General features: G+C 44.3%; 67 protein-coding genes (1 of these 67 only partly in view). 19 read left to right on the plus strand and 48 right to left on the minus strand.

What is annotated here, in order from left to right:
* Positions 1 to 2 precede the first annotated feature (2 nt).
* A complete protein-coding gene (locus AC0J20_RS14480) occupies positions 3 to 590 on the minus strand; it encodes an outer membrane beta-barrel protein (protein WP_473022203.1) in 588 nt (195 codons plus the stop codon).
* A 261-nt stretch (positions 591 to 851) separates the two neighbouring features.
* Here AC0J20_RS14480 and AC0J20_RS14485 point away from each other — a divergent pair, with 261 nt between their 5' ends.
* The 3 genes from AC0J20_RS14485 (at position 852) to AC0J20_RS14495 (ending at position 2339) form a co-directional block, all read left to right on the plus strand.
* Entirely contained in the window at positions 852 to 1283 is a 432-nt protein-coding gene (locus AC0J20_RS14485) for a transcriptional repressor (RefSeq protein WP_229531153.1), read from the plus strand.
* Between the two features lie 147 nt (positions 1284 to 1430).
* Positions 1431 to 1895 carry a chemotaxis protein CheX gene (locus AC0J20_RS14490; protein ID WP_229531154.1) on the plus strand — a complete coding sequence of 155 codons (465 nt, stop codon included), beginning with the start codon at positions 1431 to 1433 and terminating at the stop codon, positions 1893 to 1895.
* 24 nt (positions 1896 to 1919) lie between these two features.
* Complete coding sequence (locus AC0J20_RS14495) at positions 1920 to 2339, plus strand: secondary thiamine-phosphate synthase enzyme YjbQ (RefSeq protein ID WP_473022204.1); 420 nt, start codon at positions 1920 to 1922, stop codon at positions 2337 to 2339.
* Positions 2340 to 2349: 10 nt separating this feature from the next.
* Here AC0J20_RS14495 and AC0J20_RS14500 read toward each other — a convergent pair whose 3' ends face one another.
* The 18 genes from AC0J20_RS14500 to AC0J20_RS14585 all read right to left on the minus strand — a co-directional run bounded on the left by AC0J20_RS14500 (position 2350) and on the right by AC0J20_RS14585 (position 16594).
* Positions 2350 to 2871 (minus strand): SEL1-like repeat protein, encoded by a 522-nt coding sequence (locus AC0J20_RS14500; protein WP_473022205.1) that lies wholly within the window; start codon positions 2869 to 2871, stop codon positions 2350 to 2352.
* Between the two features lie 41 nt (positions 2872 to 2912).
* Complete coding sequence (gene dnaB, locus AC0J20_RS14505) at positions 2913 to 4325, minus strand: replicative DNA helicase (RefSeq protein WP_229531157.1); 1413 nt, start codon at positions 4323 to 4325, stop codon at positions 2913 to 2915.
* 143 nt (positions 4326 to 4468) lie between these two features.
* A complete protein-coding gene (locus tag AC0J20_RS14510; RefSeq protein WP_473022206.1) occupies positions 4469 to 5425 on the minus strand; it encodes a DUF4097 family beta strand repeat-containing protein in 957 nt (318 codons plus the stop codon).
* 71 nt (positions 5426 to 5496) lie between these two features.
* Complete coding sequence (locus AC0J20_RS14515) at positions 5497 to 6030, minus strand: hypothetical protein (protein ID WP_229531159.1); 534 nt, start codon at positions 6028 to 6030, stop codon at positions 5497 to 5499.
* Positions 6023 to 6589: an RNA polymerase sigma factor gene (locus AC0J20_RS14520; protein ID WP_377306704.1), complete on the minus strand. Its 567-nt coding sequence runs from the start codon at positions 6587 to 6589 to the stop codon at positions 6023 to 6025. The genes AC0J20_RS14515 and AC0J20_RS14520 overlap by 8 nt, the downstream gene beginning before the upstream one ends.
* Before the next feature lie 250 nt (positions 6590 to 6839).
* A complete protein-coding gene (gene rplI / locus AC0J20_RS14525; RefSeq protein WP_473022208.1) occupies positions 6840 to 7292 on the minus strand; it encodes a 50S ribosomal protein L9 in 453 nt (150 codons plus the stop codon).
* A 28-nt stretch (positions 7293 to 7320) separates the two neighbouring features.
* Positions 7321 to 7548, minus strand: coding sequence for a 30S ribosomal protein S18 (gene rpsR, locus AC0J20_RS14530; protein WP_229531161.1), 228 nt, complete (start codon positions 7546 to 7548; stop codon positions 7321 to 7323).
* A gap of 21 nt (positions 7549 to 7569) precedes the next feature.
* Positions 7570 to 7971: a 30S ribosomal protein S6 gene (gene rpsF / locus AC0J20_RS14535; RefSeq protein WP_229531162.1), complete on the minus strand. Its 402-nt coding sequence runs from the start codon at positions 7969 to 7971 to the stop codon at positions 7570 to 7572.
* Between the two features lie 155 nt (positions 7972 to 8126).
* Positions 8127 to 9002 carry a DMT family transporter gene (locus AC0J20_RS14540; protein ID WP_473022209.1) on the minus strand — a complete coding sequence of 292 codons (876 nt, stop codon included), beginning with the start codon at positions 9000 to 9002 and terminating at the stop codon, positions 8127 to 8129.
* Positions 9003 to 9055: 53 nt separating this feature from the next.
* Positions 9056 to 9514: an NfeD family protein gene (locus AC0J20_RS14545; RefSeq protein WP_473022210.1), complete on the minus strand. Its 459-nt coding sequence runs from the start codon at positions 9512 to 9514 to the stop codon at positions 9056 to 9058.
* 16 nt (positions 9515 to 9530) lie between these two features.
* Positions 9531 to 10469 (minus strand): SPFH domain-containing protein, encoded by a 939-nt coding sequence (locus tag AC0J20_RS14550; protein WP_473022211.1) that lies wholly within the window; start codon positions 10467 to 10469, stop codon positions 9531 to 9533.
* Positions 10470 to 10549: 80 nt separating this feature from the next.
* Positions 10550 to 11758 carry a glycosyltransferase family protein gene (locus AC0J20_RS14555; protein ID WP_473022212.1) on the minus strand — a complete coding sequence of 403 codons (1209 nt, stop codon included), beginning with the start codon at positions 11756 to 11758 and terminating at the stop codon, positions 10550 to 10552.
* A gap of 144 nt (positions 11759 to 11902) precedes the next feature.
* Entirely contained in the window at positions 11903 to 13735 is a 1833-nt protein-coding gene (locus tag AC0J20_RS14560; protein ID WP_473022213.1) for a carbamoyltransferase family protein, read from the minus strand.
* Between the two features lie 15 nt (positions 13736 to 13750).
* Positions 13751 to 13903 carry a DUF5989 family protein gene (locus AC0J20_RS14565; RefSeq protein ID WP_473022214.1) on the minus strand — a complete coding sequence of 51 codons (153 nt, stop codon included), beginning with the start codon at positions 13901 to 13903 and terminating at the stop codon, positions 13751 to 13753.
* Between the two features lie 5 nt (positions 13904 to 13908).
* Positions 13909 to 14292, minus strand: coding sequence for an SxtJ family membrane protein (locus AC0J20_RS14570; RefSeq protein WP_473022215.1), 384 nt, complete (start codon positions 14290 to 14292; stop codon positions 13909 to 13911).
* Between the two features lie 110 nt (positions 14293 to 14402).
* Entirely contained in the window at positions 14403 to 14657 is a 255-nt protein-coding gene (locus AC0J20_RS14575) for a hypothetical protein (RefSeq protein WP_473022216.1), read from the minus strand.
* A 171-nt stretch (positions 14658 to 14828) separates the two neighbouring features.
* Complete coding sequence (locus AC0J20_RS14580) at positions 14829 to 15581, minus strand: glycosyltransferase family 2 protein (RefSeq protein WP_473022217.1); 753 nt, start codon at positions 15579 to 15581, stop codon at positions 14829 to 14831.
* A gap of 44 nt (positions 15582 to 15625) precedes the next feature.
* Positions 15626 to 16594 (minus strand): NAD-dependent epimerase/dehydratase family protein, encoded by a 969-nt coding sequence (locus AC0J20_RS14585; RefSeq protein WP_473022218.1) that lies wholly within the window; start codon positions 16592 to 16594, stop codon positions 15626 to 15628.
* 65 nt (positions 16595 to 16659) lie between these two features.
* Here AC0J20_RS14585 and AC0J20_RS14590 point away from each other — a divergent pair, with 65 nt between their 5' ends.
* The gene (locus AC0J20_RS14590) at positions 16660 to 17838 is read left to right on the plus strand and encodes an O-fucosyltransferase family protein (RefSeq protein ID WP_473022219.1); all 1179 of its coding nucleotides are present in this window, start codon (positions 16660 to 16662) and stop codon (positions 17836 to 17838) included.
* A gap of 227 nt (positions 17839 to 18065) precedes the next feature.
* On the opposite strand, the gene AC0J20_RS14595 is transcribed toward AC0J20_RS14590, so the two are convergent.
* From AC0J20_RS14595 to AC0J20_RS14615, 5 genes are all read right to left on the minus strand, one after another.
* A complete protein-coding gene (locus AC0J20_RS14595; protein WP_473022220.1) occupies positions 18066 to 19034 on the minus strand; it encodes an NAD-dependent epimerase/dehydratase family protein in 969 nt (322 codons plus the stop codon).
* Between the two features lie 6 nt (positions 19035 to 19040).
* A complete protein-coding gene (locus AC0J20_RS14600; RefSeq protein WP_473022221.1) occupies positions 19041 to 19811 on the minus strand; it encodes an ABC transporter ATP-binding protein in 771 nt (256 codons plus the stop codon).
* A 9-nt stretch (positions 19812 to 19820) separates the two neighbouring features.
* Positions 19821 to 20642 (minus strand): ABC transporter permease, encoded by an 822-nt coding sequence (locus AC0J20_RS14605; RefSeq protein WP_473022222.1) that lies wholly within the window; start codon positions 20640 to 20642, stop codon positions 19821 to 19823.
* A 17-nt stretch (positions 20643 to 20659) separates the two neighbouring features.
* Complete coding sequence (locus tag AC0J20_RS14610) at positions 20660 to 21721, minus strand: glycosyltransferase family 2 protein (protein ID WP_473022223.1); 1062 nt, start codon at positions 21719 to 21721, stop codon at positions 20660 to 20662.
* Between the two features lie 66 nt (positions 21722 to 21787).
* Positions 21788 to 24256: an STT3 domain-containing protein gene (locus tag AC0J20_RS14615; RefSeq protein ID WP_473022224.1), complete on the minus strand. Its 2469-nt coding sequence runs from the start codon at positions 24254 to 24256 to the stop codon at positions 21788 to 21790.
* Positions 24257 to 24457: 201 nt separating this feature from the next.
* Between AC0J20_RS14615 and AC0J20_RS14620 the strand changes: the two genes are divergently transcribed.
* The 4 genes from AC0J20_RS14620 (at position 24458) to AC0J20_RS14635 (ending at position 28778) form a co-directional block, all read left to right on the plus strand.
* Positions 24458 to 25480, plus strand: coding sequence for a glycosyltransferase family 15 protein (locus tag AC0J20_RS14620; RefSeq protein ID WP_473022225.1), 1023 nt, complete (start codon positions 24458 to 24460; stop codon positions 25478 to 25480).
* Positions 25481 to 25564: 84 nt separating this feature from the next.
* Positions 25565 to 26587: a GDP-mannose 4,6-dehydratase gene (gene gmd, locus AC0J20_RS14625; RefSeq protein ID WP_473022226.1), complete on the plus strand. Its 1023-nt coding sequence runs from the start codon at positions 25565 to 25567 to the stop codon at positions 26585 to 26587.
* Between the two features lie 55 nt (positions 26588 to 26642).
* Positions 26643 to 27713, plus strand: coding sequence for an O-fucosyltransferase family protein (locus tag AC0J20_RS14630; protein ID WP_473022227.1), 1071 nt, complete (start codon positions 26643 to 26645; stop codon positions 27711 to 27713).
* A gap of 42 nt (positions 27714 to 27755) precedes the next feature.
* Positions 27756 to 28778, plus strand: coding sequence for a glycosyltransferase family 15 protein (locus AC0J20_RS14635; RefSeq protein ID WP_473022228.1), 1023 nt, complete (start codon positions 27756 to 27758; stop codon positions 28776 to 28778).
* A 232-nt stretch (positions 28779 to 29010) separates the two neighbouring features.
* Here the strand turns inward: AC0J20_RS14635 and AC0J20_RS14640 are convergent, their stop codons facing one another.
* Both AC0J20_RS14640 and AC0J20_RS14645 read right to left on the minus strand, forming a co-directional pair.
* Positions 29011 to 30381, minus strand: coding sequence for an SGNH/GDSL hydrolase family protein (locus AC0J20_RS14640; RefSeq protein WP_473022229.1), 1371 nt, complete (start codon positions 30379 to 30381; stop codon positions 29011 to 29013).
* 101 nt (positions 30382 to 30482) lie between these two features.
* Positions 30483 to 32732 (minus strand): hypothetical protein, encoded by a 2250-nt coding sequence (locus AC0J20_RS14645; RefSeq protein WP_473022230.1) that lies wholly within the window; start codon positions 32730 to 32732, stop codon positions 30483 to 30485.
* A gap of 139 nt (positions 32733 to 32871) precedes the next feature.
* Between AC0J20_RS14645 and AC0J20_RS14650 the strand changes: the two genes are divergently transcribed.
* Positions 32872 to 34017, plus strand: a complete 1146-nt coding sequence (locus AC0J20_RS14650) for an O-fucosyltransferase family protein (RefSeq protein ID WP_473022231.1) — start codon at positions 32872 to 32874, stop codon at positions 34015 to 34017.
* Between the two features lie 18 nt (positions 34018 to 34035).
* A complete protein-coding gene (locus tag AC0J20_RS14655; RefSeq protein ID WP_473022232.1) occupies positions 34036 to 35262 on the plus strand; it encodes a class I SAM-dependent methyltransferase in 1227 nt (408 codons plus the stop codon).
* 12 nt (positions 35263 to 35274) lie between these two features.
* On the opposite strand, the gene AC0J20_RS14660 is transcribed toward AC0J20_RS14655, so the two are convergent.
* Positions 35275 to 35847: a MiaE family protein gene (locus tag AC0J20_RS14660; RefSeq protein ID WP_229531201.1), complete on the minus strand. Its 573-nt coding sequence runs from the start codon at positions 35845 to 35847 to the stop codon at positions 35275 to 35277.
* 100 nt (positions 35848 to 35947) lie between these two features.
* On the opposite strand from AC0J20_RS14660, the gene AC0J20_RS14665 reads away from it, so the two are divergent.
* Complete coding sequence (locus tag AC0J20_RS14665) at positions 35948 to 36418, plus strand: cupin domain-containing protein (RefSeq protein ID WP_473022233.1); 471 nt, start codon at positions 35948 to 35950, stop codon at positions 36416 to 36418.
* Positions 36419 to 36433: 15 nt separating this feature from the next.
* Here the strand turns inward: AC0J20_RS14665 and AC0J20_RS14670 are convergent, their stop codons facing one another.
* The 4 genes from AC0J20_RS14670 to AC0J20_RS14685 all read right to left on the minus strand — a co-directional run bounded on the left by AC0J20_RS14670 (position 36434) and on the right by AC0J20_RS14685 (position 40201).
* Entirely contained in the window at positions 36434 to 37432 is a 999-nt protein-coding gene (locus AC0J20_RS14670; protein ID WP_473022234.1) for a cytochrome d ubiquinol oxidase subunit II, read from the minus strand.
* On the minus strand, positions 37429 to 38796 hold the full coding sequence (locus tag AC0J20_RS14675) for a cytochrome ubiquinol oxidase subunit I (protein WP_473022235.1): 1368 nt from the start codon (positions 38794 to 38796) through the stop codon (positions 37429 to 37431). Before AC0J20_RS14675 ends, AC0J20_RS14670 begins: the two co-directional genes overlap by 4 nt.
* A 39-nt stretch (positions 38797 to 38835) precedes the next feature.
* Positions 38836 to 39384 carry a GbsR/MarR family transcriptional regulator gene (locus AC0J20_RS14680; protein ID WP_229531205.1) on the minus strand — a complete coding sequence of 183 codons (549 nt, stop codon included), beginning with the start codon at positions 39382 to 39384 and terminating at the stop codon, positions 38836 to 38838.
* Between the two features lie 121 nt (positions 39385 to 39505).
* The gene (locus tag AC0J20_RS14685; RefSeq protein ID WP_473022236.1) at positions 39506 to 40201 is read right to left on the minus strand and encodes a substrate-binding periplasmic protein; all 696 of its coding nucleotides are present in this window, start codon (positions 40199 to 40201) and stop codon (positions 39506 to 39508) included.
* Between the two features lie 195 nt (positions 40202 to 40396).
* Here AC0J20_RS14685 and AC0J20_RS14690 point away from each other — a divergent pair, with 195 nt between their 5' ends.
* From AC0J20_RS14690 to AC0J20_RS14720, 7 genes are all read left to right on the plus strand, one after another.
* Complete coding sequence (locus tag AC0J20_RS14690) at positions 40397 to 41593, plus strand: Nramp family divalent metal transporter (protein WP_473022237.1); 1197 nt, start codon at positions 40397 to 40399, stop codon at positions 41591 to 41593.
* Positions 41594 to 41641: 48 nt separating this feature from the next.
* Positions 41642 to 42532, plus strand: coding sequence for an acyltransferase (locus AC0J20_RS14695; RefSeq protein WP_229531208.1), 891 nt, complete (start codon positions 41642 to 41644; stop codon positions 42530 to 42532).
* A gap of 5 nt (positions 42533 to 42537) precedes the next feature.
* Positions 42538 to 43422: an acyltransferase gene (locus tag AC0J20_RS14700; protein ID WP_473022238.1), complete on the plus strand. Its 885-nt coding sequence runs from the start codon at positions 42538 to 42540 to the stop codon at positions 43420 to 43422.
* A gap of 5 nt (positions 43423 to 43427) precedes the next feature.
* Positions 43428 to 44663, plus strand: a complete 1236-nt coding sequence (locus AC0J20_RS14705) for a mechanosensitive ion channel family protein (RefSeq protein ID WP_473022268.1) — start codon at positions 43428 to 43430, stop codon at positions 44661 to 44663.
* 103 nt (positions 44664 to 44766) lie between these two features.
* Entirely contained in the window at positions 44767 to 45432 is a 666-nt protein-coding gene (locus tag AC0J20_RS14710; RefSeq protein WP_473022239.1) for a response regulator, read from the plus strand.
* Between the two features lie 110 nt (positions 45433 to 45542).
* Positions 45543 to 45899: a hypothetical protein gene (locus AC0J20_RS14715; RefSeq protein ID WP_229531211.1), complete on the plus strand. Its 357-nt coding sequence runs from the start codon at positions 45543 to 45545 to the stop codon at positions 45897 to 45899.
* Positions 45900 to 45913: 14 nt separating this feature from the next.
* On the plus strand, positions 45914 to 46381 hold the full coding sequence (locus AC0J20_RS14720) for a very short patch repair endonuclease (protein WP_473022240.1): 468 nt from the start codon (positions 45914 to 45916) through the stop codon (positions 46379 to 46381).
* Here the strand turns inward: AC0J20_RS14720 and AC0J20_RS14725 are convergent.
* The 3 genes from AC0J20_RS14725 to AC0J20_RS14735 all read right to left on the minus strand — a co-directional run bounded on the left by AC0J20_RS14725 (position 46378) and on the right by AC0J20_RS14735 (position 50227).
* A complete protein-coding gene (locus tag AC0J20_RS14725; RefSeq protein ID WP_473022241.1) occupies positions 46378 to 47112 on the minus strand; it encodes a queuosine precursor transporter in 735 nt (244 codons plus the stop codon). The two genes, AC0J20_RS14720 and AC0J20_RS14725, sit on opposite strands and share 4 nt — an antisense overlap.
* 247 nt (positions 47113 to 47359) lie before the next feature.
* Positions 47360 to 49006: an AMP-binding protein gene (locus AC0J20_RS14730; protein WP_473022242.1), complete on the minus strand. Its 1647-nt coding sequence runs from the start codon at positions 49004 to 49006 to the stop codon at positions 47360 to 47362.
* Positions 49007 to 49159: 153 nt separating this feature from the next.
* The gene (locus AC0J20_RS14735; RefSeq protein WP_473022243.1) at positions 49160 to 50227 is read right to left on the minus strand and encodes a hypothetical protein; all 1068 of its coding nucleotides are present in this window, start codon (positions 50225 to 50227) and stop codon (positions 49160 to 49162) included.
* A gap of 410 nt (positions 50228 to 50637) precedes the next feature.
* Between AC0J20_RS14735 and AC0J20_RS14740 the strand changes: the two genes are divergently transcribed.
* Positions 50638 to 50862, plus strand: coding sequence for a hypothetical protein (locus AC0J20_RS14740; protein ID WP_473022244.1), 225 nt, complete (start codon positions 50638 to 50640; stop codon positions 50860 to 50862).
* A gap of 76 nt (positions 50863 to 50938) precedes the next feature.
* Here the strand turns inward: AC0J20_RS14740 and rpsQ are convergent, their stop codons facing one another.
* The 14 genes from rpsQ to AC0J20_RS14810 all read right to left on the minus strand — a co-directional run.
* Positions 50939 to 51187, minus strand: coding sequence for a 30S ribosomal protein S17 (rpsQ, locus tag AC0J20_RS14745; RefSeq protein WP_229531221.1), 249 nt, complete (start codon positions 51185 to 51187; stop codon positions 50939 to 50941).
* Complete coding sequence (gene rpmC / locus AC0J20_RS14750) at positions 51187 to 51378, minus strand: 50S ribosomal protein L29 (protein ID WP_229531222.1); 192 nt, start codon at positions 51376 to 51378, stop codon at positions 51187 to 51189. The genes rpsQ and rpmC overlap by 1 nt, the downstream gene beginning before the upstream one ends.
* Positions 51378 to 51788: a 50S ribosomal protein L16 gene (rplP, locus tag AC0J20_RS14755; RefSeq protein ID WP_473022245.1), complete on the minus strand. Its 411-nt coding sequence runs from the start codon at positions 51786 to 51788 to the stop codon at positions 51378 to 51380. The genes rpmC and rplP overlap by 1 nt, the downstream gene beginning before the upstream one ends.
* A 2-nt stretch (positions 51789 to 51790) precedes the next feature.
* A complete protein-coding gene (rpsC, locus tag AC0J20_RS14760; protein WP_229531224.1) occupies positions 51791 to 52495 on the minus strand; it encodes a 30S ribosomal protein S3 in 705 nt (234 codons plus the stop codon).
* Between the two features lie 3 nt (positions 52496 to 52498).
* Positions 52499 to 52837 carry a 50S ribosomal protein L22 gene (gene rplV / locus AC0J20_RS14765; protein ID WP_229531225.1) on the minus strand — a complete coding sequence of 113 codons (339 nt, stop codon included), beginning with the start codon at positions 52835 to 52837 and terminating at the stop codon, positions 52499 to 52501.
* A gap of 10 nt (positions 52838 to 52847) precedes the next feature.
* Positions 52848 to 53123 (minus strand): 30S ribosomal protein S19, encoded by a 276-nt coding sequence (gene rpsS / locus AC0J20_RS14770; RefSeq protein ID WP_229531226.1) that lies wholly within the window; start codon positions 53121 to 53123, stop codon positions 52848 to 52850.
* 15 nt (positions 53124 to 53138) lie between these two features.
* Positions 53139 to 53963 carry a 50S ribosomal protein L2 gene (rplB, locus tag AC0J20_RS14775; protein ID WP_473022247.1) on the minus strand — a complete coding sequence of 275 codons (825 nt, stop codon included), beginning with the start codon at positions 53961 to 53963 and terminating at the stop codon, positions 53139 to 53141.
* 14 nt (positions 53964 to 53977) lie between these two features.
* Complete coding sequence (gene rplW / locus AC0J20_RS14780; RefSeq protein WP_229531228.1) at positions 53978 to 54277, minus strand: 50S ribosomal protein L23; 300 nt, start codon at positions 54275 to 54277, stop codon at positions 53978 to 53980.
* Positions 54274 to 54879: a 50S ribosomal protein L4 gene (rplD, locus tag AC0J20_RS14785; protein WP_229531255.1), complete on the minus strand. Its 606-nt coding sequence runs from the start codon at positions 54877 to 54879 to the stop codon at positions 54274 to 54276. The genes rplW and rplD overlap by 4 nt, the downstream gene beginning before the upstream one ends.
* Before the next feature lie 17 nt (positions 54880 to 54896).
* Positions 54897 to 55535, minus strand: a complete 639-nt coding sequence (gene rplC, locus AC0J20_RS14790) for a 50S ribosomal protein L3 (protein WP_229531229.1) — start codon at positions 55533 to 55535, stop codon at positions 54897 to 54899.
* 18 nt (positions 55536 to 55553) lie between these two features.
* Positions 55554 to 55865, minus strand: a complete 312-nt coding sequence (gene rpsJ / locus AC0J20_RS14795; protein WP_229531230.1) for a 30S ribosomal protein S10 — start codon at positions 55863 to 55865, stop codon at positions 55554 to 55556.
* 221 nt (positions 55866 to 56086) lie between these two features.
* Complete coding sequence (locus AC0J20_RS14800; protein WP_473022250.1) at positions 56087 to 56299, minus strand: hypothetical protein; 213 nt, start codon at positions 56297 to 56299, stop codon at positions 56087 to 56089.
* Between the two features lie 208 nt (positions 56300 to 56507).
* A complete protein-coding gene (locus AC0J20_RS14805) occupies positions 56508 to 56681 on the minus strand; it encodes a hypothetical protein (protein WP_473022251.1) in 174 nt (57 codons plus the stop codon).
* Positions 56682 to 56852: 171 nt separating this feature from the next.
* Positions 56853 to 56910: the 3' end of a hypothetical protein gene (locus AC0J20_RS14810; RefSeq protein WP_473022253.1), read on the minus strand. The gene runs 254 nt beyond the window's last position; only the last 58 of its 312 coding nucleotides appear in the window; its start codon lies off the right edge, out of view; its stop codon occupies positions 56853 to 56855.

The following is a 56910-nucleotide window of genomic DNA, read 5'->3' on the forward strand; positions in this document are numbered from 1 at the left end:
TTTCACTCAAACCTGTCATCCACCCCCTGTCTAACAATACGAAAAACTGAGGCGACAACTATCCTGACACAGGGGGAGGAAAAGGGCGTTGAATCAACATCGTTGTCCCAGTCCCACAAACCGACTTTCGCAGAGATTTTCATAACATCAAATGGCAATGACGCCACAAGGCCTAAGCTAAGGCCGTCACCCGATTCGGGGACCTGAGCGCTGGCATCTTCTAAAAACTGTTGGGTATCCGTGGTTCTGCCGGTAAAAGTAGAAGTGTAATCTCCCAGATCGCGATATCCACCTTCCAGCGCAAAGTGCTCAGAAAATTGATAGCCGAACAGCAATCCATAAGAGGTGTCCGCGTCATCGAACGCAAAGGAACTGATTTGAAGTCCGGCTGAGTCAGCTAAACTCATAAAGCGCTCTCCATCAAAATCGCTTACGGACTGACCAAACTCACCACCCAGATACCAGCCAAGCTGAGGGGCACATTGAGTATTCTGATCAAAACAGGTATCCGCTGCCATTACATTTGAGGTGTAAGAACCGGCAAGTAAGATACTGGTTAAAACTACAGATTTTTTAAAAACGCGTTGCATGTGCAATATGCTCCAAATGAGTTGTTTTTCACAAAATTTTGTACATTATAGTGCTTGAGGAAATTAATTCAGCCTTACTGAGAAATAATTCACACAATTTAGTAACTAAGACAAGCACCTGTCGACTAAAGTCACAGATTTCTCACAATAATTAATGCAACTTTTTCAGTTTCAACGACTCATAAAAAAGCATATATTGAGTGCCGCACCTTCTCGAACTATGTGATACAATTTTTAATGATTTTGTCTTAGCGATGTAATATGACCCAGGAACTCATTTTAGAAAAAGCCAAAGCCTACTGTGATGCCAAAGGCGTCAGATTTACCTCATTACGAGAAAAAGTATATGCTTTGATGCTGGAACACTCCGGTGCCGTGGGTGCCTACGATTTACTTGATCAGTTAAAAGCGACTGAGGACTCAGCAAAGCCCGCGACAGTTTACCGCTCTTTGGATTTTTTGCTGGAAATGGGCCTGGTGCATAAGCTTGAATCTGACAATACCTTTATTGCCTGCCACCACTTCGATTGTCATCATCCGGTTCAGTTTTTGATCTGCGAATCCTGTGGCAACGTTGAAGAAATTCAGTCCTCAGGACTAAAAGAACAACTTGAAGAGCAGGCAACCAGCCTTGGGTTTAAAGTCAAGAAACAAACCATTGAAGCACACGGGCTATGCGCCCAGTGCCAATAACCTGAGTGGTTTGATTCGGTAAATTAATGTCGCAAATGTGTATAATACAAGCAATTAGTGAAATAGCGATGAAACTGACGGTTTCTTTGCTAAGCTTGTCTATCGTAAAGAAAAACAACAATAACTAACTTTGGAAGTCTCTGAATAATGAATGCTGAATTCGTTAACCCATTTATCATCTCACTTGTAAATGTGTTAAAAACGATGGCTCAAGTTGAACTACAAATTGGTAAGCCTAAAAAGAAATCTGACTCAAAAGCCCGTGGCGACGTGTCTGGTCTTATCGGTATGGTGGGCCCCAACATTGCCGGCTCAATGTCTATCACCTTCGAAGAGGGCCTTGCCCTGCAAGTAATGAAGGGTATGTTGGGCGAATGCCCTGACGCTCTTGATGATGAAGTCAATGATATGGTGGGCGAAATCACCAATATGGTGGCAGGTGGTGCCAAAAAAGAATTGGCCAAGAAGGGCTACGACATTGGCATGGCTACCCCGGTTGTAGTTTCCGGTAAAGAGCATACTATCAATCACAAAGTCAGTGGTCATAAGATGATCATGCCGTTTAAAGCTGAAGGCGGCAAAGCTTACATTGAAATCTGCTTTGACAAGTAGTTTTGCGGTAACCTTGCTCCCGGTATGTGGTTTCAGAAGCAAATAACGTTAAAAGCCAGAGCCAGAGGCTTTCATCTGATCACCGATGAAATTCTGGCTAATATCGAGGACATTCTTACGGTTGATGTTGGGCTGTGTCATCTTTTTATTCTGCACACCAGTGCCAGCCTGTCCATCAATGAAAACGCCGACCCCACTGTACGCAGTGATATGGAAGCTCACCTAAACCACATGGTGCCGGAAAACGCTTCCTACTATAAACATACCTATGAAGGTCCGGATGACATGCCAGCGCACATCAAAACCAGTTTATTTGGCAACAGCCTGACCCTGCCCATTAGCCAGGGCAGATTCGCACTGGGTACATGGCAAGGTATTTATCTGGGAGAACACCGGGACCACGGAGGTCAGAGAAAGCTAATGGTAACAGTGCAGGGCGAATAGCCTCGTCTCACTACTCTGACAATTCAACCGGATACAAGGTAGTAACACCTGCGCTTTTACTACAGCGAGGTACCCGCTTAATCGAGTAGGCCTGAATTTGCTCAGAGCAGGTCATTCTTTGTGCCTTTAAGCCGTATTTGCCAATATACTCCTGCTGTTTTGCATCGATTCTGGCGCGTATTTCAGGTGAGGCCGCCTGATAGAATGAATTATACTGATGCTGCCAGTCTTCCTTACCCACTTCATTCGCAACGCCTAACCAGGCCATCCCCAATACCGGAGACTGTTGCACATATTGTCCCTTCATAAACATAAATGCGAGAAAATACTGTGATTCCTTTAATCCCCAACTCGCCGTTTCACTGAGCAACTGAAACGCTTCCTGATATTCGCCCGCCAGATACTTTTTAATACCCAGGCGCTCATTTATGAACATGCCTTTTTGGTTCACATGTTCTATACCTGTGCTTTGGCAGCCCGCCAGCACAGCTAGCAACCAGACGCTGACAATGAGTTTCCGTACGTTATGCATATTTATTTCCTTGCCTGAACAGCGGATTTCCCCTTGCGGTGTTATTCCTGAGGGTAATCAGTCGCTACTATGGGGGTGTAATTGTCAAATCGGGAGAACTTACCCTGGAAGGTCAGGCGCACAGAGCCAATGGGGCCGTTCCGCTGCTTACCGATAATGACCTCAGCCACGCCTTTGTCCGGTGAATTTTCGTTATACACTTCATCGCGATAGATGAACATAATCAAATCGGCGTCCTGCTCGATAGAACCTGATTCCCTCAGGTCCGAGTTAATGGGACGTTTGTCGGCCCGTTGCTCCAGACTCCGGTTTAACTGAGACAGAGCAATTACCGGTACTTCCAGTTCTTTCGCTAACGCTTTTAATGAGCGTGAAATCTCGGCAATTTCCAGGGTCCGGTTATCAGAAAATGCCGGTGCCCGCATCAACTGCAAATAATCCACCATGATTAAACTAAGCCCACCGTGATCACGATGGATTTTGCGGGCGCGGGAGCGTACTTCCATGGGTGTCAAACCGGAGGAGTCATCAATAAACAGATTGTTTTTCTCATCCAGTTGCTTAACGGTATTGGAAATTCTGGCCCAGTCTTCGTCTTCCAACTGCGCGGTCCTGACCCGGGTTTGATCCACCCGACTCAGTGAGGCTAACATCCTCATCATGATTTGTTCTGAGGGCATCTCCAGGCTGTAAACCAGAACCGGTTTATCCGAACCCATCATCGCGTTTTCGCACAGGTTCATGGCGAAAGTGGTTTTACCCATTGAGGGACGAGCTGCCACGATGATAAGGTCAGAGCGCTGCAAGCCGCTGGTCATTTTGTCCAGGTCGGCATATCCGGTTGATACCCCGGTGATGTCTGCGCCCTGCTTGTTCAGGGCGTCCAACCGATCGATGGTGGCCTTCAGTACCGAGTTGACGTCCTGTGGTCCTTCACTCTGACTGGTACGTTTTTCTGCAATTTGAAAAACTTTGTTTTCTGCCTGATCCAGAATCTCAGAAGACTCCAGGCCTTCCGGATAATAACTGGTTTCGGCGATGTCATTGGCAGCACCAATCAGCTCACGGCGGATGGCACGCTCTTTAATGATATTGGCATAGGCCACCACGTTAGCCGCACTGGGCGTATTTTTGGCCAGTTCCGCCAGGTAGGCAAACCCGCCAGCATCTTCCAGTTCCTGACGGTGTTCAAGATCTTCCGAGACCGTAATAAGATCCACGGGTTGCGACTTTTCCAGCAGTCGAATAATGGCGGCATAAATGATTTGATGAGAGCGATTGTAAAAATCGTCCTGAATCACGATTTCAGCAACGCGATCCCAGGAATCTGGCGCGATCAACATACTACCTAAAACCGATTGTTCAGCCTCAATTGAGTGAGGAGGCGTCTTCAGCTTTTCTATATTTGCGTCTTTTTCACGACCACCTGTGTCGCGCCCACCTACCGCTTTCACATCAAACCTTATTTGTTAACAGGATGGCGTATTATCACTTATTCTGCGGCCACTCGCCAGAGCTGTGGTAAAACTAAAAAAATCTGTGCAACAAAAAGGCCGGTAGTCTCCTACCGGCCTTGGCTGTGTCGAGGTTCAGTGCTCTAGTTGTTGTGTGTATCCAGAACGATGCGGCCGCTGACCGTGGACAGATCCACTTTCGCCTTACCGCCTTTAACCGCAAACTCCAACCAACGACCTGGACCATACTTGGCTTTTTGCATCCGATCGTCGCTAATGCGATTGACGATATTGCCACCGGCATGACCCGTGATATCAAACGTGGCAGATACATCTTTTTGCAACTCCAGGGTAATTCCTCCGGACACTGAAGAGCCTTCAATTTCGCCGCGTTCTAACAAAGACAAACTCACGTCCAGTTCGCCATTAACCGTCACCATTTCCAGCGAATCCACCTCACCCAGTTTTAACTCTATCCAGCCATTAACGGTTTCAACGGTGACATCTTTAATTTTACTGCTGCTTTCAATATTGCCATTTATCGAGGTTAATTTAAGCGTCTTGCCACTGGAGTTGCGATCCCGGATACGACCATTCACGGTTTCTAAATTAATATCACCCGAAACATCCGCCGCTTCAATTTTGCCATTAACACTTTGCAGTCCGACACGCCCTGAAACCGCTTTTGCCTCCACATTGCCATTAACAGTGTTAGCATCTAAACCACGCTGTAAATCAGCAATATCCGCATCAGCATTCACTCCTGAATATCTTACGTGACTTTTAAAAGGCACCCGAACTTCCAGGTCGTCACCGGGACCGCCTGAATTCCAGTTACCTTTGTGTTTGGGCATTTTTACCTGTATGACCATGCGACCGTTGCGTTCTTCAAAGATGAATTCTTCGGCTTTATCATCCAGCTCACCCTCAACCTTTATCTCTTGCTTGTCCCAACCGCGTATGGTGATGTTGCCATTAGTGTGTTCGATTTCTACGTCGATATCACCTTTGACCTGTCGCGTTTCGTTAACCTTTTCACCGGCAAACAATGGCAAGGAAAACACAATTGCCAATAGGGGAGTTAAAAATGCGTACTTCATATTGATACCTTCTCTGTTCAGGGTGAAATGTTCTCTGACTCGCTCCCTGGCGAAGCAGTAAATTTCAGCGGTTAAATCTGTTGCCAGGCTGGTGCGTGAACCCGCTCTATCAACGCCAACTGTTGTTGATGCACCTGCTGTAACATTTTAAGCAACGTAATATTATTTGGGTCATTTTGCAAAGCCGCCTCTATCGCCGATGCCGCCTGTTCCAGCTCCAGTAGCTGGGTCTGCCAGTTATCGGTTAACTCCGGCGAATCAGACAATGAAGCCAGTAACACCGATTTTTGCTCGTCGTGCTGCTGCATCATATGACTGACCAGTGTCGATGATGGTGATAGTTCTGGTGACTTCTGCAACCCGTTCCAACCTAAAATGGCCACCAATGCCAGACTCGCTGCCAACGCCAAATTTCGAATATTATGGCGTTCAAAGAGGCGCACCACTGTTGAGCTGGTTGCAACAGACTCTGCTGATGCCCGGTGTTGCCCGACTGGCGTCAGCGCAATATCAATACCCTGCCACAAGTCTTTTTCCGGCTGTACCTCTTTTGGCAGAGTACGCACTTTATCTTGTAAAGCCTGTTCAAAATTGTCGTTACTCATAACCCATCCAATCTTTCATCAACTGCTTAGCCCGGTGAAATTGTGCCTTGCTGGAACCCACCGCAATGTTCATACGCTGTGCGATTTCTTCGTGGCGATAACCTTCAATAGCGTGCAATACAAAGACAATGCGCGCCCGTTCCGGTAACCTGACAATAATGGCATCCAAATCAATTTCACCACTTAACCCTTCACAAGGGATTTCCGCCACGCTGCTATCTTCGAGGTTAAACATCTTTTGTAACCAACCTTTCTGCTTGCGCAAATAAGATATCGCAACATTCGACGTAACACTGTGCAACCAGGTGGAAAACTTACTGTCGCCCTTGAAATTTGCTAACTTTTGCCAAACCTGGATAAATACTTCCTGAGCGGCTTCTTCGGCATTTTCCTTGTTACCTGTCAGACGAAAACACAAGGCATACACCTGCCCTACATGTTGTTGATAGATCTGCTGATAGGCGTTACGGTCCCCTTGTTTTGCGGACTCAATAAGGTTTTTCAGCCGCTGTTCCCGCAATACAGGTTCAGCATCAAGGACGCTCGTTTCCAAACTCAATATTTATCTGTTTGCTTTGTTTGATGAGTAAGACGCAGCTTAGTTGATAAAGGTTTAAATAGAAATTTGAATTTTATAAAAGTTTTTTGATTGCTTATAAAAAAGGCCACGAAATTCATGGCCAATGAGAAGACTTCCATTCAGGTTCTAAATGCAAGGACCTGCAATAACACGCCTGAAAGTATTTTCTTATTCCCATAAAAAAACCGCTGCAGATGCAGCGGTTTTTGAGAACTGAGTCAGAAAGCGATTAAGCTTCTCTGATTACGTGCAATTTCACGCTAGCAGTAACGTCACCGTGGAACTGGATGTCGATTTCGAATTCACCCGTTTCGCGGATAGTACCAGTAGGTAATTTAACTTCAGCTTTAGCCACTTCAAGACCAGCTGCAGTGATTGCATCAGCAATGTCACGCGTACCAACTGAACCGAATAACTTACCTTCGTCACCTGCAGGTGCCGCGATAGTTACTTCAGCAATTTCAGCCAGTTTAGCCGCTTTCGCGTTCGCAGCGTCTAATTCAGCAGCGATTTTCGCTTCAAGCTCAGCACGACGTGCTTCGAATTTTTCAACGTTTACTTTAGTTGCAGGAACTGCTTTACCTTTAGGGAAAAGAAAGTTACGTGCATAACCAGATTTAACGCTAACAGTGTCACCTAAACCGCCCAGATTGGCGATCTTGTCTAGTAGAATGATTTCCATCTTGCTACCTCTTTAATTTCGCCAAAAATTACTTGTGGCCGTCAGTGTACGGCAATAACGCCAAAGAACGTGCGCGCTTAATAGCAGAAGATAACTGGCGCTGATACTTAGCGCTGGTACCTGTAATACGGCTAGGCACGATTTTACCACTTTCAGTGATGTAGTTTTTCAACAAAGAAATGTCTTTGTAATCGATTTCCTGCACGCCTTCAGCAGTGAAACGGCAGAATTTACGACGTCTGAAATAGTTAGACATAATAAGTCTCCTTAAATTAACTTATGCTTCTTCAGCGTTTTCTGTTTTCTCTGCTGCTTTTTCAGCAGGAGCAGGACGCGCAGGTCTTTCACGGCTTTCTGACTGCTGCTCTTTAGCCATTGGAGATGGCTCAGTTACAGCGGCTTTAGTGCGCATGATCATGTTACGAAGAATAACATCGTTAAAACGGAAAGCAGTTTCTAACTCTTCAACAGCTTCTGGAGTTGCTTCTGCGTTGATCAACACATAGTGCGCTTTGTGAAGCTTTTCGATTGGGTAAGCCAGTTGACGGCGACCCCAGTCTTCCAAACGATGAATTTGACCACCATCGTTGGTAAGGATGTTGGTATAACGCTCGATCATACCAGGAACTTGTTCACTCTGGTCAGGGTGAACCATAAATACGATTTCGTAATGACGCATGATTGCTCCTTACGGTTGAGGCCTTGTACAGCACAGCCAGACTGCTTGAAGGCAAGGAACTAAATTAAGTGGCTGATTTAAGGGCGCGAATTCTATAGAAATGCACCGCTTATAGCAAGGTTTATTTTTGTACAGTGGGTAATTGTCTGTATTGGCTATTCGATAGCCACCAAAAACACCACGCCGGCTAATGCCACCAGCGACCACAACATCACCCGGCCACTGACTTTTTCACCCATAATGCGAGACACCCCAAGGGATAAAATCACACTGGTGGCAAACAGGGTTTGTACCACCGCCGCTTTGGTGTAGGTAAAGGCCAGCATTTGCAAAAATAGTGCGGCAAAAGTACCGATAATGGTGGCACCGGCGAATAGCAGCCAGGTTTGTTTCAGGGTGTCGGTTTTGGGCAACCAACGGTCCTTTTTAATCATCATCAGCACCACTATGATGGCCATTCCGCCCAGCAAACGGATCTGACTGGCATTGGCCGGATCGATGTCGGTAGAGGTTAAAATGTCCCGGCTAATGACCGCACCAAACGCCTGACACACTGCCGCCAGCGCCGCATACACATAGCCGGTCATTTCAAAGTGATGGATTTTCTGTTTCTTCTGCAGCTTGATAACCATGTCTACCGACAAAATTACCACGGCAATACCCAACCATTGTTGCCAGGTGAGCCATTCGGCAATCCAGGCCATGGCAAACAGTGCGGTAATAATGGGGGCCAGCGTTTCAGCAATTAAAATAGCCTGGCTATCGCCAATTTTATTGAGGGCCTGAAAAAAGAAGGTATCTCCCAGCCCGATACCAATGGCACCGCTGAGTAACAACCAAAACACCTGATTTTGTGTAAGCGTGAAATCCGGGTAGAAAAAGTGCGTCACCGCAAATAGCACGATAGCGGCCACCAGCCCTTTCCAGAAGTTCAGCGCCAGCGGTGAAAAACTCTTGCCAAGGATCTGAAACATACGCGAGGCAACAGCCCAGCATAACGCCGTACTCAGTGCAGCAATTTCTCCAATCAAAACAGTCTCCGGTTGAATCCAGTGATATCAGGGCCGGGGATTGTAACTGTGATTCAGCTTTCGTCAACCACAGCGATGTGCATTATACCCACTTCGATATCGGTGACCTTCACCCGCGTACCGGCGCTTTCTTCACTGTTGCACTTCAACTGCCATTCAATACCCGAGAATCGAAAATAGGTAGTTTTGCCAGGCTTAATATCTTCCGGTAATTCGAACTCCATACCGATCAGATCGCTTTTGACCTTATGAGTTTCGGTTTTCAGTTGCATATTTTTAAGTGGCTTCCACAATAACGCGGCACTTAGGGCGGTTAATACACCGGTGCCTAACAAAGCATTAAGCCAGGTTTCCGGTACGCCCAGAAAAAACAACAGCGCAGTACCTAAGGCCGCCACACCCACAAAAAACAAAAAGAAGGTAGAAAATCCCAATATCATCACTTCAACTGCCAGCAGCACTAATCCCAGTACCACCAAAGTTTCCATCAGGTGTGTGTGCAAATAGTCCATAGCGAACTCCTTGTGATTATTCAGCCTTGTTGAGCTTATTGATGATAGTCATGGCCTGCGCCACTACGGTGGCGGCATCAGAACCACTGTCGGGTAACAGCACCACCGAAGACTCTTTGGCTATGGCCTGTTTCGCCTCTATGGCTTTGGTGGCCAGATCCAGCTGTACGGCTTTTTGGCCTTCTTCGGTATTGGCGGCAGTACCTACTTTGGTCAGGGCAGCCGCCTGCGCATCAGCTACTGCAATGATAGCCTTCGCTTCGCCTTCTGCTCTTAACACCTGCTCGGTTTTATCTGCTTCTGCGGCCAGAATTTGTGAGCGTTTCTCACCTTCAGCCACATTAATCGCTGACTGGCGTTGTCCTTCTGACTCAAGAATCTGAGCCCGTTTCATACGCTCGGCCTTCATTTGCGCTTCCATGGCATTCATCACTGACTCAGGCGGTACTATGTCTTTTATTTCATAGCGCATCACCTGGATACCCCAGGGAGATGAAGCTTCATTAATTTGCGACACTATCCGCGCATTTAAGGTGTCCCGCTCTTCAAAGGTTTTATCCAGTTCGATTTTGCCCAGTTCGGAACGCATTGTGGTTTGTGCCAGTTGCGTTACCGCAAACACGTAGTCCTCAACGCCGTAAGTGGCTTTGTATGGGTCCAGTACCCGGAAATACAGCACACCATCCACAGACAAAGAGATATTATCTTTGGTAATAGCAGACTGGCTGGGCACATCCACCGCCTGCTCTTTTAATGAGCGATCAGCTGCCACTTTATCAATAAAGGGCACAATAAAATTGAGTCCGGCTTCCTTAGTAGATTGATATTTTCCGAAACGCTCAACAATAAAAGCACGGTTTTGCGGCACAAACTTAATGGATGAGCGCAATATAACGATGACCAACACCAGAATAAAAACTTGCGGTGTCAGCAAGTATTCAAAGACCATATCCATACATAAATTCCTTGAGCAACATTTGAAGTTCATCTCAATATAGCAGATGGTGAAATAAAAATGTGGATATTTTTTGGCGCTTAAAAGCCCAGTTTTGCTCTGATTTGTAACGCCTGCGCTAGCGGAATATCGGGGTAATCAGACCCGCGCAGAAAGTGCACATACTTGAGGGTGCGAAAGCCATCAAACCAGTCGGTCAGTGCTTTTTGCAGTTGTGCTTGAGAATATCCCTGTTTTTGCCATTTTTTGCAGGTTTGCCAGAACCCGGCCTGCACCAGATAGTCTTGACTGATGCTATCAAAATGCGCTTCGTTTAGTGCACCTAAAGTGTCAGGGGTCAGTGCAGAAAAAGCCTTCAGCAAGGTCTTTAAATGCACAAATATTTGCGGATGGTAAACTAGATAGGTCTCTTCGGTTAGCTGTTTTTGCACAATCTCCTGCACGGCAGGTCCGGTACCAAATGGCACCCGGTCTGAAACACGGGATTGAATCATCAACTGTGGCGACAAGGATTGTACCTTTCCCTGCTTTGCCAGCTTATTGAGCAGATAAAAATCCTCACCTGCGGCTTTTTTGGGAAACCCTCTGACCTGACAATAAGCCAGTGCATCCACCAGCAAACAACTCCCTATAGTATGAAAAGCATACGGGGAAGCAGCAAACTGTAAACCCAAAACATAATGATGAAGTCGCTGCTCGTAAAGCTTAGTGGCGGAATCGACTTCGCTATCACCGCTTGCGGCATGATTAAAGCGAAAGACTCCTGCACTATCCCCCTGATTTAAATGATTTAAAGAGAAATAATCTTCGGGTAATGCAGCATCCGCATCGGAAGAATAAATTGCAGAGCTTGTAACTTTTCCACTATAAATGGTAGCAACAGCGGTATCCATAGCTACCTTCCTGGCTCGTCCAACCCCTTGTTTACGTGGGATAGCGAAACCATCGGAAAATCGGTCGATAACAAGTAAACCACTTTGTTCATTTGCCAAGGTCACAATAGTAAGATTTTCAACCTGTTTTCGCACACTGCCAATTTGTAAAGCAGACTTATACAAATTAATTTGAGGTGCAAGGTCGGGATCATCATCAGGCTGATTAACGACTAAAATCACCAATAACGAACACTGCCCGCTGTACCGACAGATTGCATCCAAAAAAACGGAACTTTCATTGTAGGCGGGTATAATCAAACAATATTGATACTGATGTTCTAACAAAGACGCTACTAACCGTGACTCTGGCTCACTAAATCGCTGTAAATATTGCTCAATTACTTTATCTGTCATACTAAAAAGTCAAATCAGTGCTTGTTAATGCGGGAAATATAGAACGTTTATCTGTTGGCTGAAAATAGGTCATTGTCACTTGTTAAAAACTCGCCAACTATAAACTATCAACACAGGAAGCAAAGAAGCTCGCACCGCTTAGAGCTAATCGTTTAATTGCGTAATATCAAAGCTGTTTGCTTTGATTATGGTAGAATTTTGAGACGACTTGTCCACAATAAAATTATTGATGACAAGATAGTCCATTTCCGTCGAAAAAAAGCATTGTATGGCATTTATTGGTGACTCTACGATTGGCTCACCTCTGACATTAAATGATGTGTTCACTAACACCGGACATCCGGTTTTTGCTTCAAACGCCTTTATCAAAGCGTAAAATCTGGGATTTGTTTTTTCTGCAACAGTTTGTAGCCGAGCTGAGTTATCCACATGTGTAACAGCTGCAATGGCTGATCGTTCCAATCCTAATGAGCCCAATCCTCTGGATTCTGCCACATCTAACGTTTTAAGCTTGCATTTGTGCACTGCCGCGACATACAACATAAAGGGGCTTTCGCCTTCAAACTCGAACCATTCTGGCGCTTTCTCAGCGAGCACTGCCGGAGCAAATGGTCGAAAACTCTCTCTGTTCTTTATTTTTATATTCAGTTTCTTTTGTGTCGACGCATTTCTTGGGTCTGCAAGTATTGAGCGGTTGCCAAGTGCTCTTGGGCCAAACTCCATACGCCCCTGAAACCATCCTATACATTTGTCTTCACTCAAAAGTTCAGCACAACAATTAACTAATTTACTCTCCTCCATTTTTGAATACTCAATCCCCAATTTGGTAAATAAGCTCTCCACCTCACTGTCTGAGTATTCTGTGCCAAGAAAAGTATGTTCTGCTGTCGCACGCAAAGAAAAGGCGGCCCCAGCATCAGGCGCCTTCTGAAAAAAACAGTACAGCGCTGCTCCTATAGCCCCTCCGGCATCTCCTGCAGCAGGTTGAATCCATATATTGTCGAATATATCTGCCTCCTTTAATTTTCCATTTGTAACACAGTTCAGCGCTACGCCGCCAGCCAGGCATAGATTGTTGCTGTTGGTTAACGATCTAGTGAAACGTGATATTCTGAGTACAATATTAGTAACGATCAGTTGCAGAGAAGCAGCAACGTCAGCATGAAATTGTTGCAGCGGGTGCTCCGGACTTCTCTCAGGTTGGCCGAATAACGCATTAAAATTGTGATTAGTCATCGTCAATCCGGACATATAATTGAAGTAGGATTGATTTAAACGAAAAGAGCCGTCTTCTTTTATATCTATAAGGTTATCCAGAATTAAATTGACGTACTTCGCTGTGCCATAGGGTGCCAACCCCATCACTTTATATTCACCGCCATTAACCTTAAACCCGAGGTAGTAGGTGAATGCTGAATATAACAACCCTATCGAATGAGGATAATTAATGGTGCGCAATAAATCGAGCTCCAACCTATGTCCAATTCCGATTGTTGTAGTGGCCCATTCCCCTACACCATCCATCGTGATAACGGCTGAATGGCTAAAACTTGATGGATAATATGCGCTGGCTGCATGACTCAAGTGGTGCTCACTAAAAAGTAACTTGTCATCGCTAAAATCTGAAGTGAGCTGTTTCAACTCCCTCAGAATTTCCGCCTTTAAAAACAGTTTTTTACCCAACCACTCTCGGCCCGCACGCAAAAATGAACGAAAACCTCTTGGTGAAGTATGTAAATAGCTTTCAACTATACGCTCAAACTTTAAAAACGGCTTTTCATAGAACACCACGTAATCAACATCTTCAAGCTGTAAGTTTGAATAACTTAATAATTGCTGTAATGCTTTTGCAGGAAAACGAGGCTCATGCTTTATTCTGGTAAATCGCTCCTCAGAAGCAGCGAACGTTACCCTACCATCAATGACAAGAGCAACAGCGCTATCATGATAGTATGCGGAGATACCAATCACTATCACAGAGAGAGGTATCCTTTAAAATAGTGAGTAAATAAAAGGCGAGATGGCAGACCCATTAGCCACCACGATCAATAGACTGAATAGAATAAAGATGAAAAATACTGGCACCAACCAAAACTTCCTCTTTTCTATAATGAAATCTGTAAATTCTTTCAAAAATGCAATCATAGGTTTCAATACTGTTTTATCAAATCTGTTTTAAGCTCCTTGCTCACATCAACCCAATAACTGCTTTGCTGCTTGTTGATAGAAGTTTCGATAGGCTTATGACTTCTGATTTTTAGGATAATCGAATATGGGAACAGAAAGCAGTAAAATACCACAAATAAAAAAACCGGGGTCATTAACACCCCCATTCCTTTTCCTAACCTATACCAACCTCTAGCAGGAGTTCTTAATAACAGGGGGTTGTATAATGTCACGGTCAGCAGTGCGCAAAACAGAGATAAGGTAATCATTACCAAAAACAGTTTCTCCCGGGCTAAATAACTCAATAAAAGAATCAACACCATACAGATAGCGGCAAACTCGACACAGAATCGCTTGCTGATTTCCATTTAAATGCCTCTGTCAAAACCTTTAGTGATAGTAAAACAACTTGCTGGAAAAGTTTATTAAAAAATAGGGGCCACTTTATTATTTGAAGTAATGAACCGTTAGCCAAAAGTTACGTGCCGGTAAACTCGCGACTTTTTGATGGCCTTGAGGCGACAAGTGAAGCCCTCTGGAATAATGCTTTCTGATGCAACCCCATATTGCGTCTACTCGGTAAAACCTTGGTCGTTCCCTCGTCAAAAAATGTGTTTTCTTCGCTTAAATTAATCTCGTTTGAATGCGAGTCAAACTCTCCCATGTCATTTGAATAAAAAACTATAACGACTTCATTGGAACGAGTTTTATCGACAAACAACTCAGCCATCATGGCGTAATGTTTTGGATTATTTCCAGAAGCGGCTAATTAGCTTAATGTCAAACACCTTATTTCTCTTCGAAAGATGACAATGGTCGTCTTTGTTTTAGTTGATGCCTCAATAGATCATACCAAGTGTCCAATTGTACAGCCTTTTTAACCATGAACTTTTAGTCACTGTGGTTAAGGGTAGTGGTGAAATAGCTGGCGCACTTTACGCAAAATTTTAAATGGAATAGTAATTAACCCAGGTTTCAGTTTATTCACCCGCCAAGCGCGAATATCTTCTGCGATTGATAGAAATTTACTTAATGACTTACCTGAACTATTTCCACCTGTGCGCATTTTAACAAGAAAGTTAGGTAAATAGGCAGTGCTCACATTGTGTCTATATAAAAAGCGCAACATCAACTCATAGTCTGCCGAGATGTGAAAGGAAGTGTCAAACAAGCCAAATTCATCATAAACCCGTTTTTTCACAAAAAATGTTGGATGAGGGGGTGCCCAGCCAGCTCTAAAGTTTGCTTTATCAAAAGCGCCGCTTTTCCACACTCGCCAAACCCTGTCAACGTTCTCACGTTGTACATACATTAAATCACCATACACTGAGTCAGAATGGGTTTCATCAAAGGCATTCATAACCTTCGCAAGCACCTGATTGTGGCTGTAAAAATCATCAGAGTTAAGGATACCAATAACCTCACCTGAGGCTATGGTGATCGCTTGGTTCATGGCATCAAAGAGCCCCTCATCCTTACCCTCTACAAGAGTAATATGACCGTCAAAGCGCTTAATGATATCCAGAGTATTATCAGTCGAGCCACCATCAAAAATAATATATTCGTAGTCGCTAAATGATTGTTCTAAAACACTATTAATAGTATCAGCAATAGTGGTCTCACTATTTAAACAGACGGTGATAATAGATAGCTTCATATGTATCTTTGGGACGAATTAACAGGCGGGTTTGCTTCATGTAATTATGATTTGCCACTACAGATTTGATTTTTGATCCAGTTATAGGTCTGCGCTAGTCCTGAATCCAGGGACACACGAGGCAACCAGTTCAGCTTTTCTGCAATTAACCTGTTATCAGAGTTACGCCCTCTCACGCCAAGCGGGCCTTCAATGTGTTTTAATGTAAGTTGCTTACCCGATATCCCCATATACCGCGAAGCAAGCTCATTAATTGAGATCAATTCAGAAGAACCAATATTTACCGGACCACTAAAATCAGACTTTACCAAGGTGTAAACAGCCTCCACGCAGTCATCAATAAACAAAAAGGATCGGGTTTGCTCACCATCCCCCCAAATTTCTATTTCTTCTCCCTCTTTTGCCATAGCCACTTTTCTGGCCAGGGCAGCAGGGACTTTTTCTTTACCACCCTCAAAGGTGCCCTCAGGACCAAAGATATTGTGAAATCTGGCGATACTAACATCCAATCCATAATTGCGCTGAAACGATAAATATAGCCGCTCACTAAAGAGCTTTTCCCAACCATATTCACTGTCAGGAGCTGCCGGGTATTCGGATCCTTCGGTACAGATAGGATTGCTCGGATCCATTTGATTGTATTCTGGGTAGACACAAGCAGACGAAGAGTAAAACACTTTTTTGACACCGCGCCGCGCCATAGTGTTAAGCACATTTAAATTTATCAGTACAGAGTTATGCATCACATCAGCATCGTTATCGCCAGTGAACAAGTACCCCGCTCCCCCCATGTCGGCAGCAAACTGATACACTTCATCTATCTCGGTACAGAAGAGGCTTTCAACAAATTGAGGCTCTCTAAGGTCGCCGATAAAAAAGTCATCTGCGGAACTAGGAGAAAACTCAGGCTGCTTTAAATCAGCGCCAATTACTCTGTATCCATTGGTTATTAGATACTTAACCATGTGGCTGCCAATAAATCCACCAGCGCCCGTTACAAGTGCAACTTTCATTTAAACTTTTTTCTTGTTAAAAGGGCCTATAATCATACACTTAATTATTGTTCTTGGCTCGCTATTTGAACCCCTCTTTACAATCAACCGGCCAGTTCAAAAACACCAACCCAGCCCTTGTAAATAAGGTAAAAAAAGTTTTGACCGACAGTAAAACAAGATCGCTTTTTTGGAATGGAAAGCATTATGAAAAACTACTTGTAATTGAAAATCACGATATCCATACCGGATTTTGTGCCTTAATGATTTACACCCTCAACGGTCTGCGAAGAGCGATTGAATTAAACGCCATTCCGGTCTTTGACTTTAGTGGCAAGAACACCATCTACCTGTATGACGCACATCATGGTAATCAAGTATGGGAATATTTTTTCGAATCAATTAGCCCTTACAATATAGAGCAAATTAATAGCTGGTTAAAAGCTGGTAAGATAAAGGATGAATCCGTAATAAAGCTGACCGAAAAGGAATTTGGTTACATGCATCACTTTGACCCTAACAGGCTTGCTACGTTCTGGGCTTGGGATGTCCCTGTAAATAAAAAAGCATGGATGTTGGAAAAGCGTGAGCTTGGCCGTGAGTACATTAAAAAGTATGTGAAACCAAGGCCTCACATCACGACTAAAGTGGAAGAATTTTGTGCTGCGAATTTTAATCAGAAAATGGTATTTGGCCTTCATATCAGGGGAACTGATTTCAATTATGCGACACCAATCCCCTTGCAAACTTACATTTTGCACTTAGATGAAGTAATTTCACAGTCTACATCGACGAATTACCAAATTTTCGTCGCTACTGATCAACAACAATACCTACATGCATTGCGCGACAAATACGGAAACAAAATAATTGCAAGAGATGTTTTGCGCTCTTCAAACCATATCGTTCCAGTCAAAAACAACCGTGTCGGTGGTTATATCAAAGGAGAAGAGGCACTAATTGATATGCTGCTGTTGTCTCGCTGCCACCATGTTATTAAAGGACCAGCAGCTCTGGGCGAAATGTCTCTGTGGTTTACAGATCACAACAGAATTACTGATTTGTCATTGCATTGCGAATTTAAAACTCAAAATTACAGTAAGCTCAACAGCTCTTTTTCTGAATTGAATATTGGTAACTTATCACGCTTTAAACTCATAAAGCTCAGGTGCAAAGAAACCTTAGTAAAATGGTTATACTCCTGGAAACTCGTTGCATTTTTTTACAAGCGCTTTACTCGAGTCAGGCAATGGCTGGAGCATTAGTGAGGCTTTATTGGTGCTTTTTCCCATTTGCCCGAAGGCTACCTCCATCAAACACTGTCCGAAATTAAAATTACAGTGCGACTCTTTCATCAAGTCATATCGCAGTATTCAAGTGAGACGGGCTAAGTGGCTTTCAAATAGCTGAAAAAGCTGTTTAAGCAACTTTTTAGTTGGAAAATAGTGGCTTACCATAGCCGATATGGACGTGTCAGGCGGTGGTTAAAACATTAATGCGCATTTATTTGAGCATATATCCAGCGATAAAGAATATTCAAGCTTTCATCTAATGACACTTTCGGTGCCCAGCCTATTGATTCCCGAATTAGGCGGTTGTCAGAGTTTCGAGCTGATGGTCCCACAGGTCCGTCAATGTGCTTGAGCTGCAACGTTTTGCCTGACAAGGCTATCAATTTGCTCGCCAGCTCGTTGATTGAAACAAGCTCCTCGGAGCCGATATTCACCGGATCACTAAACCCGGATTGCATCAACTGATAAATTGCATTTAAACAGTCATCAATATAAAGAAACGAGCGCGTCTGCTCTCCACTGCCCCAGATGGTTATTTCATCTCCATCTTCGGCATTGATGACTTTCCGGGCCAATGCCGCTGGCACTTTTTCTTTTCCACCATCAAAAATACATTGTGGTCCTATGATTGTGTGGAGCCTGCCGATACGGGCTTCAATGTTGTAATTACGTCGATAGGACGCAAACAAGCGTTCGCTGAATAGTTTTTCCCAACCGTAGTCGCTCTCTGGATAAGCTGGATAAGCCAAGGTTTCTACGCAATTGGGAAAGCTCGGATGGTCTTCGCAAAGTTTGGGGTAAACACAAGCAGAAGATGGATAAAATATCTTAGTTTTTTTTGCCGTCCCTTTAGCAATTGCACTTAAGATATTAAGGTTGATACGCAATGAGTTTTGCATAATATTTGCGTCGTTATCATGGGAGAAGGTATAACCTGCCCCGCCCATATCCGCAGCAAACTGGTAAACCTCGTCAATGGGTTCTTTAAACAAATCAGCTGTGAACGCGGAACAGGATAAGTCACCTGTGATATACTTGTCAGCCAGGGATGCTTCAAACACAGGGAAACGACGGCTGACAGCAATTACATAGTAATTTTGCTGTTTCAGGTATCGGACCATATGATGACCGATGAAACCACCGGCACCGGTAACTAATGCTGTTGGCACCTATCTTTACTCTTGCAATTTGCTACTGTTGAATTTCATATCAGAATTGTAATACAAGGCGCGAACCTCTTGATAACTGCCTTGTGCGATCAGCCTGCCATTTTGTAATAATATTGCGTGATTACATAGGCTGTTTAACAATTCCACGTCATGGCTTACTAAAAGAATCGTCACACCATTTTCTGCTAAATGCTTTAATCTCCGAATGGATTTTTCACGAAAACCTACATCATTAATCGACAATACCTCATCGACTATCAAAATATCGCGGTTCTGGTGAGTGGCTACAGCAAACGCGAGCCTTGTAAACATGCCACTGGAGTACCGCTTCATCGGTGTATCTAAGTAACCTTTAATGTCGGCAAAATTGACAATCTCGTCAAATCGAAGTGCAAGATCTTTTCTGCTGATCCCCATTAAGGTAGCATTGAGATAAATATTTTCTCTCCCCGTTAGTTCGGGATGAAAGCCGACACCAGCTTCCAGCATTGGTGCGATTGTTCCTCTAAGTATAATTTCCCCCTCTGATGGATCAGAAATCTCACTAATAAGCCGTAACAACGTAGATTTACCGGACCCGTTGTCCCCCATGATAGCCACAATAGATCCTCGCATTATGTCTATATCGATATTCCTGATGGCCCAAACTAATTGAGTTTTTCTTCGGCGAGGGAAACATACAGCTCCCCTCTTGTGGCCTTGCTCTTCTCTGACCAAAGGGATCCGGTATTGTTTACCAAGATTGCGAACTTCTATTACTTTATTTGGAAATACCATTTCATGCTCTCAAATAATGTCTGCGAATTTTCGTTCGTTTGAGCCAAAAATGTAAATACCACTCAGCAGTAACAGTGCTAAAGAGCAAGCTCCAACTATCATGCAATTCAAATCTGGACGAAATGCTTCACCTAAAATACAGAAACGCATTGTTTCGATGATAGCCACCAATGGATTCAAGCTATACAGCAGTTGCCAATCTTCCGGTACACTGTTAATGGTAAAGGCAACGGGGCTGGTGAACAGAGCCAACCTTAAAAGATACGGCACGAAAGTCCCAATATCCCGCTTAAACACGTTAAGTGTTCCCAGCCACAAGCCGAGTGCCAAATTAAGCAGAACGAGCAAGGCAAGAACAAATGGAAGCAACACTAAGTTCCATGTAAATGGAATGTTGAAAAACACCATAAATCCAAACAAAACGCCTAAATTGATAATCGGTCCAAGCGCATTTTTAAGTGCCGCATTGAGCAGAAATATAATCCGAGGAAAGTTGGACCTTACAAGAATATCAGCGTCATCGATCAAACAAGTGGTCCCCTTTGCAACAGAGCCGGAAAAAAACTCCCAGCAGACTAGTGCAGATAGCGCAATGAGAATGTACGGGACGCCATAATCTGGAAAACTTCCAATATGATCAAAAACAAAAATGATGCTTAAAGCCATAGCAACGGGTTGTATTACCACCCATCCAACCCCAAGCAAAGTTTGCTTGTAAGTTACCATGATATCTCTTTTCATCAGGTGAAATAATATTTCTCGTGCATGCCATATCGCAGGCAAGTTGACATGTCTAAAGCGCTTGTCATCGTGACGAATAATTTTTTTCATTGCCAGGTTATTGTTTATTAAAGATAAGGTTTACCCAAAAGCGCTTTTATTCGATAACGCGCTCGCCTGGCGACATTATATAAGCAGCCTTTTAATGACATCAGGATAATTTGAAATATTAGTAAAGTCCTATGACTCCTTGCATTCAGAACTTCTAAACTACAACGACCTGCGGCTGTCGACATAGGCTTGGCTCGAACCTCTTCAAGTGCAACGTCACCTAACCCCCAATTAGGTCCATTGGGGTTCAGGGTAGGTTTATCGAAGGACTTAGACCAACCTGGATTTAATTTCCGATGGCTATGCCTGAACTTAAAGCCTACGTTAATGTGTTCAAGGTGAAAAAAGTGATAGCCAAACACCTTGCCGATATTAACCACAGGGTACTTTTTGATCAGTCGGGTTGCCAGATCGACATCCATATACCAGTAATATATTAGTCTCTCATCATAGCCACCTATATCTTCCCAGAGTTTTCGATGCATCATCAAAATACCGACGGCAGAGGCCCAGTAACAATAAGAAAGTTCTTCACTGAGGTTTAATCTCTGATAGCGTGAAATCGCGAAATCCAAATCACCTAAGCCCGGTTTTTTGGCCACGAACTCATAGGGTAACTGCTTGCGTGCCGCAAACATGTAGGTATTTTCAATATTAAATGGAACACGACTTTTCTTTTCAAATGCGTTAAAAAAACACACTAAAAAGTCCTGTGTCACTAAGGTGTCTTGATCAATTCTTCCGATGTAGAGTCCTTTACTTCTTCTCGCGGCAACATTGAGTGCATATACCTCACCAAACGGGCTATCTTGTTGCAACGATTGCGCCATCGCCAAAGGTACTTCAATAAAGCGAGTGATAGCTGCGGCCTGTTTGCTAAGCTGAATGACCTCAGCAATAGGCTCAGTACTTCCCCAATCGGCGACGACAATTTCAACCTGATGCTGTCTGTTGAGGACATGAACCTTTTGGCTCACATAATTAATGCTGGTAGATAAGCGCCACATGGGGTCGCCCATGTAGTTATCGTTCCTGGAGCAGATAATCAATGAAAGTACGATATCGTTACGCTGAGTCAATTCACCATCCTTGATCCTAATATCAAAAATCCGTCACCTTGAACGACCTGATGATACATCATTGCTTTAATCCTTTGGAGTAAATAAGAACTTTCTGTCTTTGAATGAAGGCTCAGGCACAGTCATTGTGGCTTGCAGCGAAAATGTTTCTGTTCCTTTGGGACGAACCCACAACTGGTAGTCACCTTCAGCAATAATATCACTGTCGGATAGAGTTTGTTCTGTGGAGTATGGCACTATAAACTCAAATTTCCCCTGCTCATCGGCCTGCGCAGTTCGGGTAAAATTAAACTGTCGACCGGTGGTTTTGCTGCGAAGGGAAAGCCGTGCCTGAATCTGATCACCTGAGCCTGCCTGACCTTTTATAACAGTACCCTTAACAATTTCGAATATTTTGATGGTTGAATGTATTTGACCATTATAAAGATAACCGTTACCCGTATCGACAACATCCACCTTCGTCCATTGTTGATAACGCTCAAGCTCATCAGGGGTATCAATCGGAAATGTTTTGGGAACGAACGTATAACTAACCTCATCTCCTGTGCCTGAAAGTTGCAAAAAACCGGCACTATAAGTTTGCTCAGAGCTTTCATAAACCATTCGATAGTGGCTAAGTTCCTCACCATCATTTGCATATAAGCGGGCAATCATGGAGTTTTTATGGGTGTTATCCATAGTAATATAGGGAACCTGCTTGCCATTGACATTAACCTTCCCATGCCTGACCACCTCAACAGGTTTGTCAGTAAACTTTGATTTCGCATGAATAAGTGGACCATAGGTATCCTTGTCCACAATAACATAGCGAATTGTGCGCTCATTGGTAAATCTCTCTGACAGCACTTCTAACGATTCTTGTTCGCTTTGAGCCAATAACCACCGGGGGATATAGTTGGATGGAAGACTGCTCCATACAGGAATTCGATTACCGTATAAAGCGACTAAATTACCATAATCCCAGGCGACCATAACGCCATAGTCTTCCTGCTCGCTATTAGTCGAATCGTAGTATTCCCCCCGGATTGAAACCGGTGCCCTTGCCGGTTGTGGAGAATGTTGCTCAAACCAAGCCAATGACCGGTACCAGGCTTGATGATATATTGTCATTGCTTGCAACTTAGACTCCTCAATCCAGGGCAAAGATAACACTTTGAAGGGATATATTGGCAAGATTAAACAGACCAGACCCAATACCAGAACCAAAGCGTTAGTGAAAACTTTGGTTAACGCTGCCTTGCGAAGTACTACTTTTTTAAGCAACAACCAAATCGAATAACAGGTAAGGGAAGCTAAAAACGCAATAAAAGCCGGGACGGCGTAATCAAAATCACCTGACAGGTACCAAAGCAACAACCAGTTCACTCCAATGGTGATAGGAATTACTGTTTCGCTGGGTAACTTGCGTTTGTATATCATTACCGGAAGCAACACCAACCCTGCAACAGCCAGTATGCCTACGACGCCAAATTGATTGATAAACTTCGTACTAGTGACAGTGCTTTCTTCAAAAATAAAGTTAGTGGATTCACTTAACACTACCGACACTAACAATAAGCCAAGCTCAGTAAAGTACACGGTGATAACAGCAAGCAAAAGCACAAGAATAATAATTATTCCAGCTACCACAACAGGTGAAAATCGCAGTGCCAAATACTGCTGAATGCGCGGATAACACCAGGCTCCCACAATCAACATCACTGCACCGATAGCCAGAAAAAACTGGTTTCCAGGCACAAACCACAATGATAACAGCAGTATCAAACCATACAGAGCGCTTGCTTTGGTTATCGCTGATATTTGCTCTGAGCGAGCCTGGATCACAGACCAGTAAGCGAAAAATGCGATGTTTATGAGAAGAACAACCAACGCTGCCCCTTGCCAGGTATAGATAAGCATGATCAGTGGTAGTGCGGCAAGACAGATTGGTTTCCACTGTGTACCTTGGCGATGCTCCCGCGCCGACCTCAGCAGAAACACCATGCCTATCACAATAGCCAGTGACAAACAATATTCAGCAGCATGATGGTCAACAAATCCAAGAACTGAGCGATCCAGTGATTTACCGGGGTACAGTAAAAAAAACAATGCTGCCAACAACGCAGTGGGCGTATTTATTAATTGCCGGACCAGAATAAACAGTAAGAGATAGGCAATTACGGCTAATATGGGTGTAAACCAAACCGCCACCCTAGCGATATCATTCAGGCTAGCTTCACTGCCATAAAGCAACAGGGCAACGCTGGAAATCGCGAAACCGAACAATCCGGTAGCATGATTTTGGCGAACATCCGGATAACTTGCCCCAATGTCCATCCTTTGTATTTCAGGATAATGGACCAGGGTGTATTTTGCATGGCGCAGGTGAAACAGCGAATCCACGCCTAGCAATTTGATTTCATCGGGGTTCGCAAAAATGTAATCGTAGGCCCCCCATGTACGTGCGCCAAATGCCCCGATGAGGATGGCCGCCAGGAGGAGCAACGTGGTGAGTCTGGAGCCAGGTTTTTTGAAGAGCGTGTATGCGTCAGTCATCAAGTTTAAAACGTATTCGTTGCCATTGTTATGCCGTAGCGGTTCTTATGAGACAATCTCTGCTGTTTGGTGAACTGTGGAATAAAACATGCCATAATCCCGGACGGCTTATATTAAACCATTACAAACCAATAACTTCCACGAGAGAAGTGAACAGTTATTGGTAATTTCATTCACGGAATTTCACAAAAGCTATATTTAATGAACCCCTGCATTGTTTATCTCGCTCAAAATACCCCCAAAGATCCCCAGTACGGGCGCGACTCACGGGGAATGCTGGAAAAAAGTCTGGATTTACTGTTTCAAAATTACAATGATGCCTTTCAACATGATGTACTGATTTTCCACGAAGGTGATTTTGATGAAAGCAGCCAGATAGAAGTTAAAAAAGGACGCTCACAAATCCGGTTTCGCGAGATAAATTTTGCCATTCCTGAATTTTTGAATCCCAGGGAAATACCCGAAAAATGGGATGGGATATATGGCATTGGTCAGCGTCACATGGCACGATTCTTCTGCTATAGCATTTTTCCTATCCTCAATGATCTTGGCTATGACTGGTATATGCGCCTGGATGATGATTCCTTTATTCACACAAAAATTAATTACAACCTGTTTGAATTTATGGCCGCCAATCAGTGTGATTATGGCTACCGGGCCATTCTTAAGGAGCCTTTGCGCCCGACATATGGCTTTTCTGAAATGGTACTGGCTTATATAAAAGCAGAGCGAATAAAGCCTGTCTCTTTCCTGCAGAATTTTGATCATTCACTGGCACTCAATAATGAGCACTTTTCGCTCAAAGGTCGTTTAAAAAAGCGGGTCACCAATATCATTGACCGCCTCTCTGAAAAACTGAATCACGACTTAAACAACTGGCCAAGGGCCACTGAATGGAACCGGCAAACTTATTACAATAATTTCCATATCACTCGCGTTGGATTTTGGATGACACCTGAGGTCCAGTCTTTTTTGAGCTATTTCGACCGGGTGGGAGGAAACTACAAATACCGTTGGTCGGATCATATTGTCCAAACCGCAGCGATACAGATTTTCATGCCAGACCACCGGATTCATCATTTTCAGGATTTCACCTACGAACACGCGACAATTAAAAAAGGCAAACTGGAATGGGGAGGAATCTTTCCCGGCACTGATGATAACGAGTTATTGGCAGTGAATAACTTTAAAAAACAATATGGAAAACTGCTCTGTAACCGTTAACATAAAGCCGGTAACACAGCTTGATGCCGACCAACACAAACTAATAATTTCAGCATCCTGTACCTTGAGAATTAATTTAGCAGAATGAAAATAGCAATTATAACTGGAGCCACCGGTCAGGATGGCGCCTATTTGGCAAAGCTTCTTCTGGAGAAGCAATATAAAGTTATCGCGACTTACCGACGTAGAAGTGCTGATAGTTTTTGGCGTTTTGAAGCAATGGACATTATGTCGCATCCCCTTCTTCATTTTGAAGAGCTGGATATCAATGATATGTCTGCATGTATCCGTTTGATCGACAGCAACCAACCTCACGAGATATACAACCTTGCTTCCCAAAGTTTCGTAGAAACGGCATTTCGGCAACCGGTAATGACCAACCAAACGAATATTGTCGGGTTACTAAACTTACTTGAGTCAATAAGAATGGTCGACCTGAATATCCGGTTTTATCAGGCATCAAGTTCCGAAATGTTTGGCAAGGTACAGGAAATACCGCAAACAGAAAATACCGTTTTTTATCCCAGAAGCCCCTATGGCGTGTCCAAACTCGCCGCTCACTGGATGGTGATCAACTATCGAGAATCCTACAACCTGTATGGTGCCTGTGGTATTTCATTTAACCACGAATCGCCACTGAGAGGAAAAGAGTTTGTAACCCGTAAAATCACAGATGCCGCGGCGAAGATCACGCTTGGAAAACAGGACTGCCTGGAACTGGGTAACCTTGATGCGCAACGGGACTGGGGATTTGCCGGAGACTATGTGCTGGGTATGTGGCAAATGCTGCAATTAGAACGCCCTGAAACCATCGTCTTTGCAACTAACAGAACTGAATCAGTGAGGAACTTTGCCAATATGGCGTTCAATTGTGTTGATATTGATCTGATATGGCAAGGCCACGCGGAAAAAGAAATTGCCATCGATAGCAAAACCGGAGAAACGCTGGTAAAAGTGAGCCCGGAACTTTATCGACCTGCCGAAGTGGATATACTTCGCGGCGACGCTGAAAAAGCCCAGAAGCTTTTAGGTTGGCAAGCTAAAACCTCGCTGGAAGATTTGTGCTCATCAATGGTAAATGCCGATTTAAAGAGAAACCAACATTAACTTGTCCAGATAAAAACAGGAACATCAGGCAACCACAAATTTGAGCATTATTTGAATGAAACGATTTTTTGTCATTGTTGAGAGAGACGCAGGGTTATTCTCACTGATTCAGCAGGTGATTGCCAATATACCCAGGGCGCTTAACGAATCCAGAATTCCATTGGTATATTTCGGAAATCAATGTTGTTACTGGGTTCCACAAGGATATTATGGCAAACACAATGTTTGGGAATATTATTTCGAACCCTTAATTGCAAAATACGGCTGCGACACCCTTCCCCAGGAAATCAAAGATATTGCTATTGAGTCTCCACCTGATCCTGATTCAATCGGGCTGAATTACACAACGCGTTTTTTTCTCAGTAGTAACTTCGGTGATCACTCGGTGTTGAGAAATCAATGCTTGCAAATTCCATTTGAGTGGCGAGATCCAGATCAATGGTTACGACGAACCTGCGCGCGATTAATTGAGGAATTTATTCGTCCACGGCAGCTAATAATGGATCGCGTCTTGAAATTTAATAAACAATATTTTGAAGGTAAAATGGTGATCGGTTTACATATCAGGGGAACCGATGCAATTTCATCTGCAGAACCTCGATTGTTCCGTAAGAATTCGCTCATAATTGAGCGCTATTTAAATCAAATTGCAAAACATAAATTGAAATCACCGAGCGCCAAAATCTTTGTAGCTACTGACTCCGTGCACTCTTTAAATGCAATTAAAGAGGTATATGGGCAAGATGTGTTGAGTTATTCCAAAATACTGCACGACGAAGGGCCTGCAGCAGGAAAAGGCCCTACGGGTGAATTAATGCCTTCTTATATAGCTGGCAATGCCGACACCGCTGTAGAAAATGGTGCAGAAGCTGTTGTGGATTATCTACTTTTAAGGCGATGCAACATCCTGATCCATAACGGAGCCAGCCTTGCCAGGACTGTACTGCTCAGTGAGCCTGATATGCCTCATATCAATACCCATCGACCGGGCTGGAAAATGCGACTTAGGGCAATTTCTATAAGTCCATATTCATTGAGAAGGACACTACAAAAACTGCAAGAACGACTAACCCGCCAACGGAAAATACGTTTTCAACAGTGGCATGCCTTTTTGAAAAATAATTAGTGTCCACTTGCTTAAAAAAACCAATTCGAGAGCTCGCAAAACATGAATCCCACATTCGTCTACCTGGCACAAAACACGCAGAAAGACCCCCAATGGGGAAGAGACTCACGTAGTATGTTGGAAATCAGCCTGGACAAACTATACGAGAACTATAATCAAAAGTTTCGCCAATCTATTATTATTTTTCATGAAGGCGATTTTAGCCATCAAGACCAGATAGAAGTTGCCAAAGGGCGATCTGAAATTTCGTTCCAGGAAATCGAATTTAAAATCCCAGAGTTCCTGGATAAATCAAAGGTGCCTGATATCTGGGTTTCATCAGCAGGCAAAGAATACGGTGAATGGGGCTTGGGCCATCGTCACATGTGCCGCTTCTATACACTCCAGGTATTCGACATACTAAGTGAGTTGGGCTTTGATTGGGTTTGTCGATTTGATGATGATTCGATTTTACACTCCCCTATTGAGTACGATTTATTTGAATACATGGCAAATAACGACTTTGAATATGGATATCGGGTTGACTCTCAGGAACCTCATAGATTAACAGAAGGCTTTAGTGAAGCGCTGCATGAATACATTGACAAATTTGCTATCGAGCCGATTTTTTTCCATGAGCATGTTTGGAAATCCAGCCTGAAAGATACCTTGCGCAATTACTACTATCAGTTGCTGTCTCTCAGGTGGCCACTGAAGAAAAACAACTTACGCATTGACGGAAAATATGATAACTGGGGTTACTTCAACAACTTCTTTATATCAAAAATATCCTTTTGGAAAAGTGACCAGGTGCAACATTTTTTGCACCATTTTGATCGAATGGGAGCCAGTCATATACACCACTGGAACGATTTAATTCTGCAGTCTGCCGCTGTGCAAATATTTATGGAAAAGAATAAGGTGCATAAATTCGAAGACTGGACGTACGAACATGCGACGATTAGAAATAACAAACTGGAATACGGTGGGATCTGGCAAGGCTCCCGTGATGAACACGCAGTTGCAGTTAAAGCGTTTGCAAAGCGCTATGGCAAGGCCGTTTTTGATATTGAAAAAACCTATTGAAGCGAAAACCTAAAATTCAAAAAGTCTTTAGGTATGGGAGGGTGCTTGAGAGCACAATTTTATTCAGGTAATACCAGTTCCATTATTGAGAATAAGAAACCAGCACATGCCATCAATACCACAATCAAAAAGATTTACTTTTGCCAGTGACGCTGCTTGGGTTTTTAAGAATTGTCAGAGCGCTGCAAAGATGCCGAGATTTAATCCAGGTTTTGTTTTCAGAACTCTGACGCTAACTTTGCTTAGCTTTTTTAATCAGGTTACAAGATTTGAGTTCTTGTAATAAGCGCTCCACCATTTTTCGGTTGCCTGCTTCGTTTAAATGAATCTGATCCAAATAGACCTCCTCATTAGAACCGTTTAATGCGTCGCTTACATTTGCGGCACAAAATACTGAACTCGCCCCATATCCTGCTTTCTGATTTCGAAGGGCCTGATCCGCTGCCGAGTAAAACTCATAGAGGCCATGTTGCAACTTACTTTCATACTTTTTTAACTTGGTTGTCAGGGTATCTTGTGGCTGGTAATCAGTAACGAAAAGGTTTGGCTGAATAAACCAAGCAAAATGAGTGCCGGATGCCTCCAACTCTCGCTGCAAGCGCATAACATTTTTTAAGTAAATTGAGACCTTAATATCACTAATTTCAGGCCTGTCTGCGCCTGATAAATCATTAGTATTCCCTGTCCTGGAAGAAATCATCTCAGCAAGCTTAAAAAAGATATCAGTGACAAAAATTCTTTTAAAGAAAAAAACCAGTTCTTGTGCGCTTAATTGCAAAGCCCTCATTAGCAAACTACTAACGCTATAGGAGTTTTCTAGTATTTGTTTATTCATTCTATACCCTTCCGTTTCCAGGGAATTAGGATTTACAAGGTTCGTCGATGCCATATTCATTGAGTCGTTGCCACCATTATAGGAAATAACCAGGTGGGGTTTATATTTTAACAACTCATTCGCATAATAAAGGAATTCATTCCTCGAGTCGTAATCACTCACTCCAGCGTTAATCACTTCAAATCGGTTCTTATTGGCTACATTAGGCAAGTAATGCATAGCTATTTGGTCAGCGAAAATTGCGGGCAACGAATACAGAGAGTTTTTGGCCCCCCAACCTTCTACCGTTGAGCCACCTAGAAATACGATCCGAAAAGTATCTTGCGCTGGAATATAATCAAATGTCCGTAGGTCTTTATAAGTTGTAACAAACCCCTGACTATTAGTTGTCGTTACAGTACCCAGGAATGGAGACCAGCTAACGTCCGGGCGTAATCTATGGCCAAGTAATGGATCTGGTGAATAAGCTAACATCGTGTCCAAAACAGGCTCAGTAAGCCCAATGTAATTCCGATTGAGTTCGATTGAGAGCAATTCCTGGCTATGCACAAAATACTTGAATGGCTTTAAAATGAAATACCTTTCAAACATTGGCTCGATTTCCTGTCCGCGAACATAAGTTCTGCTTACAAATGCGGTTGCAAGACACACCTCGATAAACAAGCCCAACGATATAAGCACCAAAAAAATCAATGCTGCCAATTTAGCCTTTTGGCCTTCCTGAGAATATTTCAAAAATCGATTCTTAGCGTCTATTTTTCTTTTCATGAACAATTCCGTTTATATAGCAGTCTTCCGTCTGAATCACTCTAGCAAAAAATACTGTTTAACATACAAATTCATTGGGATATTGTAATAATTCCGACCGTTTACGGTGCTGGTTTGGGTGGATTAAAAAACCTTTTATAGTCTTCCGGCTTGTGCTGATAAAACAAATCAAGTACCGGTAATCCAGGGTTAAAGTAAGTTGCCACTTCACCGACATTTGAGAAACACTTCAATAAATAATCACATTTAGAAAGTAAAAGCGCATCTGTCAAAACTTCAATGCCACTTTGATAACCTTTGCCAGAGCGTTTAAAAACAGCCCTATTGCTGCTGGACCGTGTTGCCTTGGTTTGTAAGACCCTGGTTCCGTAACGCTCAACAATTTTCGTTAAAAACTGTTGCTGGTCACTGGCGACAAAAAGTTTCCCATCTGGATTGCAAAGGATAAACAAATCAATAAAAGGATAATATTCTTCAGGCGGTATGATACGTGTAAATGCGGAGGGCCCTTCAAATGGTTTGCCGTCATAACGCGTTGATTTATCAGTACCCCGCAAATGAATGCCAAGGACGCACTCCTCAGACATATGTTGTTGATAATACAACTCTACATCGCTTTGGATATGGGGTCGAACTGTTACGTATTTTGCGGTCAGGCGAGCCCCCATGGCACGCTGCCTTTGCCACCAGCTTTTAGTGTCGTCGTTATACTTAACAGGAGGCTCGTCTCCGTCTCCAATAAACAACTGTCTTTGGTGTTCACGACTCAGAAAAGTGATGGTTTCAGGTGAAATTTTTTCCAGCTCGGCGGAGGGTACCTTTGATACAGGCTTAAAATAATTTTCCCACACATTTTTATTGTAATTTTTGTCATAATAATAATTGTAACTATGATCAAAATTGACAACAGGGATCAGGTTGTTATTTTCAGCAAAGCGGAGCTGTTGCAATACATATAAATACTGTGCAAAAAAGGCCGCCTGTGGATCACCGTCACAACGAATCTCCAAATACTTTTTCCCTTTTGCTCGCCGGAATGAATAATAAGAAGAGCCTATCCGTTGCCTTGCATGCTTCGCCATCGCTATTGCTTGCTGCAAAGGTATTTCTTCCCGATGACGGTACAAAGAAATATACTTTTTGAGGAAAAAAATCGTTCGCAGAATGGTATTTCCAGAAAACTGCTTTGCTTCCAGCCCATTGGAAATACGACGAATAATAGGGAAATCAGTCAGTAGAGAAAGCATAAGCTGACGTAAGGGAGTCCTGGATACAAACGCCTGCTTTGAAAATTCCTTAAAAAATATGTACGGCTCCACCAGCAATGCTCTGTAGCATTTTTGAAGTGACGTTAATGGTCCGAAATATTCACCCTGGTCAACACTGGTAAGTTCTGAATTGAAATAATGTGCCCACTCACCCTCTTCAGAAGAACATTTCAATAGCTTATTGCAGTGCGATAACAATAAACAATCCAATAGCACTTCTTTGCCTTTTTGGTAACCGTTGCCATCCTGCTTTTGGAAGGCATTGATATTGGAGTCTGAAAGAATAGTCGACTGAGTGATAATACGCTCTTGATAACGCGCCTTAAGTGTTGCAACAAACTGTGATTGATCTGTCGCGAGAAAAACTAAACAGTCAGGATGTGATCGAATATATTCATCAATCAGTGGAAAATATTTTTCAGGCGGGATAATACGCATAATGTGATAGGCTTCACTGGCGCAATCTTTATCCCTGCCGCGAATGTGAATCCCCAAAACGGGTCTGTTATTGAAGTAGCGTTCAACAAACGCATCAACTTCATTTAACAGATGTGGTTTTATACGAATGTACTTTCTTATTAACCTCTGTGCTTTCGCTCTCTGGTTGTTATACCACTGTTCAACATCTTCCTCTAACTCGGTGTAATAGCCATACGGGTAACTGTAAATACTATCCGGATTTCCCGCGTGCAGATAAGACAATAAATCATCATCCGGGTAAATCAGATTTTGCTCGGTTAATGGGTGTGTTGGATCACTGATAAAACGTTGAATATCTGCATAGGTATAACCAGCTACAGGCTCGAAATAATAGTCCCACATGTTGTCTCCCTGACTGGCTTCAAAATAAGCATTAGGACCATCTGATGAATGGGGGCCAAAATACACTACCGGTATTAAATTTTTTTCTTCACAGTACAAAATCTGGTTTAACGCGAAGTTCAGATAGGCAAAAAAACCCGCATCAGAGTGGTTTATTCGGATAACCAGTATTTTTGAATATTTGTTCAGCAAAGGGGCTTGCATTAGCGCTCTTAAGATGTTCTCTTTCTTGTTTTGATAGCAGATACGAATAAAATGCAACGTTAACCTGGGTATAAAGTTATCGCCAGAAAAACTTGGCCTTTAAATGCCGCGTTTCTAACCTCACTCTTTACCCTGCAGATTTCAGGTGCTTTACAACAGAATAATTACCGTGAAGAAAAGCCACAAGACAGACAAATTGCCAGTCACAATACCTGAAAACTATGCCGGTATTTATGTGTTACATATGAATTTGCACGGTGCAGGGTTCGGCGCCATGGTGTTACAAACATTGAACCAAATCCGCTACTGTGAACGCAACAATCTTCTTCCGGTGGTCAATTACGATGCAGATTGTCACAGTTACTTTTATGATAAACAGCGTGGCGAAAACATGTGGGAGCAATACTTTGAACCCCTTGTCCCACCCTTTGATTATCAGAATCTGTTAACACTGTGTGCGTCACCCGATAGCCCGGTATCAATTAGCGACCTGCAAAACCTCGACGATAAACAAATGCTGCACATTTGTGAGCATCATACCGACAGCATATACAGTTTTACCTTTGCTGATTGGCGAGACAATCCCCCCGAAGATTTGCAACAGTGGTATCGAGAACAAAGAACAAAGGGGCATCAAATGTTTTCCCGCTACATTCGGGTAAAACAGGATATCGTTGAGAAGGTAAATGACTTTTATAGTCAGCATTTTGATGGACATCAGATGTTGGGAATTCATATCCGCGGAACAGACCTGATGTATGCGCCGCCTGTCAGTCCGGCAGAGTACTTTCCGCACGTTGATAACTGGCTCAGGCGACAAAACAGGCCAAAAATATTTGTAGCAACTGACCAGGCTCAGTATTTAACCGCATTTCAACAGCGTTACAGTGAACTTGTTGTAGGGTATGACAGCCATCGCTCAAACAACGAAATCGTGCCGGTTAACCTGAAAGAAATTCCGCCTCACAAAAAAGGTGAGGACGTACTCATTGATGCAATACTCTTGTCACGAAGCAGATTTCTACTCAAAGGGGCATCTGCAGTGGGGGAGATGGCATTATACATGAACCCAGCGCTACACTGCCTGGATCTAGCATCAGGCAAGCGCTTCGCCTTTGGCCAAGATTATGGCAAGGGCTGGAATGGTGTGCTACTCAGTCAAACGAAACCAGCGTGGCATTTGCTCAAAGGTAAAGATCTGTTAAAAGACAATTATAATGCTAAAAGCCAAACCTTGGTACAGGCGTATCTTTATAAATATCGCCCATACTTTAGCCCTGCAGTTATTTTTATTAACCGAATTTTGAAGTATCTAACCAAGCAATTGTGTGCAAAAAAATAGAGTAACGGAGAAGTCAGATTGAATTATGAACGAATTACTCAATGTCGGGTTTGCGGCAACGAAGACCTGGTTGAGGTCCTTGATTTGGGCAATCAAACGTTAACCGGCTTGTTTCCCGAATCGGCGGAAACTCACATCCCATCAATGCCTTTAGTTTTGGTAAAGTGTCATGGCGGCAAATCATGCTGCCATTTATTGCAGCTTGCGCACACCTACGATCTGGCTCAATTATACGGTGAACATTACGGATATCGCTCTGGCTTAAATACGCATATCAAGACTCACCTGAAGCAAAAAGTCGCGCATATAGAATCTAGCGTGACATTGTCCGACAACGATCTGGTACTGGATATCGGTAGCAACGACGGAACTACGCTGAGTTACTATACTGCTCCGCTAAAAAAACGCGTGGGCATAGACCCTACAGCCGATAAATTTAGGCACTTCTATCCCGAGAACATTGACACAATCACTGACTTTTTTTCAAAGGCTGTATACTCAAAATATTACGGTGAACAAAAAGCCAAAGTTGTAACTGCATTTTCTATGTTTTATGACTTAACGGACCCGGTAGCATTTGCAAAAGACGTTGCAGATATCCTGGATGAACAAGGGATCTGGATTCTGGAGCAAAGCTATATGCCCACCATGCTAAAAAGGCTCTCGTATGACACCGTTTGTCATGAGCATCTTGAATACTATGGGCTAAAACAAATTCAATGGATTATGGAAAAGGTTGGCCTGAATATCATTGATGTCAGTTTTAATGACCTGAATGGGGGGAGCTTTTCTATCACGATCTCGCACCCAAACTATTCAGGTGAAAAGCACATAGACAAAGTGCAGCACGTTATCGAAGGCGAACACCAATTTGAATCACTGTTGCCATTTCAACAATTTGCCAAAGACGTGGCAACAGCCCGGGATAATCTGTTAAAAAAACTACATAGCATTAAGAGTCAGGGAAAAAAAGTTGCAGCCATAGGTGCTTCCACTAAAGGCAATGTTATTCTGCAATACTGTGCAATTAATGCCTCGTTGGTTGATGTCGTCGGCGAAGTAAATCCAGATAAATTTGGCAAGTTTACCCCGGGTACTTTGCTCCCAATACAGGCAGAAAGTCTTGTATTGCAACAAGCCCCCGACTATCTGTTGGTTTTACCCTGGCATCTTTGGCGTTTTTTTGAGGAAGATAAAAAGTTTACTGACCACACGCTTATCTATCCGATCCTGGACCCTCAGTAATACAACACTGAATCAATGCAGCGCAGCGGTATGCGGGATTGACGCGATGATCTTTGCTTCCGCTTCGAGTAATTGCTCAAGGCGTTGTTGCACTGTCGCTTCCGGGAAATACTCCATGGCCAACTCGACAAACAAGTCCTGATGATCGGCTTCTGATTCGGCAATCGCTCGATAGAAGTTTTTCATTGGCCCTTTGGGTAATGCCTGCGACACCAGGCCAAAACGCTCGCAGCCTCGGGCCTCGATAATGCCGCCGATAAGCAGTCGGTCCAACATATATTCGTTAGTACCCTTGCGAAAATGTTGACGAAATTGATTAACATACTCGTCTTTGGTGTCAGAACCTGGGGTAAGCCCTCTGTCGTAAAGTATTTTGATCACCTGGCGAAAATGGGTCATTTCCTCTATAGACAAATTAACCATGGCTTTCACCAACTTTTCCTTATCCGGATAATGGGACAGCATGGACATCGCCATACCTGAAGCCTTTTTTTCAGCCGCCGCGTGATCAATCAGGAAAGTATCAAAGTCCGCCAGAACTGCTTCAGTCCAGTGAAAAGGGGTTTTGTATTTTAAATCAAACATACTTCTGTGCGGTTCCAACTGCCAAAAAGGCGCAATTATACATAGCGAAAACCCAAAGCAAAAGTTAGAGTACCTCAATGCTTATCCAGGTCAAATGCAGATGTCCAAAACCGAAGAACTTATCGCCAAATATCACCTTAGCCCTCACCCGGAAGGTGGCTGGTATAAAGAAACCTACCGCTGTACCACTGAAGTAGCCTCACCTGTCAACGGTGCAACCCGCAACAGTGTGACGCAAATTTACTTCCTGTTGACCGAAGGTGACATCAGCCGCTTTCACAGGGTGCTGCACGACGAGATCTGGCACTATTACGAAGGTGCACCTTTGCGTCTGATAGATTTACATCAGAACCAATGCGAGGAAATCATTTTAGGGGCTGAAAACGGCCATTATCATCATGTAATCCCGGGCGGACACTATCAGGCAGCCCAGTCTACCGGCAGTTACACCCTGGTGGGTTGCACAGTAGCGCCTGGATTTGATTTTACGGATTTTGTGTTTCTGAAAGACGAGGCTCAAACCCTTAGTGAATTTGAGCCCCATGCCGGAAATTACCGCAGTTTTATCTAACGCATTAACTCGGCGTTAATAATAGCGTAGCTCGGTTACTTTGCCGCGGAATACCCGGTAGGAAAATACCGTGTAAGCCAGGATGCACGGCATCACTATTATGGCGCCAACCAAAATAAATCGCAGTGATTCAGGCGCACTGGCGGTTGCCTGAATGGTCATCTCACCCGGCACTACATAGGGATAAAAACTAAAAGCCAGGCCTACAAAGCAGGACAAAAATAACACTACCACCAGCGCGAAAGGTTGTAGACAATATTTGTCCTGCAACACCCTGACATCTCCCAGCGCACGCCAAATTAACAACAAGGTTAGCAGTGCCAGACTGGGTACAATGACCAGCATCCAAACCGACTCAGCCGCAAACCATTTGTAAAATATGCTGTCATTCACCAGCGGATTTACCAGACACACGGCCAGAATACCCGCCATACAGAAGTACAGGGATTTTCGTGCCCAACCCAGAGCTTTTATTTGCAGATCCTCTTCGGTGCGCATGATTAACCAACAGGCAGCAATTAACAAATAGGCCGCAATCACCCCGGTGGCGCTCAACATGGCGAACAGATAGGATACCAGGCTGTGTTCAAACCCCATGACATAAAGCCCCAACATAAAGCCCTGGGTGCCCGCAGCCAGAAATGAACCTATTTTGAAAATCAAATCCCAGCGTTCCTTGCGCCCCTGGCGCACTTTTGCTCTGAAATCAAAGGCCACACCACGCAATATCAAGCCAATAAGCATCACCACGATGGGCAAATACAACTCACCGAGGATCATGCTATGCGCTTGCGGAAAGGCAATTAATAACAGCCCCACTGCCAACACCAGCCAGGTTTCGTTGGCATCCCAAAAAGGACCAATGGAGGCAATCATAACATCCCGTTGGTGCACATTATCTTTGGGCAACAACATACCAACCCCAAGGTCGTAGCCATCCAAAATGGCGTACATAAGAATGGCTAACGCCATGAGTGCAGCAAAAATGTCAGGTAACAGGTTATCGGGGATCATGAGCTGGCTCCTTGAGCAGTTCGAAGCGATTTCTGTGTAAGCCGCTCTTCCGGCTGAATTTCTTCTATTTCCACGGAGCGACGAGCCATCAGGAACAAGGTTTTAATATAGGCAATCAATAAAAACACATACACCGTTGCGTACAAGGTGAGGGATAAAGCCACATTGCCGGCCGGAATTTGCGTTGCTGCGTCAGCCGTTGATAATAGCCCGCTCACCAGCCAGGGCTGCCGCCCAATCTCTGTCACATACCAACCTGCTAATGTGGCTATCCAGCCAGAGAATGTCATGGCGACGGCCAGCATCAGAAACTGTTTTGGCAAGGTTTTTCGGACATACAGTAACCAGCAGCCTATGAGTGCCGTCAATAACATCAGCATTCCCATCCCCACCATGACTCTGAAACCAAAAAATACCGGTTTTACAGGGGGATGCGCCCCAATAAATTCGTTTAAGCCCTTTACTTCACCATCGGGATCATGAGTGAGGATCAGGCTGGCCAGTTTAGGAATGGCAATTTCAAAATGATTGGTTCGCTGCGCTTCATCAGGAATAGCAAACAACAGCATGTCTGCGCCCTTTTCCGTTTCCCAAATCCCTTCCATCGCCGCCACCTTTTGCGGTTGATGTTTAAAGGTGTTCAGGCCGTGTAAATCGCCCACCAGAATCTGCGTAGGTGTAAGCATCAGAGCGGCGATGACTGCCGTCCTCAAGGCAATTTTAGGTGCCAACTTAGCGTCACCGCGATAAATGCGATAAGCAGAAATACCCATGATAAAGAAGCTGGCGGTAAGGCCGGAGGCCAACAAAGTATGGAAAAACCGGTAGGGAAATGACGGATTAAAGATTACCGCCCACCAATCAGTGGCATGAGCAACGCCGTCCTGCATAACAAAACCATCAGGAGTTTGCATCCAGCTGTTTAGCGCCAAAATCCAGAATGCAGAAAGTGTCGTACCGACTGCCACCATTAAAGTAGATAAGGTGTGCAACCACTGAGGAACACGGTGCATTCCAAACAACATTATGCCCAGGAATGTCGCTTCAAGGAAAAAGGCGGTCATTACCTCATAACCCAGCAGAGGCCCGGCGATATTACCCACTGTTTCCATATAACCGGGCCAGTTGGTGCCAAACTGAAAAGACATCGTAATACCGCTCACCACGCCAAGGGCAAATGTCAGAGCAAATACCTTTACCCAAAAGCGGTAAATACGCATCCACACCGGGTGTCCCGACAAATCAAAGCGTACTTTGAAGTACAGTAAAAACCAGCAAAGCGCGATAGTGATAGTAGGAAACAGAATGTGAAAACTGATGTTCAGCGCAAACTGAATACGCGACAACAAGACAACATCTAACATGGTTATTTCCCCGATTGCCAAATAATGATTTACAGCGACCTAACTGGACTTTTTAAGTACCTTTTCTTTGAAATCCAGTACTTTGCCAACACCTGATCCCAGCTTCATCAATGTATTCAATTTGTCTGGGTTCATGCTTTGCAGTTCGTGAGACCAGGTGGTAACGGTTTCCAACAGGTCATGAATTTCGTGCAATTTTTCCTGAGCATAGGCGTCTTTGTCATTTCCGGATTTTTGCAGCAAAGCACCGCGCAACATGGATAGCGTCGGATCCACCTCCCGCTTGCGGCGTTCTTCAAACACCTTCATGGCCATATCCCAGATACTGCCAAGCGCAAGGTAATACTCTTTGCGATCTCCGGGGATGTGTTTGGTACAGATCAGCTGCCAGGATTGCAGCTCTTTGATCCCCATCGAAACATTACCTCTGGAAATATTAAGCTCTTCGGCCAATTGATTTGCCGTCAGAGGGTCTTTACTAACGACCAACAAGGCATACATTTGCCCCACTGTACGATTAAAGCCCCAACGGCTGCCCATTTCGCCGAAATGCAAAACAAAGGATTCTACGATTGGTGTCATATTCACAACTTTCTAAAGTTTCAATATTTTCTGAAAGTTTAAAATATTATTAATTTAAAGCAAGCTTTATTTGTTCAGGTGTAACTGAATAATGGGGAATGTATTAGCGAGGCATTAACAATAGTGACTATTGTAGTGCTTCAATGATCCGATTTATTTGTGATACGCGTTGCTGATCAAAGCGTTTTCGACTGAGCATAAAGTGAATTGGGTCTTGGTACACAATGTGCTCAGTGGCTTTTATATTGAGTAGCTGATTTTCTTTCGCAATATGCAGACCCGCAAACTGATCTTCTACGACAAAATCAATTCTGGCGGAATTCAGCATTAAAAGCCTTTGCGCAGTTGAAGACAAATAAATAATTTGTTGTGCGTATTCTCGTTCCAGTATGCCGAAAGCATCTCCCGCGAAGCTACCAGAATTCACCGCGAAACTAGCACCTCGCTGAAACAGATCCTGTATTGTTTTTCCGGTTATTTGACTTTGTGTATGACTAAACAATATGACTGTTTCCTGGCGATAAGGCGAACTAAACCACGCCTTTTTGCCACGAGCTTCATTAAAACTAGCCGCCATCAGAACATCCAGGTCACCCTCGTGCAACTCCTCTATGCCCCGGTCTACAGAGGGCATGTCAATAAAGGTTAAACAGTAGTTGGCTTTGTCAAATACAGTTCTTGCAAGTTGCACATCTTCGCCCTGTACTTCCATGTGCTGAATGTAGGCATAGGGAGGCCACTCAAGATCACCACCAACTTTTAGCATTGCTTCACAAGCTATCAGACCGGGAGCAAATAGAAAAACCAATAACAAAGATTTCATAGTTCTCTGCCAAGTAAATAAGCACATTACCAGGAGGAACCTTCAACATACTGACCTGCAGATTCAAGCCTGTGATATAAGCATAGTGGATCATATTCTTTGCAACAAACGAGCGTCACAATATTTAGGACTTTCTAAATTAAGCAATCCCTTTTACTCTGATGTGGAAATCCCAGAAAAAGAGACGTCAGAAACATGAATAAAACAGGTCCAGGATTTTTGATCGCCGCCGCGTTCGTCGGTCCGGGTACGGTCACAACAGCGACATTGGCTGGTGCCCACTACGGTTATGCCCTGCTATGGGCGGTACTGTTTTCGATTGTTGCAACAATGGTGTTGCAGGAAATGGCAGCCCGACTGGGCGTTGCCACCGGAGCCGGTTTGGCCGAAGCGCTAAACAAACGATTTAGTCAACCGCTGTTTAAGTGGTCAATAATTTCCCTGATAGTCTGCGCCATTGGTATTGGCAATGCCGCCTACGAGGCAGGCAACCTGACCGGTGCCGCCATGGGACTAACCAATCTGTTAGGGGGTGAAATTCAGTATTGGAGCCTGTTGCTCGGTATTGCTGCTGCCGCGATTTTATATCAGGGCAAATTTCAAACCTTGTTGACGATACTAACCTTACTGGTTTTACTGATGAGTCTGGTGTTTTTGCTCACCTTTTTTGCATCTGATATTCAGTTTAATCAATTGTTATCTGGTCTGTTCGTTCCCTCATTACCCTCTGCAGCGACAATTACCACGATTGCCCTGATTGGTACCACTGTGGTGCCTTACAACCTGTTTTTACACGCCAGTCTGGCAGCAAAGTTTCAGACAGAAAAAAGTCACGAACAGCGACTTTCACTATTGCGCAAAGACAGCCTATTTGCCATTGGTCTGGGGGGATTAGTCACTATCGCAATATTGTCGACAGCCGCCGCCACCTGGTTTAGCCAGGGTATTGCGCCAGATATGTCCAATATCGCCGAGCAATTAAGGCCACTGCTTGGCGACTTTGCTCCGGCATTTTTTGCATTAGGCCTGTTTGCCGCCGGGTTAACCAGTGCGGTTACAGCTCCGCTGGCCACCAGTTACGCACTATGTGGCGCACTGGGTTGGTCCGTTGATTTGCAGTCGCCCCGATTCAGAATGATCTGGTTAAGCGTTATCACCATAGGTACTCTGCTGTGCTTTTTATCTCTGAAACCGCTAACAGCCATTATGTTGGCTCAGGCCAGTAATGGTTTGTTACTCCCATTTATTGCACTTTGTCTGTTGTGGTTTTGCAATGACGCCAAAGTCCTCGGACAATGGCGCAACTCGGGGTGGCAGAATTTACTGGGCATTTGTATTGTGTTGCTGGTAACAGGCCTGGGCTTATACAAAGTTATTTCGCTGTTTAGCTAAAGCGTAAAATTCAGTATTATGTCGCCTCGTTTGGTTGAGTGGTAAACAATGCGTCAGTTAGTTGGTTCTTTTTCGGTACTTATTTATTTTGTAAACACCGTCTTTTGGTTTATTCCTATTTTCGGATTGTCGTTTCTGAAGCTTCTCCCGGTTAAGCCCTGGCAAACCTTAATTTCCTATATTCTGGATGGTTGCGCCTCCAATTGGATCAGCGTCAATAATCTCAATCAAACCTTACTGAGTAATATCCGCTGGGATGTGCAAGGCATCGACAAATTAAACCCTAAAGAGTGGTATCTGGTGATCGCCAATCATCGTTCATGGGTGGATATCCTGGTGCTACAGCGGGTATTCAATCGCAAAATTCCCTTCCTCAAGTTTTTTCTAAAAAAAGAACTGATATGGGTGCCTTTTTTGGGTCTGGCCTGGTGGGCACTGGACTTCCCCTTTATGCGACGCTACAGCCGTAAATTCCTGGAAAAACACCCGGAAATGAAAGGCAAAGACCTGGAAGCCACTAAAGAAGCCTGTCGCAAATTCAAATTTAAACCGGTCAGTGTTATGAATTTTGTGGAAGGCACACGCATAACCCCGAAAAAACACCAGAAACAACAATCAGAGTTTACTCACCTGCTGAAGCCCAAAGCAGGTGGCATGGCATTCGTGCTGGAAGCTATGCAGAAAAACCTGAATGTGTTGCTGGATGTCACTATCTACTACCCCGGTGGAACGCCAAATTATTGGGATTTCGTATGTGGCAAGGTGAAGCATATTCAGGTGCGGGTAGAAACCCTTTCTATCCCGGCATTGAGACAGCAAGGAGTCATTGCCAGTAATTACTTTGATGACGCCAGTCAAAGAGCGGCTTTTCAGTCATGGTTAAATCAACGTTGGCAGCATAAAGACCAACAACTACAAGCACTAAAAAACGGATATTGATGCCCATGGGACTGATTATTTTTCCTCTCCATTTTACCCTGCAAGCCGTAAATCTGGCGATTTGGGCAACGCTGGCGGTTACTTTTGGGTTGCTCAAATTTATTACGCCCAAAATATTGCGAAGGCCGGTAGACGCTGTGCTAAAAGTGATAGTGGCTCGTTTTGGTACCTGTAGCGTTGCCATGATTAAGTTTTTCAACAATATTGATGTGGAATATAAAATCAATGGGGAACTGGACCCTCAGGGCTGGTATCTGGTTATCGCGAACCATATCAGTTACCTGGATATTATATTATTGATTGCTTTTACCCATAAACGTATTCCTACACCGAAGTTCTTTTTGAAACAGGAATTAATATGGCTACCTTTTGTGGGTGTCGCCGCCTGGGCACTGGAAATGCCCTTTATGAAGCGCTATAGCCAGGCCTACATTAATAAGCACCCACATCTGAAAGGCAAAGACATAGAAACCACTAAAAAGCACTGCGAAAAGTACCGCAACGCGCCCACCACCATTATCAATTTTGTGGAAGGTACCCGCTTTACGCCAGCCAAAAAAGCGGCCAAAGGCAATCAATTGCAACATCTGTTACCGCCCAAGGCCGGAGGTATTGCGTTTACTTTTGCAGCGATGGGAGAACTGTTTCAAAACATTCTGGATGTCACCCTGATTTACCCTGGCAACAAGGGAGTAGTTATGAGGGACATGTTAAGCGGTAACCTGAAGCAAATCGTTTTTGTGGTGGATGTATTGCCGGTTAGCCAGGAGCTGATTGGTGATTACTTTAATGATGAAACGTTTCGCATTGGGTTCCAACAAGATCTGAATCAGCGCTGGCAACAAAAAGATGCCAAAATAACCGCCATTCTTGAGGAATTAAAAGCGTGAAAGACATGCACCTTGGGGAAACCCTGGCAAAGTGGCTAAACGAACACCAGATTTCAGTGGCGCAGTCTGACTGGCTTTTCATTTCAAGCATGTTGGCTTTGATGGTGGTTGCAGCCTGGTTAAGCCTGAGGATAACTCGACTATTTTTACAACAGCGCTTAACCGGCCTGATCTTCAGTAACAAACCCCACTGGAATGAGACCCTGCACCAGTGCCGGTTTTTCAGGCGCATTGCCCATATCATTCCCGCAACGTTTTTGCATCTGGGAGCCCCCTATGCGCTGGAAGCTGAACACATTGCGTTGCTGATTACCCTTAAACTGAGCCTCATTTATTTAATTGTAGCCGCCGCCAGAGCCATCTTCGCCATTTTTAACAGTGTTCAGGCGATATACGCCAACTCACGATATGCCAGCCGGGTGCCTATTGATGGCTTTATCCAGGTTGCTAAACTGTTGTTCCTGGTCATTGCGATATTATTAATCGTATCGCAATTGCTCAACAAATCCCCCACGCTGTTATTGTCAGGCGTCGGTGCTCTTACGGCGATTATCATCCTGGTGTTCCGGGATACTATTCTGGGTTTTGTTTCCGGCATAAACATCGTCGCCAATCGCACTGTTACCAATGGCGACTGGATAGAGATGCCAAAATACAATGCAGACGGCACAGTAATGGCGGTCGGCCTAACCACGGTTAAAGTGCGAAACTGGGATAAGACCATCTCCACGATCCCAACCTATGCACTGATGAATGAGTCCATCAAAAACTGGCGGGGAATGCAGGAGTCCGGTGGCCGACGAATTAAACGCGCCATCCATATTGATATCCAGTCCATCGATTTTTGCAGCGATGAACAATTGTCCCGGTTAAGTGAGATTGCACTGTTGTCTGATTACCTCAATGCCTTTAAGGCCGAATTGCAAAAATCTGATCAGAAAATTGCGCCAGATAAAGCGTTGCACGTGAACAAATTTACCAACATTGGTGTGTATCGAAAATACGTTGAAAACTACCTGAAACAACACCCACAGGTAAATCAGGACATGACCCTGATTGTTCGCCAGTTACCCCCGGCGCCAACCGGACTCCCCATTGAAATTTACTGCTTTAGTCAGGACAAAGACTGGGTAAACTATGAAGGTATTCAATCCGATATCTTTGACCATTGTATTGCCATACTGCCTGAGTTTAAGCTCAAGCCTTTTCAGTTGCAGTCTGCCGTCGTAAATTCCGAATAGCTTGCTTCTTCATTTTGTTTGCACAATTCATCATTATGTTAGCCTCCTACATCACACAACAAATGACATAATCGCCAAAGTGATTAACAGGTGAATAACAAATATGCAGCAAATACTCGTAGTTGAAGACAACCCTGATATTGCATTACAGGTACAACGCTTTCTTGAAGCCAATGGTTTTAAAACTCATCACATTGTAAAAGGGGATCACGTCGTCGATTATGTACGCGATCATAAACCTGATCTGGTCATTATGGATTTGGTTATACCGGGTAAAGATGGTTTGCAATGCTGTAGCGAGATTCGGGAATTTTCGAATATTCCGGTTATTATGCTGACCGGAAAATCCGAGGAAGTCGACAGACTTATTGGACTGGAAGCCGGTGCCGATGACTACATGTGCAAACCTTTCAGCGCCCCTGAACTCGTCATGCGGGTTCAGGCGATTCTGCGTCGCACCTCAGACCACGTGTATTATTCTATCTTTAGTCTGGACGACGACAAACACAAGATTTCATACAAAGGTAGTGAAATCCCGCTGACGTCTCTGGAATTTAGCCTGTATCGTTTGCTGTTTAAAAACCCGGAACGCATTTATTCCCGACAACAAATTATTGATTTAGTGTACAGCAATACCGGCGACATTACTGATCGCACAATTGACAGCCACATCAAGAATATTCGCAAAAAGCTCAAGGACTCAGGTGTTAAAGAAAACATCATAGAGTCAGTCTACGGTGCCGGATACCGATTCCGACTGCCGGCATAAAACAGATGATTTCGACAGATTGAGCCACTTCCGTTGTGGCTCTGTTCATTTTTAATTTAAGCATAGCCTGCTAGTCTGTAGTTTGATCTCATTACAAAAGTCAGACTATTGTGAAAAGCGTTAATACAATCCTCATCGCACTTAGTTTAAGTGGTTCACTGGCGGCACAAAGCCATTACGTCGAAGTTTCCGGCCGGGGGCTGGTAAAATCCTTTTATTCACAGGCATCACAAAGCGCTGAAGCGGCATTTCACACCTGGTTAGTATTAAAGGGCACCAGTGAGCGGGCCAGTTGCCCTGAATTGCGTTTTGCGCCACAAGATCTGCAAGGTATTGAAATCGCCAAACTCGCTATCCGGCAAAACAGGCCTGTGGAAGTTAATTTTCATATCTCCAGAGAAGATTCAGAACAACGGGCAGAAGATCCTGGCCACTGCGAAATTACCCGCATCGAACTCAGACCCTGAACCGATGTAAAATCATGACCGATGTGCACTCCCGGGAACAACGACGCAAAAACATGTCAGCGATTAAAAATCGTGACACCAAACCCGAATTGCAAATAGCCAAATTATTGCAGGACCTGCAATTCGATAGCCAGGCACAACCTCACCTCCACGACACCAGACCGGACTTTTACCTGCCGCAACAACAGCTTGCCTTATTTGTGCATGGCTGTTTCTGGCATGGGCATCAATGTCATCTGTTTAAAGTCCCTGCCACCAGAACCGAATTTTGGCTACACAAGATTAAAGCCAATCAACAACGTGACCAGAAAGTGCAGGAAACGCTAAAACTACACAGTATTCGTCGCCTGATTATCTGGGAGTGTAGCCTCAAGGGGAAACATCGCCTGGCGCCAGCTGAATTATCAATGCGCCTGGAAGAGTTTGTATTGTCTGAGAGGCAGGCCGCTACAATATCGCATAAAGGCTTTGAGCTGAGCTAGCGCCTGATAGAAAATGGCGTGAAGCGGGTTTCTTTATCGTACACATCAACGCCCTCAGCCTGCTTTAATTTACCAACAATTTTGTAGGTAACCGGCGTCAGCATCACCTCCCATAACACCTTCAGAATATAATTACTCACCATCACAGTGACAAGCAATTCTGTTGACCAGATGCCTCCGAAAGCCAATGGGTAAAACAGTAAGGTGTCCACGCCCTGCCCCACCACTGTAGAGCCAATAGTGCGTTGGTAAAGTGCCTTACCCTGGCTCCAAACTTTCATTTTGGCCATCACAAAAGCGTTGGCCATTTCGCCACACCAGATAGCTAACATGGATGCGAAAATGATGCGTGGTACCTGGCCAAAGTTCAGGGCAAAGGCGGTTTGGGTATCAATACCGCCGAGATTCTGATTCCAGTTATCAGCCGGTGGCATTGCAGTAATAAATGCCGCCATAGCAGCGGCAAACGCGGCTGCAGCAAACCCAGCCCAAATGACACGCCGGGCCCGTGAATAACCATAAACTTCGGTGAGTACATCACCCAACACATAGGACAGCGGAAAGAACAACACGCCTGCCCCAAACGTAAACCCTGCGATTGTGGCCACTTTGGCAGCACCAATAATGTTGGAACAAACGATAATCACACAAGTCGCTGCCATGAAAAAATCATAATAGCGAAATTGTTGCGCTGATAACTCACTGGCGGCGGTTAACTTTCTGATGGCCATGTTACTGTCTCAATGAATTTGCAATGGAGATGTTCGGGATCAAACTGATAGTAAAACAATACACCGGAAGCGGTGTTTTGACTATCCGCAGAATCAATAACTGCGAATACAGGAGCAGTATTGCAGGGTCAACACTGACGAAGTCAATTGTGGTGAATGCTGACGGTGGTGAAAGCTGACGGTACCGGACTTTCCCGGGGTACCGCCAGTCATGTTTCAGTCAGGAGCCGAAAGACGGTTCACAGGGTTAATACCAACTCACTTTGCCTTTTTCGACATTCTGAGCCACAGGTAAAAAGGTTTTTTCAACGATATGGCGTTTTACCTTCAGGGTTGGCGTTAACTCACCAGAGTCTGTCGTCCACGCCTGTCTGGCCACTATAATGGCAGATACCTTTGCATGCGCTTCCAGTTTGCTATTCACAGTGCTAAGGGTAGACAACAAACTGCTTTCCAATTCACTCTTTTCAATTGCCGCGGCATGCTCACTGAGATTAACCACTAAAACCGGTTGCACAAGCTGGGTTCCCATCAGACACATTTGTTCAATATATTCATTATCACCAAATTCAGACTCGATAGGGATCGGGGCCACATACTTGCCTTTTTCAGTTTTAAAGATGTCTTTTTTCCGCCCTACAATCGACAAATAGCCACCTTTTAACTCACCCAGGTCACCGGTGTGAATGTAACCGTCTTCGTTAATGGTTTCCTTGGTTTTCTCTTCTTCTTTGTAGTAACCCAGCATATCGGATTCGGTTTTCAGTAGAATCTCATTATCTTCGGCGATAATCACCTGGGTTCCGGGTAGTGGTTTAGAAACTGTGCCTATTCGCACCTCCATGTCCGGTCCCAACACACTGCCACAAGCAAAGGATTCGGTCATGCCCCAACCTTCGCCGATATTGATATCTAATTTGCTGTACCAGTGCAGAATTTTTTCTGACAGAGGTGCCGAGCCACTGATGAAAATACGGGTTTGATCCAGGCCCATTTGCTTCTTGATTTTGTTTTTGACAATACCGCCCAGCAAAGGAATTTTTAGCAAGGTTTGCAACTTTTTATTAGGCATTTTAGTGAGGATCTTTTTCTGGAATTGAGTCCAGAGACGCGGTACCGAACCAAAAATTGTGGGTTTGGCATGGCCAAGGTCGGCTGCAAAGGTATCCAGGCTATCCACGAAGTACACCTTTAATCCATAGTTCAGCAAGGTGGATTCCACGTAAGCCCGTTCAGTACAATGAGAGAGCGGTAAATAGGACATAATGCGATCGTCGGGTGTAACCGCTAAACGCTCTCCGACATTTTTACCGGCGTTTACAAAGCTCTGATAGGTATGCATGGCCCCCTTGGGATTACCGGTGCTGCCGGACGTATACAGAATCGTCATTAGATCGTCTGCGGCAACCGGTGAAACACTATCAGCGGGCTCATTGTCCTGCATAATCGTGTCCCACTGATATTCTGCCGGCATAGTGGGATAAGGAAAAGCCACTTTAGGCATAGTATCCGGAATGCCACTCACCTGAGATTGCCAGTCGTCCAGTTTACCCACCAACATCATTTTGCTTTCTGAATGCTCCAGCACATAACTGATGGTTTCGGCATTGGCTGTGGGATAAATTGGAATACTGACCAGTCCGCCATACATCAGCGCAATATCTGCGATAATCCAATGGGCACAGTTTTTCGATAAAATGGCAACCTTGTCGCCCGACTTCAGCCCTTGGGCGCGAAAAAAACTAAGTAGTTTTCGGGCTTCAGTATCAATTTCTTTCCAGGTAAACGTGAGCATTTGCCCACCTCTGGGTTGAAACAAAACCTCGCGATGACTGTCCTGAACCATCCAGTAGGTAAGCTTTTCAGCAGGTAGGGAAAGGTTAACCGTATTCATTTACGCTAAAACTCCTGGTAAATTTTGCACTGTGCAAGGGCTCATATTAGTCAGAAGTAGCCAAAAAATGAAAGCATTAACACACGATGATGATCAGAAAATTTCTGATTAGTGTTCTAAGACATTGCCTTACAGCACTCTCAGTTTCCGGTTTCAGGTACCTTTCAGGGGTCTTGATGCGTTTTGTCGTTGTAATTGTGGGCCAGCACCGGTATTGACGTTGCGGGTAGCGTTTTGACGCTGCAGATCCGGTGGAGCGCCGATTACTGTCGCTTTGGGCGGCATCATGAGGCCGGGTTTGTCATGTTGCCTTGAGCGCTGATGCATCATCAGGTTTACGATTTCTGATTTGTGTCGTCCTTCACTTTTATCCATGGCTTCTTTGGTCAGATAAGATGATGTACCTTTTGCCGTGTTATGTATCGCTTTGGCGGCCATTCTGACTCCTTCAGATGCGCCACTCATCAGTTCAGCATTTAATTGGCCCACACCGCTGAATGCACCTGATAGCATGGTGGAAGCGATCATGTTGTTGCGCTTTTCTTTATTGAGGTCGGATTTTGCGGCCGCAATATGGCTAGCGAACATGGCATCTCCGGAGGCATTGTCGTTAACATTCTTTCCATATGCTTTACTGGCCCGATCATAGGCAGTCGCAGCGACTATACCTGCGCCGATGCCAACGCCGGTAGCTGCAACTTTGGTAATGCCACCCGCCAATGGATTAACCAAGGTAACGCCGGTTCCGACGGCACTCACCACACCTGCGCCGGTCTTCGTATACTTCGCGGTTTTACCCACTTTTTCGGCACGTGCCCCCTCGGGGTTGTTGGCCTTCATGTCATGTTTAAAAGGTTTGAGTGCCATGGCTTCTTTGGTGAGGCTGTCTCTGTCGGCTCCCTTTAAGGTGGAAAAGGGACTTATTTTAGTTTTGGCATTTAACGCTGCCGTCATCACGGCACCTTTCGACATCCGGTCATAGATATAAGCGCGCTCTTCATGCATTCGCGCTTCGCTGCGGGTATGAATAGTCGTTCGCCCCTGACCTATATGAGCGTTCAGGCGTTTCATAGTATCCGCTGTTAAGCCATTCGGGCCGCCTGGCGGCCGTGGTGCATTCATGGTGGGTGCATTAGGCCCCGCTCCCGATGAATTGGGTGGTCTCGGAGCATTCATTTGCGGAGCATTGGCTCCTGATTTAGGGCGAGGACTATTACTCATGAGAGTTCTCTGTTGAATGGCTTATTCTGTTAGCTCTTTTAAGATTAGCTAATAAATCTGGAAAAAATCAATGTGAACCCCTCGTTGAACCATAAAACTTCACAATATTGCGTTACTATTTCACCGTCTCAGATTTTTATGGATATTTAACCTCCACAATAGTGCTCTTGCTACTAACACAGCCCCGGTTGTCGCCCGGCGTTTTGTTGCCAAACCCAAACCTGTACTTTGGTACAGCTGTATTCGCCCACCAAACAATTTACTGTGGATACCATGCCAAAACCCTTAAATACCGGGCTGGTAGTTTTGCCGGGCTCCGGTAAACCCTCTCATTGTCTTGGGCACTTTTATGGTAAGGATTGTTGGCGAGGATTTTTTCAAAAATACAATTTCAGGATTCAAGAACGAAGATGAAACTTTACTTATTACACACAACGTTAATCTGCACCCTGGTACTGCTAATAGCCTATGCAATTAAACGGATATGCGGTGTTGGACTGTTTCAGGACTTTCCGGAAAATCTGGAGGGTGTTCGGTGGGTTTTGGCGAAGCTCAACGTATGGATTGCCCTGTTCTTTGGCATTCTTATCAGTGAGTATTTGCTGATACCGTTGATTGTGCCATTTACCCTGTAATCACTTACCGGGAAGCCGACATAACAAAAAACCCGCCAAAAGGCGGGTTTTTCAATTCGCTGTAAACCTTAAAAGATTAAGCTTTACTTACAATGTCAACCAGCATCCAGTTTTTAGACTTGGATAATGGACGGCACTCGCGAAGAGTGACTACGTCGCCCATTTGACATGCATTGCTTTCGTCATGTGCGTGTAACTTAGTAGTACGCTTGATGAATTTCCCATAGATAGGGTGCTTCACGCGACGCTCTACTGCAACAGTGATAGTTTTATCCATCTTGTTGCTAACCACACGACCTTGTACTGTACGAGTTTTCTCAGTCATTAGGCACCTGCCTTCTCAGTCAAAATGGTTTTAACACGCGCAATGTTACGACGAACTGTTTTCAATTGGTGCGTTTGCGCCAACTGACCAGTGCTGTTTTGCATGCGCAGATTGAATTGCTCCTGAAGAAGTTCGATCAGGTGCGCATTCAATTCTTCTACGCTCTTTTCTCTTAATTCAGATGCATTCATTACATTACCGTCCGAGTTACAAAAGTGGTCTTAAACGGCAATTTCGCTGCTGCAAGTTCGAAAGCTTCACGCGCCAATTCTTCTGGCACACCTTCCATCTCATACAACACACGACCTGGCTGAATCTGGCATACCCAGTATTCAACGTTACCCTTACCTTTACCTTGACGAACCTCAAGAGGCTTCTCAGTAATTGGCTTGTCAGGGAACACACGGATCCAGATTTTACCTTGACGTTTAATATGACGAGTCATTGCACGACGAGCTGCTTCGATTTGACGAGCAGTCATACGGCCACGACCAACCGATTTTAAACCGAAAGTACCGAAACTTACTTTATTACCAGATGCCAGACCACGGTTGCGGCCTTTGTGCATCTTGCGGAATTTCATACGTTTTGGTTGTAACATGATTACGCTCCTCTCTTAGCAGGACGCGCCTTCTTCTTAGGCTGTTGTTGCTCTGGCTGCTCTGCCTTAGTTGGCAAACCACCCAAAACTTCACCTTTGAAGATCCATACTTTGATACCGATGATACCGTAAGTAGTCAACGCTTCTGAAGTTGCATAATCGATGTCAGCACGGAAAGTGTGTAGTGGTACACGACCTTCACGATACCATTCAGAACGAGCAATCTCTGCACCGCCTAAACGACCGCTTACTTCAACCTTGATACCTTTGGCACCTAAACGCATAGCGTTTTGAACGGCACGCTTCATGGCGCGACGGAACATAACACGACGCTCTAACTGGCTAGCGATGCTATCAGCTACCAATTGACCGTCTAGTTCAGGCTTACGTACTTCAGCGATGTTAATCTGAGCAGGAACGCCTGCCAGGTTAGACACGTGCTTGCGAAGTACTTCTACATCTTCACCTTTCTTACCGATAACAACACCTGGACGAGCAGTGTGAATAGTCACACGGATGCTTTTCGCAGGACGGTCGATTTCGATTTTTGACAAAGATGCATTTTTCAATTTCTTAGTCAGATACTGACGAACCTGATGATCAGAATACAGGTTATCAGCATAATCTTTTGTACCGGCGTACCAGGTAGAAACCCATGGTTTGCTGATACCCAGGCGTATGCCCGTAGGATGTACCTTCTGTCCCATTGTTTACTCCTGATTGTCCGCTACTACAACAGTGATGTGACTGCTGCGTTTGAAGATGCGATCCGCACGACCTTTCGCACGAGTCTTGATGCGCTTCATAGTAGGACCTTCGTCAACGAAGATCTTAGCTACAACTAGCTCATCGATATCAGCACCTTCATTGTGCTCAGCATTCGCGATCGCAGAGTTAAGAACTTTCTTAACCAGATCGGCTGCTTTTTTAGGGCTGTACGTCAAAACTTCAAGAGCTTTTTCTACGTGCAAGCCGCGAACTTGATCTGCTACCAAACGCGCTTTTTGAGGCGAAATACGAGCAAAACTGTGTTTAGCTAAAGCTTCCATTGTCTACTCCTTATCGTTTCGCTTTCTTATCGGCCACGTGGCCTTTATAAGTACGTGTTGGCGCAAATTCGCCCAATTTATGGCCTACCATTTCGTCCGATACGAATACCGGAACGTGTTGGCGACCGTTATGGACTGCAATGGTCAACCCAATCATATCTGGGATGATCATAGAGCGACGAGACCAGGTTTTAATTGGTTTCTTTTCGCCTTTTTCCACTGCAGCCTCAACCTTCTTCAACAAGTGTAGGTCAATAAATGGACCCTTCTTGAGAGAACGTGGCATGGTGAATCCTCGCTATTACTTGTTACGACGACGTACGATGAACTTATCAGTACGCTTATTCTTACGTGTTTTTGCACCTTTAGTCGGTTTACCCCAAGGAGAAACCGGATGACGACCACCAGAGGTACGGCCTTCACCACCACCATGTGGGTGATCAACTGGGTTCATTGCAACACCACGTACGGTAGGACGAACGCCTCTCCAACGGGTTGCACCAGCTTTACCTAAAGAACGCAACATGTGCTCAGCGTTTCCAACTTCACCGATTGTCGCACGACAATCAGAAGGAACTTTACGTACCTCACCGGAACGTAAACGCAAGGTAACGTATGCACCTTCACGCGCCAAAATCTGTACATATGCACCAGCAGAACGCGCGATTTGCGCACCTTTACCTGGCTTCATCTCAATAGCGTGTACAACAGTACCTACCGGGATGTTACGCATTGGCAAAGTGTTACCTGCTTTGATAGGCGCATCAGCACCAGACAAGATTTGATCGCCGGCCTTCATGCCTTTAGGGGCTAAAACGTAACGACGCTCACCATCTGCATAACATACTAAAGCGATGTTAGAAGTACGGTTAGGATCGTATTCAAGACGCTCTACTTTCGCAGGGATGCCGTCTTTATTACGTTTGAAGTCAACAATACGGTAGTGTTGCTTGTGACCGCCACCGATGTGACGAACAGTGATACGACCACCGTTGTTACGACCACCAGACTTACTTTTCTTGTCCAGCAAAGGTGCATAAGGTGCACCTTTGTGCAAGTCAGGGTTAACGACCTTTACAACGTGACGACGACCAGCAGAAGTCGGCTTAGCTTTCATTAATGCCATGTCAATAACTCCTATTACTCACCGCCACCGACGAAGTCGATGTCATGACCTTCTTTCAAAGTAACGTAGGCTTTTTTCCAATCCTTACGCTTACCAGTGCGCAGACCGTGACGCTTGGTTTTACCCTTCACGTTTACAGTGCGTACGCCAGCAACTTCAACTTCAAACAAAGACTCAACAGCGGCTTTGATTTCAGCTTTAGCAGCATCAGTGGTTACTTTGAAAACCAATGTGTTATTCAGTTCTGCAGAAACAGTGCTCTTTTCAGAAACGTGAGGAGCAAGAATGACTTTTAAAAGACGTTCCTGGTTCATGCTAATGCCTCCTCTAATTGCTTCACTGCATCTTTAGTCATCAAAACTTTTTCGAATGCAATCAAGCTAACTGGATCGATACCCTGTACGTCACGAACATCTACTTTGTAAAGGTTACGTGCAGACAGGAACAGATTCTCATCAACTTCAGAAGTCACGATTAATACGTCTTTCAGTTCTAGCTGCTTAAGCTTAGAAACCAAATCTTTAGTTTTAGCAGTTTCAACACCGAAGTTTTCAACAACTATTAAACGCTCTTGACGAACTAATTCAGACAGGATGCTTTTAATCGCACCACGGTACATCTTACGATTTACCTTCTGGCTGTGATCCTGAGGTTTTGCCGCGAATGCGCGACCACCGCCAACCCAAATTGGGCTACGGATTGTACCAGCACGTGCACGGCCAGTACCTTTTTGACGCCATGGCTTCTTACCGCCACCACGTACTTCAGAACGCGTTTTTTGCGCTTTGCTACCCTGACGGGCACCCGCTGCATAAGCAACACATACCTGGTGAACCAGAGCTTCGTTAAACTCACGGCCAAAAGTAGCTTCTGAAACTTCAAGTGCGCCTTGCGCATCTTTAATTGCTAATTCCATCATCTATCTCCCAGACCTTACGCTTTAACCGCTGGTTTAACGATTACATCACCACCGGTAGAACCAGGGATAGCACCTTTAACCAGAAGCAGGTTGTTTTCAGCGTCTACTTTAACGACTTCCAGAGACTGTACAGTAACTTGTTTGTTACCTAACTGACCGGCCATTTTCTTACCTTTGAAAACTTTACCTGGTGATTGGTTTTGACCAATAGAACCAGGGGCACGGTGTGAAAGAGAGTTACCGTGAGTCATACGCTGAGAACTGAAGTTCCAACGCTTGATTGCACCGGCAAAACCTTTACCTTTAGAAGTACCAATTACGTCAACCAAGTTTGTGTCAGCAAAGATCTCGACAGTGATCTCTTTACCTACTTCCAGGTCAGTGCCTTCTTCAGCACCTAAACGGAATTCCCACAAACCACGGCCCGCTTCAACGCCAGCTTTAGCAAAGTGACCTGCTGCAGCTTTATTAACACGGTTAGCCTTTTTTGTACCAGCAGTTACCTGCAAAGCGCGATAGCCATCTTTTTCGGCAGTACGAAGCTGTGTAATACGGTTAGGGGTAGCTTCGATAACAGTCACAGGTACAGAACCGCCTTCTTCAGTGAAGATACGAGTCATACCTACTTTACGACCGATTAATCCAATCGACATTTTTTACACCCTCTCTCTTTAGCCCAGGCTGATTTGAACATCAACGCCGGCAGCCAAGTCCAATCTCATCAGAGCGTCGACTGTTTTGTCGGTAGGTTCGATGATATCGACCAAACGCTTGTGAGTGCGAATTTCATACTGATCACGCGCATCTTTGTTTACGTGAGGTGAAATAAGAATGGTGTAACGCTCTTTGCGAGTAGGAAGTGGGATAGGACCACTTACTTGCGCACCAGTACGTTTGGCGGTGTCTACAATTTCCGCTGTAGACTGATCAATTAATTTATGATCAAACGCTTTTAAGCGAATACGAATTCTTTGATTAGCCATCGACCAAAGCTCCAAACGATAAAGAACAAAAAAATACACTCCTACCGCCCTATTATTGGGGGAGGGGTGCCTATATAACGATGACCTCCAATTGAGGCCCTGTTAGTTCCCAAAAGCCTTATAAATAATGCATTCAGGGACTGGTTCTATGAACTCAGTGGGCGCGCATTATACGCATGTTTAATATTTGTGCAAGGGTTATTTGCAATATAAGGCTACTATTATGGCTGAACTTGTTGCTCTTCCACAGCATTACTATTTGCCGCTTTATTTCGTTGCTCTAACAGCTCTGCCAAAATCCATAACAGCAGAAAATTTTGAAACTCTGCCAGTTCAAATGAAATGCCATCCACAAAAAACATTTTATACAAAAGGGAAAGCAGATTCATAATTGCCAGCCCTAAAATACTATACTGAATAAATTTCGCTTTCATTTTCTATCTCCTAAGAAGGCAATCCTTGACGGACTGCCTATTTTTCACTCTGGTATTTTTAGGTCACAGACAAATTAAACCACTAACCTTTCTGATATGGGTTCGATAGACACGAATACCCAACCTTAATGACGGTCCCTTGTATTAACTATAATAGTGTTTGCTGAACCAGGAATACTTGATACGCAATACAAGCAGCCAGGAATGATTATGAATTATCTTGAACATTTTTTAGAATGGCTTTGAACGCCAAAGCAGTGGCAAATAATCCCCATTTCGCCAATATTACAGCTGGAACAGCATACATCTCATACCCGAGGAAAATGGCTAGAGCGGCCCCTTCAACAATGCATGACATTTCAAAAAAGGATTTGTAGTTCATATTCACGATGTTTTTTGCTTTCTGATAGGTTGTATATTGTTTAACAGGCCGTTCTTTAATAAATGAACATTTAAGCTTACAAACGAATTGGCCGTATTGCCTGGTCAACACATAAGTACAATGGGCAGTATGATTGTCGACGAAATAAATTTACCACTGGTAATTTATTATTTAGTCTTTCACAAGCCAAAAATAAACGTAAAGCATCCCACCACAAAATAACAGAATC

The organism is Planctobacterium sp. R6 (assembly GCF_055755215.1).

Coding starts and splice junctions, on each gene's coding strand:
- rpsJ (WP_229531230.1), bottom strand. CDS start 55,865: ATGGCTAATCAAAGAATTCGTATTCGCTTAAAAGCGTTTGATCATAAA.
- AC0J20_RS14660 (WP_229531201.1), bottom strand. CDS start 35,847: ATGTTTGATTTAAAATACAAAACCCCTTTTCACTGGACTGAAGCAGTT.
- AC0J20_RS14500 (WP_473022205.1), bottom strand. CDS start 2,871: ATGCATAACGTACGGAAACTCATTGTCAGCGTCTGGTTGCTAGCTGTG.
- rplD (WP_229531255.1), bottom strand. CDS start 54,879: ATGGAATTAGCAATTAAAGATGCGCAAGGCGCACTTGAAGTTTCAGAA.
- AC0J20_RS14480 (WP_473022203.1), bottom strand. CDS start 590: ATGCAACGCGTTTTTAAAAAATCTGTAGTTTTAACCAGTATCTTACTT.
- rpsR (WP_229531161.1), bottom strand. CDS start 7,548: ATGTCTAACTATTTCAGACGTCGTAAATTCTGCCGTTTCACTGCTGAA.
- AC0J20_RS14735 (WP_473022243.1), bottom strand. CDS start 50,227: ATGAGTAATAGTCCTCGCCCTAAATCAGGAGCCAATGCTCCGCAAATG.
- AC0J20_RS14700 (WP_473022238.1), top strand. CDS start 42,538: ATGGGACTGATTATTTTTCCTCTCCATTTTACCCTGCAAGCCGTAAAT.
- rplP (WP_473022245.1), bottom strand. CDS start 51,788: ATGTTACAACCAAAACGTATGAAATTCCGCAAGATGCACAAAGGCCGC.
- AC0J20_RS14485 (WP_229531153.1), top strand. CDS start 852: ATGACCCAGGAACTCATTTTAGAAAAAGCCAAAGCCTACTGTGATGCC.
- AC0J20_RS14545 (WP_473022210.1), bottom strand. CDS start 9,514: ATGGACTATTTGCACACACACCTGATGGAAACTTTGGTGGTACTGGGA.
- AC0J20_RS14695 (WP_229531208.1), top strand. CDS start 41,642: ATGCGTCAGTTAGTTGGTTCTTTTTCGGTACTTATTTATTTTGTAAAC.
- rplW (WP_229531228.1), bottom strand. CDS start 54,277: ATGAACCAGGAACGTCTTTTAAAAGTCATTCTTGCTCCTCACGTTTCT.
- rplV (WP_229531225.1), bottom strand. CDS start 52,837: ATGGAAGCTTTAGCTAAACACAGTTTTGCTCGTATTTCGCCTCAAAAA.
- AC0J20_RS14725 (WP_473022241.1), bottom strand. CDS start 47,112: ATGGCCATCAGAAAGTTAACCGCCGCCAGTGAGTTATCAGCGCAACAA.
- AC0J20_RS14705 (WP_473022268.1), top strand. CDS start 43,428: ATGCACCTTGGGGAAACCCTGGCAAAGTGGCTAAACGAACACCAGATT.
- rpsQ (WP_229531221.1), bottom strand. CDS start 51,187: ATGACTGAGAAAACTCGTACAGTACAAGGTCGTGTGGTTAGCAACAAG.
- AC0J20_RS14710 (WP_473022239.1), top strand. CDS start 44,767: ATGCAGCAAATACTCGTAGTTGAAGACAACCCTGATATTGCATTACAG.
- AC0J20_RS14730 (WP_473022242.1), bottom strand. CDS start 49,006: ATGAATACGGTTAACCTTTCCCTACCTGCTGAAAAGCTTACCTACTGG.
- AC0J20_RS14800 (WP_473022250.1), bottom strand. CDS start 56,299: ATGAAAGCGAAATTTATTCAGTATAGTATTTTAGGGCTGGCAATTATG.
- AC0J20_RS14720 (WP_473022240.1), top strand. CDS start 45,914: ATGACCGATGTGCACTCCCGGGAACAACGACGCAAAAACATGTCAGCG.
- AC0J20_RS14570 (WP_473022215.1), bottom strand. CDS start 14,292: ATGGAAATCAGCAAGCGATTCTGTGTCGAGTTTGCCGCTATCTGTATG.
- AC0J20_RS14805 (WP_473022251.1), bottom strand. CDS start 56,681: ATGAACTACAAATCCTTTTTTGAAATGTCATGCATTGTTGAAGGGGCC.
- AC0J20_RS14690 (WP_473022237.1), top strand. CDS start 40,397: ATGAATAAAACAGGTCCAGGATTTTTGATCGCCGCCGCGTTCGTCGGT.
- AC0J20_RS14685 (WP_473022236.1), bottom strand. CDS start 40,201: ATGAAATCTTTGTTATTGGTTTTTCTATTTGCTCCCGGTCTGATAGCT.
- rpsC (WP_229531224.1), bottom strand. CDS start 52,495: ATGGGACAGAAGGTACATCCTACGGGCATACGCCTGGGTATCAGCAAA.
- rplI (WP_473022208.1), bottom strand. CDS start 7,292: ATGGAAATCATTCTACTAGACAAGATCGCCAATCTGGGCGGTTTAGGT.
- AC0J20_RS14585 (WP_473022218.1), bottom strand. CDS start 16,594: ATGAAAGTTGCACTTGTAACGGGCGCTGGTGGATTTATTGGCAGCCAC.
- AC0J20_RS14495 (WP_473022204.1), top strand. CDS start 1,920: ATGTGGTTTCAGAAGCAAATAACGTTAAAAGCCAGAGCCAGAGGCTTT.
- rplB (WP_473022247.1), bottom strand. CDS start 53,963: ATGGCATTAATGAAAGCTAAGCCGACTTCTGCTGGTCGTCGTCACGTT.
- AC0J20_RS14555 (WP_473022212.1), bottom strand. CDS start 11,758: ATGACAGATAAAGTAATTGAGCAATATTTACAGCGATTTAGTGAGCCA.
- rplC (WP_229531229.1), bottom strand. CDS start 55,535: ATGTCGATTGGATTAATCGGTCGTAAAGTAGGTATGACTCGTATCTTC.
- AC0J20_RS14575 (WP_473022216.1), bottom strand. CDS start 14,657: ATGATGGCTGAGTTGTTTGTCGATAAAACTCGTTCCAATGAAGTCGTT.
- AC0J20_RS14675 (WP_473022235.1), bottom strand. CDS start 38,796: ATGTTAGATGTTGTCTTGTTGTCGCGTATTCAGTTTGCGCTGAACATC.
- AC0J20_RS14565 (WP_473022214.1), bottom strand. CDS start 13,903: ATGATTGCATTTTTGAAAGAATTTACAGATTTCATTATAGAAAAGAGG.
- rpsS (WP_229531226.1), bottom strand. CDS start 53,123: ATGCCACGTTCTCTCAAGAAGGGTCCATTTATTGACCTACACTTGTTG.
- AC0J20_RS14510 (WP_473022206.1), bottom strand. CDS start 5,425: ATGAAGTACGCATTTTTAACTCCCCTATTGGCAATTGTGTTTTCCTTG.
- gmd (WP_473022226.1), top strand. CDS start 25,565: ATGAAAATAGCAATTATAACTGGAGCCACCGGTCAGGATGGCGCCTAT.
- AC0J20_RS14630 (WP_473022227.1), top strand. CDS start 26,643: ATGAAACGATTTTTTGTCATTGTTGAGAGAGACGCAGGGTTATTCTCA.
- AC0J20_RS14640 (WP_473022229.1), bottom strand. CDS start 30,381: ATGAAAAGAAAAATAGACGCTAAGAATCGATTTTTGAAATATTCTCAG.
- AC0J20_RS14600 (WP_473022221.1), bottom strand. CDS start 19,811: ATGGTATTTCCAAATAAAGTAATAGAAGTTCGCAATCTTGGTAAACAA.
- AC0J20_RS14615 (WP_473022224.1), bottom strand. CDS start 24,256: ATGACTGACGCATACACGCTCTTCAAAAAACCTGGCTCCAGACTCACC.
- AC0J20_RS14515 (WP_229531159.1), bottom strand. CDS start 6,030: ATGAGTAACGACAATTTTGAACAGGCTTTACAAGATAAAGTGCGTACT.
- AC0J20_RS14550 (WP_473022211.1), bottom strand. CDS start 10,469: ATGGATATGGTCTTTGAATACTTGCTGACACCGCAAGTTTTTATTCTG.
- AC0J20_RS14740 (WP_473022244.1), top strand. CDS start 50,638: ATGAAACTTTACTTATTACACACAACGTTAATCTGCACCCTGGTACTG.
- rpmC (WP_229531222.1), bottom strand. CDS start 51,378: ATGAATGCATCTGAATTAAGAGAAAAGAGCGTAGAAGAATTGAATGCG.
- AC0J20_RS14635 (WP_473022228.1), top strand. CDS start 27,756: ATGAATCCCACATTCGTCTACCTGGCACAAAACACGCAGAAAGACCCC.
- AC0J20_RS14665 (WP_473022233.1), top strand. CDS start 35,948: ATGTCCAAAACCGAAGAACTTATCGCCAAATATCACCTTAGCCCTCAC.
- AC0J20_RS14670 (WP_473022234.1), bottom strand. CDS start 37,432: ATGATCCCCGATAACCTGTTACCTGACATTTTTGCTGCACTCATGGCG.
- rpsF (WP_229531162.1), bottom strand. CDS start 7,971: ATGCGTCATTACGAAATCGTATTTATGGTTCACCCTGACCAGAGTGAA.
- AC0J20_RS14620 (WP_473022225.1), top strand. CDS start 24,458: ATGAACCCCTGCATTGTTTATCTCGCTCAAAATACCCCCAAAGATCCC.
- AC0J20_RS14490 (WP_229531154.1), top strand. CDS start 1,431: ATGAATGCTGAATTCGTTAACCCATTTATCATCTCACTTGTAAATGTG.
- AC0J20_RS14580 (WP_473022217.1), bottom strand. CDS start 15,581: ATGAAGCTATCTATTATCACCGTCTGTTTAAATAGTGAGACCACTATT.
- AC0J20_RS14605 (WP_473022222.1), bottom strand. CDS start 20,642: ATGAAAAAAATTATTCGTCACGATGACAAGCGCTTTAGACATGTCAAC.